We start from the raw sequence: 57671 nt of genomic DNA, 5'->3' as shown, positions 1-57671 counted from the left end.
GGATATGTTGACCTTACCGCAAGCAAGTATAGGTTCGCGACAAATCGTTCAAATTCTGCCCAATTGCGGAAACAGGAAAAACAATGTCTGAGACTTTTGATGTCGTCATAATCGGAGCCGGCCCTGGTGGCTATAACTGTGCCATTCGTTGTGGTCAGTTGGGCTTGAAAACAGCAATAATTGAAAAATCTTCTACCCTTGGCGGAACATGTCTGAATGTTGGATGTATTCCTTCAAAAGCCATGCTTCACGCGTCTGAACTTTTTGATGAAGCAAAAAACAATTTTGCAAGCCTTGGCATTGAGACTGGCACGGTCAAATTGAACCTTCCTCAAATGCTTAAGCAAAAGGAAGAAGCGGTAAAGGGCCTGACTGAAGGTGTCGCTTTCTTGATGAAGAAGAACAAAGTCAAAGTCTTCAACGGTACAGGCCGCATTGCTGGTGCTGGTAAAGTGGTTGTTGAAGGCAAGGACGCGGCTGAACTTTCAGCAAAAAACATTGTGATTGCGACAGGCTCTGTTCCAACTAACTTGCCGAACATTGCTGTTGATGAAGAACGCATTGTGACGTCAACGGGCGCATTGAGCCTTTCTAGTGTGCCGAAGAAAATGATCGTTATCGGTGCTGGTGTTATCGGGCTTGAGCTTGGTTCCGTTTGGTCACGTCTTGGCGCAGAAGTAACTGTTGTTGAATATCTTGACCGCATCATTCCTGGTTCGGATATGGAAGTTGCTAAGACAGCTCAGAAAATTTTGACCAAGCAAGGCATGACGTTCAAACTCGGTCAGAAAGTGACTGGCGTTGAAAAACTAAAATCAAAACTGAAATTGACGATGGAGCCGGCACAAGGCGGTGACGCTGAAGTGATTGATGCTGATGTTGTTTTGGTCGCGATTGGCCGTAAGCCTTACACAGAGGGTCTTGGTCTTGAAACAGTTGGCATTACGCCAAACCAGCGCGGCGTCATTGAAAACAACCACTTTAAGACAGGCGCTGACGGCGTTTGGGTTATTGGTGACACAACAACTGGGCCAATGCTTGCGCACAAAGCTGAAGATGATGGCGCTGCTGTTGCTGAACTCATCGCGGGTAAAGCTGGTCATGTGAATTATGATCTCGTACCGGGTGTTGTTTACACAAGTCCTGAAATTGCTTGGGTTGGTAAGACAGAAGAAGATCTCAAAGCTGCTGGCGTGAAATACAAAGTGGGTAAATTCCCATTCATGGCAAACTCACGTGCACGCTGTAATCACACAACAGATGGTTTTGTGAAGATCATCGCAGATGCGGCAACTGATGAAGTGCTGGGTGCGCACATGGTTGGTACAGGTGTTGGTGAGATGATTGCCGAAGTTTGTATTGCTATGGAGTTTAAAGCTTCTTCAGAAGATATTGCGCGTACATGCCACGCACACCCAACGCAATCAGAAGCAGTTCGTCAGGCTGCGATGGGCGTTGAAGGTTGGACAATGCAAATGTAATACAGCTTTTAATACAGCTGATAATAAGAAGCCCGCGATTTTCTGATCGCGGGCTTCTTTGCTTATTATTCTGCTGCATCGAGCATGGACCTCATATGCGCAAGGTACGCTAGCCAAGCTTGTCGGCCTTTATCTGTCAGGATGGCTGTGGTTTGTGGCTTCTTGCCGACAAACTTTTTTTCGATAGTGATATAGCCAGCCTCTTCTAATTTTTTGAGTTGCACAGATAGATTACCGTCGCTTGCATTTACCTTGGCTTTTAATTCTCCAAATATGGCGGCGTGGGCTGTAGATAGATAGGCCATGACGCCTAAGCGAAGGCGAGAGTGAATGAGATCATTTATCTCGCCATGGTCAAATGGGTTCTCGCTCATTCTAAAGCTTATACCACTTCTTTTGGTTCACGGCGCATCATTATTGCTCCGGGTATTACACCGATGAGTAGTGTGGCTATTGCAGCGCCTAGATAAGCTTCGGCAGTTCCAATAAGTGCGGCCATTGTTACAGCAGCTGCAATTCCACCAAGACCTGCAAACCGTTTCCAGCTTGCTTTTTCCATGCCTGCTTCAACCATGTATACGACGCCATATGAGAAGAAGGCGATAATGGGCAGCATATCAAAAACAATGGGGGATATGTTTCTAAAGTATGCGGCGAAGGAAAGGGCAATCCAGATTGAGAACATGGCGGGAGAGGCCGTTGTCCAAAACAGTCGTGTCACGCGGTTGCTCGCTGAACCCTGTCCCGGTTTGGAATGGGATGATCGAGAAAGCAGGAAAATAGCAATTGGTGATAGTAACGCAAACCCCAACCAGACGATTGCGAGTGTTGATAATGGAAGTCCAATCACTCCGCTTGCTATGGCCCAATGTGCTGTTAGAGCAATCGCACCAAGGCAGCCAAAAGTAATGTAGTAGCGCCCATTCACATTTGGCGCAGCGGCACCTTCTTCTGCAAGTGAGCGTAAATATCCAAGGTCGTTTATTGCATTTGATGTTGACATGACTTCTCTCAAGTAAAGAACTTTAAAATATAAAGTACATGTTTATCGATAAACGTCAAACACTATTTAGCTAGTGCCTGTGGGAGAGACGAAATGTCGTGAGATAGGGTGTTAGGAAGGGGGTGTGTAGGGCAGCATTTCTAAGTGAGTGTCACCGTCAGAATGCAGCGTTACTTTGTAGAGCCGGTCAAAATCACTTTCTTTAAGCGGTGGAACTTCGCGTTTTATGAGAATGCTGACTAATTGAGGCGTTGTATTGCTGTGCCCAACAATGAGATATGTGCCTTGCTTGGCGTTTATCATCTGCGCGACGTCTTCAAGATCATTGCCTGCATAGGATGTGAGGCTAACTAACCCTGATTGAGCGAAGACCGGCGCAGCTGTTTCAGTCGTGCGCCGATAGGGTGTTGAATATATTGCGTCAAATTTTACGTCATTTAGCAGCTGGGCAAGATAAGTTGCGCGGGCTTGTCCTTGCAGGTTGAGGCTTGGATCCTTCGTGCCGTCATTTTCTTTTTCAGCATGGCGAACTAAATACACGGTCGTAATATTGTCGACAGGCGTATGCATTGCGCAGGCATTGAGAAACAAGGCTATCGTTATTCCAAACAGAATTTTCTTCAAAGGCTTGATCCTCAATGCTCGAATGGGTTGATCCAGTGTGATGTAAGGCTATTTGAGTTTCAAAGGAAAGCTCTCAAACTCAACATCAACCGAATTGTTATTTACGACGGTTCTTAAGTTAAAATGGTTCTCTGCGTTGGGTGTATTTAGCACATCTCTATAGTGCTGACCAAAAGAGAGCAGCGTTTGTTCTGTGGTAAGGTTAAGCAGCTTTTGGAGGGCGAAAATTTTACAGCTCCCTTGGTTTTCAGAAGCGTTATTCTCAACTTTGCCATTTGTGAAAGCCGTTGGCGTAAATTCATACCAAGTTTCAATGAATTCTAATGTCGTTTCGAACATAAAATCAGGGGCTTTAAGGGCCGTGATAAAGTTTTGCTGAGCAGAAGAAAAATTAGTCATATTCGGTGTCTCTTTTGATGTTCGATTTAGGTGAAGTTTGTTCTTGTTTAGGCATCATGACGAGTATCATTGCGCCCGAAATTGCGAATACAAGTGCGATAAAATGTGGCCAACCAAAGGGTTCATTTAATATCCATACCGCTAGAATGGCCGTTACTGCCGGACCTAGACCGCCCAAAGCGCTGGTTAGACCTGGGCCTATGCGTGAAATTGCTTCAGACATGGCAAAGGCTGGAATTGCTGTACAGAAAATCGCAAGAAAGATCCCATAACAGAAGATTTCGGTTGATATTTCTATCTGTTCAATACCCAAACTCGCTTCGCATATGAAGTGTATCATGATTGCGATTGCAGCTGCTGACATGGCAATTGATGTGAAAAGAGGTGAGCCGATTGCCGTTATGGTTGCTTTGGATAGAGTGACATAGGCTGCAAACAAAATGGCGGCGAGGAGTACAAGACTAGCACCCCACAATGCTGAATTACCAAATTGCTGATGTTCTGGTCCAATAAGAATGGCGACACCAACATATGAAAATGCCAGCGCAGTTATGTGTCGGATTGTGAGTTTGTCTTTTAAGAATATCCAAGCAAAAAGAGCTGTAAAAGTTGGATATAAAAACAGTATCAATCGCTCTAATTGTGCAGAAATATAGTGCAGACTTTCAAAGTCCAACCATGTGCAAACATAATAACTCAATATCCCTAATCCGCATGTTTGGAAGATGCGAGTTGGAGTTAGGGCAATACCTTTATGTTTTTGCTTGCGCCACGCTAAAAAGCCGACAGTTATAAAAATAGGTAGTGAAAAACCCATTCTTAAAACCATCATCAGCTCGACACTAGCACCCTGGATAAATGCCAATTTGATAACGAGTGCTTTTGTAGAAAACAAAGTGGCACCAATAGCGGCGAGCGCGAAACCGACAAGTTGATTGGATGGTTTGAAAGTCATGGTTCAATTTCCGCTTTGAAAAATAAGACTGCGAAACATTTGGAACCAAAATTTGTCGGTCGTGGATGTTCCACAGCCGACAACAGACACGCTAGTCGACCGCTCCTATATCAGGAGCAGCTTCCAGATGACTGAAGGGGATGAATAATAGGTCATTTGGATGGCTTATTATTCCTATTCGAAATGGTCAACCTACGTCTTCAAAGTTTGAGGTTGTTTCTATCTCCTAGAAATTGTGTATGGTTAATTATAACAGAAGGAGATTGGGCATGGAATTGGGTTTGTTCTCATTAAGTTTGACGGTAAAAGACCTTCAAATATCTAAAGCTTTCTATGAGAAATTAGGGTTTGAGGTTTTTGGAGGACATGAGGAGCAAGGTTGGTTGATTTTAAAAAATGGCCAGACGATTATTGGCATATTTGAAGGTATGTTTGATAAAAATATGCTGACCTTTAACCCAGGTTGGGATGCCGAAACCAACACACTTCAGACATTCACTGACGTTCGCGATATACAGAAAGATCTGAAGAAGAATGGGGTGGAATTAACGACGCAAGCTGATGAAACGACGACTGGTCCAGCCAGCTTTATTGTGATCGACCCTGACGGGAATCCCATTTTAATCGATCAGCATGTTTAAATTGCATTCAGTGCGAGCCATGTCATCACGATGTCACGGGGTGGAATTACTGTTTCATGTAATTTTTCATTCTTAGGTGATTCATGCCACATCAATTTAGGTTCTCAAGTTTATTAGCTATTCTCTTTTTGGGGTTAGCGACTTGTACGACAACTCCTGAAAATACGACATCAATATCAGAGGTGGTTGATGGTTATGAAAATGCTCACTCAGAGCGTTCAACTGTCATTTTGATCGGCTTAGATGGTTTGAGATGGGATGGTGTAGATAGAGCAGATACGCCCAATATTGATAGTCTGGTCCAGCGTGGTGTGCGGGCCAAGGGGATGCAACCCGTCTTTCCTTCCAAGACATTTCCTAATTTCTACGCTTTAGCGATTGGATTGCATCCTGAAAATCACGGCTTTCTAGTCAACCGTCCTTATGATCCAGTTTTTGACGAGACCTTTACTAATGATAGTTCATCCGTTGAAAAATGGTGGGATGACGGTGTTCCAATTTGGAATATACTTGAATCACAAGGCGTGCGTACCGCCACTGCTGGTTGGGTTGGGTCCGAAGCCAGTATCAATGAAATTGGTCCGACATATTCAATTGCCTATTCAAACCTAATGACGAAATTTCCGCACGAACGTGTTAATATGGTTTTGGAGCATTTGGACCGCGCAGGCGATGCTCGCCCTCATTTTATTACGCTTTATCATGATGATATTGACGTGAACGCACATCGTTTTGGCGTTGACTCGCCAGAAGAAAAAGCCGCCATTTCACGAATGGATGGTATGGTTGGCAAGCTTCTGGATGGCTTAAAAGAGCGTGAGATACTAGAAGAAACAAATATAATCATCGTATCAGATCACGGCATGTTGAATGTTGATTTTGAAAAGAAGATCTATCTTGATGATTATATTGACGTGTCATTGGTGCGGGAACGTAATCTTGATTTAGGGCCGTTTGCGGCGATTTGGCCATTAAATGCCAATGATACACCAATGTTACTTGCTCAATTGCAAAACGCTCATCCGCACATGATGGCTAGGCTTGGCGAAGAGGTCTACACGCACAGACCTGAAGGTTCAGCACCGCATGATAGAACACCGCCGATCATGGTGACGATAGATCCCGACTGGTTTGTGACAACGCGAAATGCTGAAGTCAAAGCAAAGGAACGCGGTTGGACAGCAAGCCCTAAAGGTAATCATGGATATTTAAACACGTTAAGGGATATGCATGCGACCTTCATTGCAGCGGGCCCTGCGTTTAAATCGGGTGAAACAATTGATGTGTTTGAGAACGTCAACGTTCACGGAATGATTGCAGATATTCTAGCTGTTGAACCGGCTCAAACGGATGGAAGTCCTGAAGTGTGGCGCAAGCCATTTTCAGAAGAATTTCTCTCAGTATTGGAAACATCTTCGAAAAAATAACTACTTGTTAGATCAAATCGAAGTCAGGTGTTGTTTCGTCTTTGCACAATTGCATGGCAGCATCCCACTTGACTTATCTGATGAAGTCTAGCATACGGCCGACTGCGATGCGTTTCCACAAAACGCATGGGTAAGACTGGCAGCGTGAAGCACGCGCGGGAGAAATCCGCACTTGAGCTGGCCCCCTGAGACGCACATTCCACAAACGCCCCAATTCACGCGGGTCGTCTCTTTAACGAGCGCCCGTGCGCCTTTCTGATGAGAAAGGGGCCTGATTATATTTTGCGTTCACATGTATGCGAAAGTAAATCGTGACAAAATTTTCTGATTTTGATCTGGCTAGTCCAGTCCTTAAAGCCTTGGATAAAGAAGGCTACGAAACACCGACTCCAATTCAAGCACAAGCTATTCCATTGGTTATGGAAGGCGGCGATATTCTAGGTATCGCTCAAACAGGTACAGGTAAAACAGCAGCTTTTGCTTTGCCGCTTCTTCACCACCTTTGTAAACTTCCAGACATGCCCGGTCCTGGTGCTGTGCGTTGCCTTGTTATTGCGCCAACGCGTGAACTTGCGAGCCAGATTGCTGAAGCATTCAGCAAATATGGCCAATGTCTTTCATTGCGCGTACTGAAAGTTTTCGGTGGTGTTCCTATTCGTAAACAAATGCGTGATCTACACCGTGGTGCAGACGTTTTAGTTGCAACACCGGGTCGTTTGATTGACTTGATGGAGCAGGGCGCTGTTGATCTTTCTTACGTCGAGAAACTTGTTCTTGATGAAGCAGACCAAATGCTTGATCTTGGGTTTATTCACCCATTGCGCCGTATTGCTGCTGCTGTTCCAAAAGAACGCCAAACATTGTTCTTTTCTGCGACAATGCCATCAAACGTGTCAGGGCTGGCAAACCAATTTTTGACAAACCCGAAAAAAGTGTCGATTGCTCAAGAGTCTACAACTGCTGAGCGCGTGACACAGACTATGTCTCACGTGAACCAAGCACAAAAAGGTCCATTGCTTCTTGTGAACTTACAAGATGAATCAATTGACCGTGCATTGGTGTTTACGCGTACCAAACATGGTGCAGACAAAGTTGTTTCTAAATTGATGAATGCTGGTATCCGTTGTGGTGCTATCCACGGAAACAAATCTCAAGCTCAGCGTGAACGCGCTTTGAAAGCATTTCGTAATGGTGATTCAAAAGTGCTTGTGGCAACTGATATTGCAGCGCGTGGTATTGATGTCCCGGGCGTATCGCACGTGTTCAACTATGAAATTCCAAACGTACCAGAGCAATATGTTCACCGTATTGGGCGGACTGCGCGTGCAGGGCGTGAAGGTAAAGCGATTTCTTTTGTGTCTCGTGACGAAAAGAAATACTTGCTTGATATTCAACGTCAAATCCGTATGAAAATTCCTATCGTGGATCTTCCAGAAGGATTTATCGACCAAGCTGAAGAAATCACTGCAAATGCCACCCCTGTTATTGAAGAGCGTCCACGTGGACGCGGCGGCAGAGATGGTGCACGTGGTGGACGCGATGGTGGACGCGGCGGTCGTGACGGTGGCCGTGGTGGTCGCGATGGCGGACGTGGCGGACGTGATGGTGGTCGTGGTCGCTCAGAAGGTCGTGGTGGTCGCGATGGCGGCGGTTACAAAGGGCGTGATGATCGTCCACAGCGTGAAGATCGCCCTCAACGTGAAGAACGTCCATTCCGTGCTGAAGCAAGTTCAGAGCCTCGCTATGAAGGTCGTCAAGATCGCTTTAAGCGTTCTGAAGGTGGGGAACGTCAAGAGCGTCCAAACCGTGATGACCGTTTCGCACGACGCGAACGTCCTGAAGGTGAGCGTTCTGAAGGTAGATCAGAAGGACGCCGTGATAACCGTAGCGAAGGCCGTGGTGGATACCAAGGTCGCCGTGAAGGTGGTCGTGAAGAAGGCCGTGGTGGATACCAAGGACGCCGTGAAGGTGGTCGTGAAGAAGGCCGCGGTGGCTATCAAGGTCGCCGTGAAGGTGGTCGTGAAGAAGGTCGTGGCGGTTATCAAGGTCGTTCTGAAGGTGGTCGCAACGAAGGTCGCGGTGGCTATCAAGGACGCCGTGAAGGTGGACGTGATGAAAGTCGTGGTGGATACCAAGGCCGTGATGGTGGTGATCGTAGACCGCCTAACCGTGATGAACGTATGGCAGGTGAGCGTCCTCCAAGTCGTGGATATGAGGGATCAAACCCGCGTCCTCGTACAAACTATGATAAAACACGCGCTGCTGATGGTCGTTCATGGGGTAATGATCGCAAAGAAGGTGGCCGTTCTGAGGGCGGCCGTTCTGAGGGCGGAGAGCGCACTTGGAATAAGAAAAAGTCTGCCGATGGTGAGCGCAAGCAAACACCACGCGGGCGTTCTGAGCGTCCAACTTACCCAGGTAAAGGCGGCGGTTCTAACCGTGCTGATGGTGAAGGTAATGGAAACCGTTTCAAGAAACGTGGTCCACGGTCTGAAGATGGACCGGATTTCCGCCGCAATGATGGTGGTTTTAGCTCGCCTAAGAAACCTAGTGGCAATGGAGCTAAACGCAGTGGACCATCTGATGGCAAACCGCGCCGTAAACCAAGCTTTGCTCGCTAAGTTTTAGCGACTAAAAATACAATAAATTCAGCCCATTCTTGCTAAGCGCGAGGATGGGCTGCTTTGTGTATGGCTTTCAATCTGTCTGCTTCTACGCCTGTATATATTTGGGTTGATGATAGGCTGGCATGTCCAAGTAAAGTCTGGATTGAGCGCAAGTCTGCCCCATTGGCAAGGAGGTGTGTTGCAAATGAGTGGCGCAGAGCATGGGGGGTGGCTGTATCTGGTAAACCCATGCTAATACGCAGTTTTTCAATGAGTTTTTGAATAATGCGAGGATTGAGTTTCTTGCCTTTTACCCCGCGAAATAGCGGGCCTTCTTCATCGCTTAAAAATGGGCGCTTTTCATAATATACATTGAGCGCATCGCGTACTGCAGGGATAAGCGGAACAAGACGTACCTTATTTCCTTTACCTTGAATGCGCAAAATATCTCTTGCTGGAACATCGGCATCGGTTAAGGAAAGCGCTTCTGAAATACGAAGTCCAGCACCATACATGAGCGCGACCATGGCGGCATCTCGTGCAGCAATCCAGGGCTCAACATCTTGATTTTCAACCTCTTTTAAAAGGTTTTTTGCAATCTCTTGCGAGACTGGGCGAGGCAGGCGTTGCGGACGTTTGGGAGCTTTGACCATCTGGATGCGAGCATTAGGCTTATCAAGCTGGTGATCTAGATATTTAAAAAATGCGCGTACAGCTGATAATGCGCGGCTGATAGATGTGGCCTGTAAATCATCATTGGCGCGGCGAAATGCAAGCCAAGCGCGCACATCACTGGGTGTTAGATTGACAAGGTCATTGACGTGCGCTTCGCCGCCTAAATGGTTGACTAAGAACCCAAGGAAATTTCCCACATCGCGGCGATAGCCGTCTATCGTGTGTTCAGACATTCTTCGTTCGTGGGTGAGGTGTTCCACGAAGGCATATAGCGCCTGCGAAGCTGTGTTCGGGGCGTGTGCATGTGTGTGCGTGTGTGTAGAAATTGTGTTGTCCATATCGATATTGTGCCGTGTTGAAGTTAATTCAGTGTGGACGCAGTGTCGAATGGGTGCAGGTTTTCTGTTGGAAAAATGCGAATGGTGCTTGTCGCGGCTTCATCAACAGGCGAAAACACGGATATGAGTCTTTTTCCCGAAACAGAATTTCAGCTCGGTCCTGAATATCAGATCGCCAGCGTGTTGTTGCCAATGCCTCTGCCCGAAGCATTCGACTATCGTTTGCATGAAGATATGAAAGTTGAAGTTGGCGCTTTTGTCACTGTGCCTCTGGGAGCGCGGTCTGTGACAGGGGTTGTCTGGGGATTAAAACAAGGACCATCAAAACGGCCTTTAAAATATGTTGAAGAGGTGTTGGAAGCTACGCCATTAATGCCGCAAGTGACGCGCGATTTTGTGGAGCGATCTTCAAAATATACCTGCACGCCAATGGGCAATATGTTGGCAATGTGTTTGCGATCGCGTGATGCATTATTGCCGTCTCCAACTGAAACCTATGTGTATCGCACGAAAAGTGATTTGCCCCGCATAACACCGGCGCGGCAGAAAGTTTTGGATATTGCACCGCAAAGTGCGGATCAGGGCATGACTGCCGCAGAACTTGCGCGCCAAGCTGATGTTTCAACTGGTGTTGTAAAAGGTTTGGTGGATAGCGGTGCTTTAGCGCAACATGAAGCGCCCATTGATAAGCCATTTGGCAAGCCTAATTCTGAGCTCAAAGGCTTTGATCTGACAGATGAGCAACAAGCGGGTGCTGATTCATTATGTGAGGCTGTGCGTAGCAAAGAATTTAAGCCAATATTGCTGGATGGTGTGACGGGGTCGGGTAAAACAGAAGTTTATTTTGAAGCTATCGCCGAAGCGCTTCGAACAGAGCCTGATGCTCAAATATTGGTTTTGCTGCCTGAGATCGCATTGACCCAAGCTGTCAGAGAACGTTTTGAAAATCGGTTTGGGGCAGCGCCTGCAGAATGGCATTCTAATGCAACACAAAAAGAGCGTCGCCGTGTTTGGCGTGAAGTGGGGGCTGGACGTGCGCAGATTGTTGTCGGGGCGCGATCGGCGTTGTTTTTGCCGTTCCAGAATTTACGCTTGATCATTGTCGATGAAGAACATGATGGTTCTTATAAGCAGGATGAAGGGGCAGTCTATCAGGGGCGGGATTTGTCCGTTATGCGCGCGCATTTAGGATCGGCAACTGTTGTGCTAGCGTCTGCTACGCCATCGCTTGAGACATTGGCGAATGCTTATCAGGGGCGTTATCAGCATATAAAACTTTTAGCGCGGCCGGGTGCGGCTGTTCTGCCGGATATTTTACTGGCAGATATGAAGGAAAATCCACCGGCGAAAGATTGTTGGCTTTCGCCTTTGCTCGTGGATGCACTTGAGCAAAATCTGGATGCGGGAGAGCAATCATTATTATATCTCAACCGTCGTGGTTATGCGCCTTTGGTGATCTGTAAAGGATGCGGCGAGCGTCTTAAAGCGCCGGACACTGAAAGTTGGCTGACCGAACATCGCTATACGGGAATGCTGGTGTGTCACCTTACTGGGTTTTCCATGAAGAAGCCGGTGAATTGCCCCCATTGCGGCGCGGCAGATTCGCTAATGGGCGTTGGGCCGGGGGTGGAGCGCTTGGCCGAAGAGGTGCGCGGGTTGTTTCAAGGTGCGCGTGTTGAGGTGTTTTCATCGGATACGGCCCGAAACCCTGAAGAACTCAATGGCATAATTTCACGCATGGAGCAGGGTGAAGTTGATATTTTGATTGGTACGCAGATTGCGGCCAAAGGGCATAACTTCCCAAATCTGACATTGGTTGGCGCAGTGGATGCTGATTCCGGACTTAAGGGCGGGCAAGGCTCTGACCTTCGCGCGGGGGAACGCACTTTTCAGCTGCTTTCGCAGGTGTCCGGGCGCGCTGGGCGGGCGGATAAACCCGGTCGCGCAATTATCCAGACCTATGCACCAGATTCTCCAAGTATTCAGGCATTGCTAGCTAATGATCGTGATTGGTTCATGGAATTGGAAATGAAATCACGCGAAGAGTTGGGCTTTCCGCCATTTGGACGTTTGGCTGCTGTGGTGATTTCGGCAGAAAATTCACTTGCGGCTGATGATGCAGCAGCAACATTTGTGCGCGGTGCGCCCAATGCGGATGGTGTGGATATTTGGGGACCGGCACCGGCACCGATTGCGGTTTTGCGTGGGCGTCATCGCCGTCGTATGCTGATACGCGCAAACCGAAATGTGGACCTTTCAGCTTATTTATCTGCGTGGCGTGAGCGTATAAAATTGTCTAGTTCAGTGCGCGTGTCTCTGGATATTGAGCCATATAGTTTTATGTAAGTTCAAACTTTTTTGAACCTTTTTCTTCCTGTGCATGACTGTATAGTTAAATTAATCGGTTTGCGCTGATGAAAGAGATTAAGCGCCTTCAGCTTGAAGTCGCGCGTTCTAAACTTGTTTGATAGGGACGGAAATGGACTTTCTTCCTGACTTGATAGATTGGGCGTGGGCACGACACCATAATGAGTGGAGTTGGTATATCCGTCCTTTGATCATCATTGCCTTTTGTGCTGCGGCTTGGTTTCGTCGCCCAGTTTTGTTGATTGCGCTAGGGCTTTTCTTTCCGTTGAGCGCAATAGTGTTTCCCGCACCTGAGAGCCCAAAGCCTTATGTGGTGGCGTTTTTAGAGAGCGAACGACAAATGCTTGAGGCGCTGTCTCTATATGGATTTATCGGCTTTGTGGTTCTTGTCGTGGTGTTTCTAGGATTGTTGGCTACGGCGTTGTGGCGACGAAGTTTCTGGACAGGTGTGTTGGTCGCCAATCTGGGTGGTGTGCTCAAGCTGATTGTCAGTAAGCTATTATGGCAAGATGTTGGGGATGCAGCTATATTGCCAACTATTATGACAGCCTTGATTTTTAATGCTGTTGCTTTGGGGTTTTGGTGGCGATTTGTGAAGCAGAATAAACAGCCGATATCAAGCAAACCTCTTGATTGAAAAGCGCAAGTAGCGTTTTGTATTCTCCTACTTATGAGCATGGAGGAAATTCTTGAAAATTGAAGTTATAGGCGGAGATTTTCTTCCTCACCCGAAAGCCAAATTTGTGCGTTCCGGTATGCAATTATATGTCGGTGAAGGGGGGAAGCTTAGAGCTGTAAACTACCGCCTAGAAGAGATTGTTGCCGTTCAAATTCGCGATAGCTGGTGGATACGCTGGTGGGACAAGTCTAGCGATTGGACGAAGGCTGTACTGGCGTCTGGGCTTGCTGGCCTGCCGGGAGCGGGCGCAAATTTCATGTTGCCGGAATTTGTCTGGGGACAAAAAGCGATTGTGACTTGGGCTAATTCGGTGATTGGCGGTGTCGCGGCGGCGGCGGCGATTAAGAACTCTCGCCGTGTTCGTTTCTATGCGCAGTTTTCTGACGGTGCCAAGCTGAAGGGCAAGGCTGAGCAGCGCGAGCTAAATGAAAGGCTGATGCGGATGTTGGCGGCGCGAGTTTAGATTTTTGATGAATTTAAGCTCATAAAAAGCGAAGTGTTCATCTACCTGTTTTCCGGCTATACACAATATAGCGAAAGTGGGGAGATAGCTGATGATTAATAAAAATGTGTGGCTTTGCGCAGCTTTAATCGCTGGTTTAAGCGTTGGAGCTTGCGGCAATGAAAGCGCATCGGACGGTGTCGCTTCTGCTCCAGCAGAGCAATCGTCTGAGCAGGCTTCTTCATTGCTTTCACCAGAAAATAAAGAGGCTGAGGCTAAAATTGACTTTAGTTTGACGCAGGCACCATTGGAGCGCGATGCGCTATTTGGCCTTGTTAGTGAGACAGTTGTGGAGACGGCTCCGTGTCCTTTCTTGTCAGACAGTACAGCCATAGCAACAGTAAAAACAAACCATGAGCTACTGCGTAGAGAAGTGTCTAATGAGTTGTGTTTATGGTCTAAGAATGCGGGCTTTTCGGTGCAAGTCTCTGTAGAACCAAAGGCAAGTGCGACACCGCTTCAAGATCGCAAATATAACCTTGAAACGCCGCCAGTTATCAAAGAGCAGGCTGGGCCTGGGCAAAATGCTGCGATATTGTACGACACAGCTTGGGATAAAGAATTAGCCTATGCGATGGGGTTTGAGCAGGATGATAAGCTGGTCACGATTTTTGTAACCGGCATGGACACGAATGCTGAATTGTTGACGGTGACGGCTGAAGAGATTGCTGCAAAATTGCCAACGGCTCCAAGCATAGACAAGCAAATGCGTGAGATTAAGCCTGCGATTGATTTTTGTTCAATCTGGTCGGATGAAAGTATTGCAAATTTGATCGGTGCAGATGCAGACAGTGGCTTATATAGCTCGGCATATGGCGTGGCTGGCTGTAAATGGAATGCAGGATATGGCACGACTGCTAAGAGCGTAACTTTTGCGCGCTATAAGCAGGGCGACACTGATTTAAACAGAATGCTTGAGCTGGGCGGAGAAGAAATCGCAGATTTAGGTGATCGCGCTGTTATTTTGACGCGTCCGGCAAATGATAGCTATGCAGGTGATACCGCGCTTTGGGCGGAAATTGATGATCAGCAATTTAATCTAATGCTTTCTGGCACGATTTCAGATCATGATGAATTGGCGCTCAAGCTTATGGAAAATCTATTTTCGCGGTTTTAGTCTAGAAAGCTTGCGCAGGTCGAGTGGGCGGCGGAGGGGCTTCCTCCGCTATCGGCGCTGACATAGGCTTGCAAGTATAGCGGACGATTAAAGGTCTGAGATATCAGGTGTTTTTCCAGTTTCGCCAATCCATGCGTCATCAAAGAGATGACGCGCATAAGTTTCAGATATTGTGTCGCCTTGTGCTTTGAAGGCTTCAGCTAGCCCATATAAGGCATAGGCATTGTTGGGTGATTTGATCAGCGTTCTGTAAAATTCTCTTTCGGCGCGGTCAAACTGACCATCTTGAATGAGCATTGCGCCAAGTGTCTGCCGCGTGGGGTAATGCCACCATGTTGGTTCCATATAGGAAAGCTGGTCGTGAATGTCAGCAGCTTCATCTAGCTTGTTAATTGCTTTTGTAAGATCACCATCGGATGCGGAAATGCGCCCTGCAAGCGTTAGGCGCGCAACTTCAATCACGCCGGACATTGGCAGTCCAAAGGCTTCATAATCAGCGATTTGAGGTTTGTCTGTCAGGTTACTTAATGCTGCAAGTTCGGCCTTGGCGGCGGTTTTATCACCTTGGCGCAATAGAGATGTGCCGCGCGCATAATGCCAAGCTGTTAGTAGGTATAGCTGAGCGTCAGCAGGCTTTTCCACTATCAAAACTGCATCGGAATCATCAAATTGGAGCGCCGTGAAAATAGGTGCTGCAGCGATGTGCTCACCGAATGGAGATAAAGTATCTGGATCTAATTTGACGAGTTGTTTTAGCTTGTCTGCCATTTGCAGAGCTGTTGAGGCATCGCCGCCAAGTTGAGCATTTGCGACGAGAAAATGAACATTATGGGGGTAGTAGGATTGGGCATAAGCCATGCCGTTTTTACTGTTGGCAATATAGGCTTCATCCGCAGCTATCGCATCTATGTTGGCATCATTTGATTTTTTCCAATGACCTAATCGTAAATAGGTATGGGATGGCATATGCACGAGATGCCCAACGCCAAGGTTTTGCTGTGCTAAAGTGTCTGCATATTTTTCGGCACGAAACGGGTTCACCGAGGCTTCGGTTGTGTGAATGTAAAGGTGGATAGACGGCGCAAATTCAGGATCTATTGAAAGGGCTGTTTCAAGGAGTTCAAGCGTTTGTGCGGTGCGGCCTTTAGGAGTGCGTGCACCAGCTTCCCAATAATCCCAAGGCTGCGTGTCCATATTGGCTTCGGCGGCAAGTGTGAGAATTGTTTTGTCATCTGCATAATCTTGCGCAACGGTATGCATGGCTTTTGCGTAGGTTTCTGCGTTTTCTACTGTTTTGCCGTCTTCCAATTTTGAATAGCGCGTCGCTAAAGCGCCAATAAGAGCGGCTTCACGATTTGAGGCACTATTTGCCAGTGTTTGCGCTTTTTGAACTGCGATCAAGCCGGCGGCACCGCGCTTTGCATCAAAAGGTGCATTGATATTGCTGCCAAAGGATAGGCCTTCGCCCCAAAAGCACATGGCGCAGTTTGCATCGATTTCTTGTGCTTTGCGAAAAGCGGCAATTGCTTCGTCGTGATTGAAGTTTGCCATATGCGCTAACCCAGTATCAAACCAGTGCTGTGCATCTTTATTGGATGTGGATATGGGATAGTGGAAAATGTCGACAATATCGTCTGGAAGTGGGAAAGGCTTAGCAAAGTCGAAGCTTATTGATGTTTCCAGAGAAGTATCTTGTGCTGTTTGTGTGGTTTTTTTAGGCCCACCAGAGCATTGGCTTTGTGAGAGTATGAGAGGTTCTATAAAGGGTTTTTGTTCATGCGTGTTGTCATCTGTATTGAAGAATACGCAAGATGTTGCACCAAGCGCGCTTAACGCGATGCCTATCAGTTTTGTACGTGAATTTAGCATATGTCCATTTCCCCTTGTCCCAAGGTGAATAGTTAACGCTCAATTCATCGAAAAGTCTATGCTCAGCAGGTTTAAGATGGAATTATGTAAAATTGATTGGAATAAACAGACGGGAAATGTGGTGTTATGCTGCTCTGTTTATAAGTTAGTGTTTTGATTTTGTATTAATTATTATAACTTGTCTGTGATTTTCTTGGCGAGAAAATCAAAAACCCGTCTAACCCGAAGATTGGTCTTTAATTCTGAATGCGCGATGAGCCAGATGGGTAATCGCGCCATGGTGTTGGGTAAATCTATGCGGGAAACCAAGGGTTCAGCATCACCAATTTTGCGTTGAATGATACCTAGTCCATACCCAGCAACTACCATTTTCCAGCACACGACGTGATCATCGCTTCTGAAGGTAAAAAATTCCCGATCGACGTCGATCCCATGTTTTTTCATGGCAGTAATCAGGAGAGTAATGTCTTTTGTATCAAAACCCACGACATTATGGGAAAGTAAGTCTTCTCCTGTTTGTGGAGCTGGGTGTCGGTTTAGGTATTCTTTGGCACCATACAGACCAAATTCCATGTCTCCTAGTTTGCGTGCAAAGAGATTTTCTTGAGTAGGGGTTGCCATTCTAATGGCGATATCAGCTTCTCGGCGAACAAGGTTTTCAGTCCTGTTTGACGCGACAAGTTCAATATCGATCATAGGTTCTTCAATGCGCAGTTCGCTAATGACCTCTGGAAGAATATAGGTTGCTGTCATAGTTGCAGCTGTTACCCGAACAGTGCCTGATATGGCCTGGTCTTCTCCTTCTGTCGCCATTGACAACTGACCCGCTGCATCGGCCATGTTTGAAGCGTGGCGAAGGACATCAATGCCTTTTGTCGTTAGTTCAACGCCGCTCACTAAACGGTCAAAGAGACGGGTTTCAAGTTGTTGTTCCAGCATAGTGATGTGGCGACTTAGCGTAGCTTGGCTGCCATTTGTTGCACGAGCCGCAGCTGAGAATGAGCCATATTCGCAGACGTTTACGAATGATTGCAGGAGAGACCAGTCTATATTTTTCATCGTTCTCTATCCAATAATGGATGGGATCATTCGTTTTTCTCACATTGTTATAGCAAAGGTGAATATCAATATCAAAAGTGTCAAGAAAATTCGCATGGAGAAAAACGATGAATAAATTTCAAAATATATTGGCTCTTACCGCTGCTTTTGCGTGTTTTACACTCAGCGCCAAAGCAGAAGTGACTGAAGAAATTGAGTTTTCCTATAATCCGAACATTTCCGCAGAAGCCAATTATGCAGTCCTCAAAAGGACTGCAAAACGTGCTTGCCGTGACCGGACTTATTTTCATCCATATAAATTGGAGTTGGCTTGCCGTGCCGATCTTCTTGATCAAGCCATAGCAGCTATTAACGCCAAATCATTGTCTGCGCATCATCAGCAAATTAGTCATGGTGAGACTTTAACAATTGCAGCGCGTGAGCAATCGGTCATATCCAAAATGAAGCCCTAAATAGGCTATGTTTTTAGCGTTATAGAAACAAAAAACCCGCTCAGCTTGCGCTAGGCGGGTTTAGTTATTCGGTCTATGCCATTATCCCAAAATGGGAGAATTAAGTTTGACGCAGTTGCAGCTTAAGCTGCGTCTACAGCAATTTGAGGTGATGGGTCACGAAGAACGTAACCACGGCCCCAAACAGTTTCGATGAAGTGGTCACCGCCTGTTGCTTTTTGTAGCTTTTTACGAAGCTTACAAATGAACACATCGATAATTTTCAGTTCTGGCTCGTCCATGCCGCCGTAAAGGTGGTTTAGGAACATCTCTTTTGTCAGGGTTGTACCCTTGCGCAGAGATAAAAGCTCGAACATTTGATATTCTTTACCAGTCAAGTGAACGCGTTGGTTCTTAACTTCAACTGTTTTGGCATCGAGGTTCACAAGGATGTCGCCGGTGCGGATAACACTTTCAGCGTGGCCTTTAGAACGGCGTACGATTGCCGTGATACGAGCGATAAGCTCGTCTTTGTTGAATGGTTTTGTGAGGTAATCATCCGCCCCATAACCAAGAGTTTTGACTTTAGCTTCGATGTCAGGGTTACCAGACAAGATCAATACAGGTGTATTGATGCGCGACATGCGCAGCTGTTTCAAAACTTCATAACCAGAAATGTCTGGCAATGATAAATCTAGAATTATGAGGTCGTATTCATAAACCTTACCTAGGTCTACGCCTTCTTCCCCCAAATCCGTTATGTAGATGTTAAAGCCAGCGGCTTTCAACATTAGGTCAATGCTGCGTGCAACCGCATCATCGTCTTCTATCAACAAGACCCGCATAAGGCTCTCCCGAATCACTTCCGTTTATATCAACGTATTAACCATTAACAATCAAGCATATTAACTCTTTAAGAATAGTTAACGCGTCTTCACACCTCTTTGCGATACCTTAATTAAAGCACGTAAAGTTGTGAAAAAATTCCACTTATTTTTTGTAAAATTTCCTAAGAGAATCGCTTTCGTTAACTCATGCTTAGTGCAATGGGCACATTCTGCCGAGTCAGAAAAGTTAGAAAATTTCGCTTGTCATATCTTGACACAAAGCGACTCGGTGAGGGTTCAGAACACGTGCTTCAACAGGCTATCAACGATATTAAAAATATTGAAAAACAAATGTTTGAGGGTCGAGTTGTGGCTGTTGAAGGCTTGCGAATCGAAGCGACTGGACCTGCTGAAGCATTGCGCTTAGGTGCTTATGCTCGCTTTGGAAACAAGGAAGGCCCGCGTGGTGAGCTAGTCGGATTTGAAGGTGAGCGCGCCGTTTTCCTCGCATGTGATGATGTAGATGGTTTGCGCCCAGGGGCTGCAGTGTGTTTTTCTGCAGATGATGCAATTGTTAGGGTGTCAAATTCTTGGTTGGGCCGCGTTGTTGATGCTTTTGGTGCGCCAGTTGATGGTGGTTTACCATTAGCGCAAGGTTCAATTTCGCGGCAAATTAAGGCTGTGCCACCTGCTGCGCACTCAAGAGCGCGGGTTTCTGAGCCGATGTCATTAGGAGTGCGAGCACTTGATGGCTTTGCACCATGTGCAGTGGGACAGCGTATGGGTCTCTTTGCTGGATCGGGTGTGGGTAAATCAACTTTGATGTCGATGCTGGCAAGGAATGCACAAGCTGATGTCGTGGTGATTGGATTGATCGGTGAACGTGGCCGTGAGGTAAGAGAATTTGTTGAAGACACACTAGGAATTGAAGGTTTGGCGCGTTCTGTCGTTGTGTCTGCTACATCGGATGAAACTGCGCCGCGCCGTAGACGGGCGGCATGGATGACAATGGCGGTTGCTGAACATTTTAGAGACCAAGGTTATAAAGTGTTGTGTTTGCTGGATTCCGTAACCCGTTTTGCGATGGCGCAAAGAGAGATTGGGTTGGCCGCAGGTGAACCGCCAACGACCAAAGGGTATACGCCATCTGTTTTTTCTGAACTTCCTAAATTATTAGAGAGAGCGGGGCCGGGGAAAATCGTACCAGCTGGACAGCCTCAAGGCCAAATAACGGGTTTATTCACTGTGCTTGTGGATGGCGATGATCACAATGAGCCGGTCGCTGATGCCGTACGTGGTATTCTCGATGGGCATATTGTGATGGATCGTAAAATTGCAGAGAGAGGGCGCTATCCCGCGATAGATGTGCTTAAATCTTTGTCACGATTGGCAAGCCATCTTTATACGCCAGAAACAGCAGAAATTGCGAGGCAGGCTCGCCGGTTGATGTCGCTTTATTCTGATATGGAAGAATTGGTGCGGATTGGTGCATATGCGCGCGGGGCAGACCCAGAAGTGGACCGAGCTGTGCAGTTATCCCCTGATATAGAAAAAATACTGACGCAGCATGTGAATGAAAATTCTCCTCCCGAGGAAACATTTGCGATGCTGGCTCAGGTTTTGGGAATGAACACAGAAGCGGTACCAAATCCACATATTCATGCCGCAGAAGCAGCAATGGCAGCGCAAGGGGGAGAGCGCCGGAGTGAAAATCGGGCATCTCTCGCACGTCAATTAGGCGGCAATTAAACGCAATACCTTTACCTATTTTTTGTAATTTTAGCTCAGAAATATTTGTATGAAATCTCTTCCGACACTCATAAAGCTTGCCCAACGAAATATTGATATGATTGCTGTGGAAATCGCAAAATCACAGGCGCATATTGAAGAATTAAGAATGAAGAAGGCTAGTGCTCAAGCGAAGATGGATGTTGAGCAAGCCATGGCAGAAGATGAGCTTGACTTGAATATGTTGGGTAGCATGCCCGCATATATTGCACGTCAGAAATGGGAGAATGAGCGGATTGAAGCAAAGATTGCTGAAATCGAGCAGAGTATTTCTCACGTTCGGGAAAGACTGATCCTTGCTTATCAAGAAAAATCCAAATTAGAGAATTTGGAAGCTAAATATGACTTTAGGGCGAAGCAAGATTTAAATACCAAAGAGCAGGCTCAGCTAGATGAAGCTGCATTAACGCGGCGCGCTTAAGACTTTTGCTGTTTCTTCATGTGAAGGTTTTGCGGTGATAGGGTATTTTTGTTTATACCACTCCAGTTAAATGAGATATCTCTGGGGGGAGGCAACTGATCTGCTGTTTCTGTGTTTGAATTCATAAATTGAGCAAACGCTAAAGCAGCTGTCGGAGCGAGTGGTCGGCTAAAATAATAGCCTTGAATGTAATGCAGGTCCAGGTCTGTCACGAGCTGTAATTGTCTTTCTGTTTCGACACCTTCAACAACACAATCAAGATTGAGGTTGCGACATAAGTCAGCAATCGTACGGACGATGTTACGATCAGCAGGCTTTTTGGCCATATCCTTGATAAAAGCACGGTCGATTTTAAGACGGGTGATTGGCATTTTCTGCACATAGCTGAGACTTGAATACCCTGTCCCAAAATCATCAAGTGCGAGTGAGAAGCCTTGTTTACGGATATAGTGCAGAGATTCAATGACTCGGTCATAATCCTGCATAATCATGGTTTCTGTTATTTCAAAGACAATACGAGATGGCGCAATCCCAGCTTCTTCAACAATAGAAATGAGGCGTTGCAAACAAGTGGGGGATGATAAAAGCACAGCTGAAAGGTTGAATGCCATATAGATATCTTCAGGCCAATCTTGCATGCTTTCCAGTGCGCGTTTCAACAAAATGTTGGTTAAAACTCGGATACTGCCAGCTTGCTCTGCGGTTGTGATAAAGTCTACAGGTGAGACTTGGCCGAGAACTGGGTTATACCAACGCGCTAGGGCTTCAAAACCGGCGACACGGTTTTGGCTTGTATCTATAATCGGTTGAAATTCGACATATAATTCTTGTTCTAAATTGGCTTCTGTAAGGCCTTTTTCTAGTGCTAAGGCATCTCTTATTGAATCTTCATGCTGCTCTGAGAAAAATATTGGTACACCTTTAGAGTGTTGTTTTGCATAGCATAGAGCATAATCTGCGCGGTCGAATAATGTGGAGCGTGCATCACCTGCACGTGGGAAACGCGCTAATCCTATTGTTCCGCCGATATTTGCTGTGCCTTCCTCTAATTTGAAAGGTTCCCGAAGGGTGTTGCAGATGTCCGCAGCTCTTTTTAACATCGTTTGGTCATCGTCCGGCTTTAAGAAGAGCAAGCCAAACTCATCTCCACCTAAGCGGCCAACAATAACATTTTCTCCTATACGTTTTGATAGGCGTCGAGCTGTGGACTTTAGCAGATGATCTCCTGCTGAATGGCCAAAAACATCGTTGACTGGTTTAAATCCATCCAGGTCAAGGAGGGCCAAAACAAATTCTTGGTTTGTTTCTTGGTAATCTTCTATTGTGTCATCAAGAGTTTGAAAAAAGCTACGACGGTTTGGTAATTTTGTAAGTGGATCCGTATTCGCCAACCTCAATGTTTTAGAGTTCAAGTGCGCTAGGCGTTTACTTTGGCCAAGCAGTGCTGCTTGATGGCGGACAATGTCTGTAAGACTTCTATCTTGGCTTAAAATTGCTAGATGTAGGACACCGGCAACCATAGCAAAATTAAGAGCTGATGCTGCATAAACTGGATCAAGCTTCATCAAAAGATAAATAACAGTTAGTGGAATATTAGATAGCAACATAGCTTTAGCTGCTTGGGGGACTGCCAGAAGTGTCATTGCACCACCAACTACAGTTACGCCTGTGAAGAGTAGAACTAAGCCTCTCAATTCACCATCGCCAGCTTCAAATAAATAGGTGCTCCAACAAAAAACTAATAACCCGATTACGGGGGATAGTTTTACAGACAGTTTTAACCGAGAAACTATTTGCTTGTCTGTTAGGCACGTTTTTTTATTTTTGAATGCTTCAGGTGTGCGAATGGCAGCAATTAACAAAAAAAGAAAAGGGACAGGGAAAAGTGTATATGCTGGAAGTAGATGCATATGTGTGAAACTCATACCAAAGCTGGCAAAAGTAAGCAGCAAATATCCCACAGGTAGTTGTGTCTTGATAGCATTGTAGCGAGCGCGGTTTATCTCCGGCTCGTCTTCACGTATTTGAAATTGTGATACTATTTTTGTAATCAACACGATTCACCCCTGAGTTTAGGAGTAATCTACATTATTATGTTTAATTTCTATGTTAGATTGAGATGTTGAATTGTATGAACAGTATTTACTCTTATTTTAATAATTGCATCACTGAACAATAAAGATAAAAAAAACCGCTCTGTTAAGAGCGGTTTTTCTTTTGTCTATCTTTTAAAACTAACTCGCTTCGGCGATTGAATCAGCTCCACCGCGTAAAATTGCTTCCGCAATTTGTTCAGCATCAATAGCTGCCTGAGCGTTGGGGTGAATTGATAGAAGTGTCTTCTGTGTACGGATAGCTTCGCGGACTTTAGAGTCACGAAGAACAATACCTGCCAATGGTGGACGGAAGCCAAGGAAAGTCTGACTTGCACGGGCCAAGGCTTCATATGTACGACGCCCGGCAACGCGAGTATCTGCCATGTTGACTGCAATCCAAGGTGTGACGCTTGGTGCGTATCCACGAAGCACTTTGATAAATGCATATGCATCTGTCATTGATGTGGGTTCGTCATTGGCGACGACGAGGGCACGGTCGGCAGCCCTTGCTAAGCGCATAACGTTTGCATCAATACCGGCTGCAAGATCAACAAGTACCATATCATATTGCATGGCTAATGTTGTGAGACCTGCTGCAAGTCTTGCTGCATCGTCTTTTGGAAGTTCGGCCAATACACCTGAACCTGAACGACCGGGTAGGACATCAAATCCACCTTGAGTGCCTGCACCGCCATTAACTGGGGTTACAGCATCGTCAAGTTCTACCCATCCAGCCATAACGGCGGCTAAGTCGGTGTCAGGTGCGATACCCAATTGAACATCAACATTTGCACAACCAAAATCGCCATCAATGAGGAGAGTTCTTTTTCCTGCTTTTGCAAAGGAAGCAGCGAGAGTTGTAGACAGCCAAGTCTTACCCACGCCGCCTTTTCCTGAAGCAACAGCCAAGATCTGAGCTGGCGCAATGCGGGGCGCTGAGGACATGTGTCCTGATTTTTTGCCAGAGAACGACATTATGCAGCTCCTCTATATGACATGTTAGATCCTGATCCATTATCTGGGGCGGTTTCTAGGAGTAGCCTTGCGATTCGCAAAGGTGTCGCTGGAATTAGCCCATTTGATATAGAATGCGTCAAACTTAGTTGAGCGATGCTTAACCGCGAAGAAGAAATTGCAGCAAAAGCACCACCTCTACGTCTTACTACATCTAATTTAGTTAAAATTGCCCTTCTAACACCAACACTTGCGAAAGCACGTGCATTATCTTCCAGATCTTCAGGATGTCCTTCTGCGGACATAACTAAAATTGGTTCGACATCTACATTGTAGAGAAGGTTGCGAAGGCGGGCGATTTCATTGCTATCAACTGGGTTAAATGCTGGACCATCTATCACGAGTTTGCGCTCTGATGGCGTTCTCGCTGCCAGATGTTTTTGGAGTGCTTCAGGAGATTTAAACAAACCAACATCAGGGCGGCCAACATAAGCTGACAATCTAGCGTGACCACCTGCTGCATCAAAATCAGCAGACGTCGCTTTTAATCCAAGGGGGGAATTGCGGGTAACAGCGGCAAGTTTTGCGGCTGTAGATGTTTTACCACAACCAGGAGCGCCCACGAGAAGAATTGATTTGCGCGTATCTGAATGAATTGGAGAAAAAGACAAAACGCCTTCAAGTCCAGCTGCCATTGCTGGACCAGCATCTGCTGTATTGCCCATTAATTTAAGGCCAGCATTGGTGACTATGTCAGTAAACCCACTAGGTGCACCATGCCAATTCATGACATCGCGGATGCGGTCACGTGTTGTATGGTCGAAGGTTGGCCGAGTTTCGGAGAAAATTGGTGTCGCGAAACGTGCATTCGGTGCGCGCTCAACTGCGGCTCTCACTTCCACACAACCAGGTTCATTGCGGGTAGAGAGTATTACCGCATCCGAGCCTAATTCTGCCCGCATTTTTTCCATGGCTTCTTCCACGGTGGCTGCGGAGAATAGTTTCATTCTCATGGTAGTGGCCTCCTGATTGGCATTTTGAGTTTAATATACTGACTGGTCATATCGGGGTTACTTTTCTAGATTGACCCTGCACCGCGTAAACGGGCTTTGGGGTGAATTTCATTTTGGCTCATGACGACGGTTTGTGCGCGGAAACGTTCAACAAGTGAGCGCACATATGGACGGATCGGGGCAGATGTGAGGAGAACTGGTGTATCTCCAGTTTGTGCCGCTGCTTCAAACACGCGGCGCATTTCATTTACAAACTCGTGCAATCTTGATGGCTCTAACGCGAGCTGGCGCGCGCCGGGTTCACCAATGAGTGCTTCAGCAAATGATTGTTCCCAAGCTGGTGAAAGAGTGACAACTGATAATTGGCCATCATGCGCTTGGTTGGCATTACAAAGCTGGCGCGCAAGGCGAGTGCGCACATGTTCTGTAATTTGCATGAGATCTGTTGAGGCACCTGATGCTTCAGCAATTGCTTCAAGTATTGTTGCAAAATCGCGTACAGATATTTTCTCACGTAGTAAGTTTTGAAGGACGCGCTGAATACCTGACATTGTAATTTGGTTGGGCACGATGTCTTCTAATAGCGCTTTTTGAGCAGCCGGCAGATCATCCGTTAGCTCTTTTAGGGCCGTAAATGACATCAGGTCAGCCATGTTATCTTTTACTAATTCGGTAAAGTGAGTGGTAAGTACGGTTGCTGCATCTACGACGGTGTAGCCGTTCATTGCGGCTTCTTCTTTATATGACTTATCAATCCAAACGGCTGGAAGGCCAAAGACAGGTTCTTTAACGCGCTCACCAGCAATAGGGGCGGCAGCGCCAGAAGCATCCATTGCTAGATCCATCAAGGGGCGAAGTGCACCAGATCCAGATTCCACTTCCTTGATCATGATGCGGTAGTTTTCCGAACCAATTTCTAAATTGTCGACAATGCGAACTTGCGGCGCGATGAAACCAAACTCAGATGCGACTTGGCGACGAACAGCTTTTATCTGATCTGTGAGTTTGCGACCTTCTGATTCATTGATCAGTGAAAGCAAACCAAAGCCCAATTCGACTTTCAACTCATCAACAGCAATGCTGTCACTGATTGGTGCTTCTTCTGTTGGTTTGCGAGCATCTGAAATGATTTCGTTTTCTTTGATCTCTTTGGCTTTGGCCGTTGCTTCTCTTGCGGCAGCAGCTCTCCATGCTCCATATCCAGCGCCTCCAGCTAGGAGGAAGAATGGGATAATTGGCATTCCGGGTAAAAGACCAGCAAAAGCAGCAATTCCTGCGACCATGGATAATCCTTGCGGAGAAGCCATGAGTTGTATTCCGAGTGCTTTGTCTGTTGACCCATCAACACCAGCTTTCGACACAAGCATACCAGCAGCGACTGAGATGATGAGTGCTGGGATTTGCGATACCAGACCATCACCAATTGTTAGCATTGTGTATGTTTGAGCGGCTTCTGTGAATGGTAGGCCTTTTTGTGCTACACCGATTAGAATTCCACCGATAATGTTGATGATCGTGATGAGGAGACCAGCCATAGCGTCTCCCTTCACGAATTTTGACGCACCATCCATTGCTCCGAAAAAACTGCTTTCGCCTTCAAGTTCTTTACGACGCGTGCGTGCTTCATCTTCGTTGATCATACCAGCTGATAGGTCAGCGTCGATCGCCATTTGCTTACCGGGCATTGCATCTAGGGTGAAACGTGCTGCAACTTCAGCAATACGGCCTGAACCCTTGGTGATAACCATGAAATTTACGATCACGAGGATAATGAAAACAATCACGCCGATCACGTAATTGCCGCCCATTACGAAAGATCCGAATGTCTTGATGATACTACCTGCGGCTTCTGGTCCTTGATCACCTTTTGACAAGATGAGGCGTGTGGAGGCCATGTTCAGTGCGAGGCGGAGCATTGTTGCAAGTAACAATACCGCTGGGAATGAAGAAAATTCCAGAGGCTTTTGGATAAGCAAGGCTGTCATCAACACCAGTACAGAGAATGTGATGGAAATAGCCAGCATGAAGTCGAGCAGAAATGCTGGAAGCGGAACGATCAGCATGACGATCAATGTCATCACACCAAGCCCTAGCGCGACTTCACCTTTGGCCGCACCTTTTGCGATGGCGTTGAAATCCAACCCACCAAAAGAAATGCCGCTTGTGTTATTACTTGCTTCAGCCATGAATTTTAGCCTGCTGCCCGTGTTTCACCAGGAGCTGCTACTTCAACTCCGGCGTCTGTATATGTGCGAAGTTTGTTGCGGAGGGTACGAATTGAAATACCCAAAATGTTGGCGGCGTGTGTCCGATTTCCCAAACAATGATCTAAAGTAGATAGGATTAAGTCTTGTTCTACTTCAGCAACAGTGCGTCCAACCTGCACACTTGCTAGGCCAGCAGTGATGGCTGTGTGTGCTGTTTCTGTGGCACGTTGCACAGTTAGGTCTATTTGAGATTCGTAATTGCTGTGACCTGTTGAACTTGAAAGAGGAGCACCATCTGGAGTGCGAATGGCGTCAGCTTCGATGACGGGGCCGCGTGATAATATGACAGCGCGGTGCATTGCGTTTTCAAGTTCACGCACATTTCCGGGCCAGCGTGAGCTGTTGATTTGTTCGCGCGCTTCATCAGATAGCTCTTTATTAGGTAAGCCATTTGCTGCGCTATATTTATCAATGAAGAAATCAGATAGTTTTACTAAATCTGAGCGGCGTTCACGCAAAGCTGGAATACGGAGGTTCATCACGTTCAAGCGATAAAGAAGGTCTTCCCGGAAATCACCAGAACGAACAGCTTCGGCAAGGTCACGATTTGATGTTGCTAGAATACGGATGTCGACTTTCACTGGCTTGTTGCCGCCAACACGGTCAATTTCACGCTCTTGGATAGCACGCAAAAGTTTGGCCTGAAGGCGCGCGTCCATTTCGGAAATTTCATCAAGGAGGAGTGTACCACCATTGGCTTCTTCAAATTTACCAATGCGGCGTGTCATTGCGCCTGTGAACGCGCCTTTTTCATGTCCGAATAACTCCGATTCCAGCAAGTTTTCTGGAATAGCTGCACAGTTTACTGAAATGAATGTTTTACCAGCACGGCGAGATTTTTGGTGGACAAAGCGCGCCATGACTTCTTTACCGACACCGCTTTCACCTGTGATTAATACAGAAGCATCGGAAGGAGCTATTTGTTCGGCAAGTTCGACAACTTGCATCATGGCAGGATCAGACGCGATCATTGTGCGTTCGTCTTCTGATACCGCAGACAGAACAGCTGCGATTAGCTCTGCATCGGGTGGAAGGGGAATAAATTCGCGTGCACCTGCGTGGATTGCTGATGCAGCAGCATCGGCATCGGCTTCTACACCACAAGCGACAATAGGTGCAGCGATGTGTTCAGTTTGAAGCGCCTCATAAAGCCAAGCAATGTCAGCTTTGACATCAATCATGATAAGATCAGCGCCATGTCCAGCACGAAGTGAATCAAGTGCGATTGCAGGGGAGGCGGCGTGAGAAACTTGAGCGCCGCGCTCGAATGCAATCTTCGTCGCGGCGGATAGCTGCCCACCCAAATCTCCAATAATCAAAACGCGCATATTGTATTCACTTTCAAATTGTTTTGCTTACGCAAAGTATTCTTATATTGGCTGCTGATGATTCAGCGTTTCGATGGCGATTAACCGCCTGCATTCTTAATAATCTCTGTCATTGTGACACCTAGGCGGTCATCGACGACAACGATTTCTCCACGAGCGACGAGTCGAGAATTAACATAAATATCAATAGCTTCACCGACTCTTCGGTCTAGTTCGAGAACAGACCCTTCACCAAGGTGCATCAGTTCAGATACTTCCATGGTTGTACGCCCAATAACGGCTTGCACGGAGACGGGCACGTCAAACATGGGGGCAAGGTCAGCTGCGAATTTTTCACGTCTTTCTGCTTCTTCTTCCGCAGAAATTGGTTTTGCTAGAACTTTGCCAGTCGCTTCAAGTTCTGGAAGGTTTAAATCGTCGGTTGCCATTTTATGCTCCTAAAACTCTACAATTATGCCGCGCCGAACAAATCGAGTTGGTCTTCGATTGGGTCGGATTTGCGGTTGTTTAAGCAGTCTTCGACAGTCTTGGTTATTGCATCACGGTTAAACTCAGCAGCACCGCCTTGAAATTCGATGCGCCAGTCGCCCGGGCGGGCCGCTGGATCGGTGACAAAATGAAGACGTTCAGCAATGTCTGGCATGTTTTCCAAACGCATTTTGATTTGGAGCTCAGCATCTGGTGCGATTGTTACGATCAAGCGAGGTTCAGCGCGTAATTGTTTACAGGCTTGAGCAACAGCTTCTTCCGCCGCAGCATGACCATTTTCATCTAAGGCACGTCCAGCAATTATTTCTGATGCGGCCATGGCTAGATCAATTGCTTCATTTCTTAGAGAGAGTGCAATCTGCGAGACGACTTGCTCAGAAGGAGTAAGGTTGGCTGCAATGGTTTCAAGAGCTGTGGCGATGCGCGCTTCGATACTGCCCATAACCGCAGCTTGGGTGTTTTCGCGGGCTTGATTAACTTCCTGCTCGACATCTTCAACGCGTTTGAAGTCTGGTTTTTTACCAGTTAATACTTCACCAGAAGGCGTGAATTCAGTAAGAAATTCAAAGGGTTTAGCTTCTTTCATGTTCTCATACCCTCCTAGTAAACCAGCTCATCTTCAGCGCCGCCGTCGGCAAGCATGATTTCACCACGTTCAGCAAGTTCTTTTGCTTGATAGACCATGTCTTGTTGAGCGCTATCGACATCTTTAAGCTTTACCGGCCCCATGGAATTCATGTCTTCTTTCAAGATTTTTGCGGCCCGCTCAGACATGTTGGAAGTGAACAGGTCCTGCATTTCTTCATTGGCACCTTTGAGCGCAAGCGTTAGCTTGTCCTTTGGAACTGCTTTTAGAAGTGTTTGAATGCCACCTGGGTCCAGTTTTGATAGGTCATCAAAGACGAACATAAGAGAACGAATTCTTTCGGCAGCTTCTTTGCTTTTTTCTTCAAGCGCTGTCATGAAACGGCCTTCAGTCTGGCGATCAAATGCATTGAAAATATCTGCCATTTGCTCATGACTGTCGCGTTTAGAAGTGCGCGCGAGATTGGTCATGAACTCTGTACGAAGTGTGACCTCAATTTTTTCAATAATGTCACGTGCAACGGGCTCCATGCGAAGCATGCGCTGCATACATTCAATTGCAAAATCAGGCGGCAGACAGGCAAGAACTGCTGCAGCGTGGTCGGATTTAATTTTTGAGAGAACAACAGCCACTGTCTGCGGATATTCATTCTTGAGATAGTTCGCGAGAACAGTCTCAGATACATTTCCAAGCTTATCCCACATGGTACGACCAGCTGGTCCGCGGATCTCTTCCATAAGAGAGTCAACTTTTTCACCTGGAAGGAATTGTGCAAGTAGTCGCTGTGTTTGCTCGAAGTTACCCGTGATGGAGCCAGAAGTAGAAAGCTTTCCAACAAATTCAATGATCAAGTCTTCAACCAAAGAAGATTGAACTGCACCCAAAGTTGACATGGCTGAAGAAACATCTCGCAGCTCTTCATCATCTAGTGCTTCCCAAATCGGCCCAGTTTCCTGACCAAGAGCAAGTAGAAGAATAGCTGCTTTTTCTGCACCAGTAAGTTTTTTTCCATCGGCGGCGGCTTGCTGAATAGCTTCCCGCTTATTCATGGTTTTGAGAGCTTCTTCTGCTTCTGCTGCTAGATTGCTCATGCTGCGTCACTCCCTACATGGTCTTCAGATAGCCATGCTCGGATGATTTGAATTGATTCATCAGGGTGGCTTTCGACAACTTCGGAAATTTTCTTCACAGAAGATGCATTCACTTTCCCGCTAATGCGCGCGACATCTAGGCCAAATTGGTCATCCTCTGTAATTTGGCCGTTGCCGCCATCTCCAGATCCGGGGAGAACGAGGTTTTCTGATAAGGTTACCTTTTGAGCAGCATTTCCTGATCCACCCGGGAGTTTTGCTTCTCCGACATAGAAAGAATCTCCGCTTTCCGCGGACGGGCTCATCAAGCCTTTTACGAGAGGACGTAAAACAAAGATGATGAGCAGCACGGCACCTACAAATAGGGCTGCTAATTCAGAAATGCGCATGATGTCATTTTTAGTCAGGCCCAACATGCCGGGATCTTCAATCGCAAGATTGACCGAAGATTCAGGACGCATGAATGATACATTGACGACTTCAACGATGTCACCGCGCGCTTCGTCATACCCAACAGCAGATCTCACGAGTGTTTTTATGTTTGCAATTTCTTCTGGGGTGCGCGGTGCAAATGTTGCTTCAGTTTCATCATCTCCAGGAACACGTACATCATCCAGTGCAACAGCAACTGAAATCTTACGAATACGCCCACCTTCAGTGATTTCTGTTTTTGTGGTTTTTGAGATTTCGTAATTTGTAGTCTCTTGCAAATGGTTTGTTTCAGCTTGAGATGTTGGGTCGGCAGGTCCGTCCGCAGCCGTGCCAGCAGGAATGTTGTTTTCAGCAGTCACAGCACCAGCAGGCTCTGTTGAAGACTCGCGTGAAGAATCCTCAGTTGTTGTGGACGAGCGGATAACTCGTCCTTCTGGGTCAAAAATTTCAGAGCTCTGTGTGATGCGATTGAAGTCTATATCAGCAGCCACTTGAACACGAGCCGCACCTGGACCTGTGACGCTTTCGACAACTGATAACACTTTGTTGCGGATCTGATCTTCTATGCCTGTTTGGCGTTCGTCAGCAGACCCACCAGAAAATCCATTCTCACTATTTTCAGCACCAGCAGCGAGGAGGCGGCCTTTGTCGTCAAGGAGCGTGATGCGGTTCACTTCAAGATTGGGCACTGATCCAGCGATTAGGTTTCTTATTGCGCGCACTTGAGACGGCAACATGCCTCGACCCGCTACAGATATAACCACGGATGCTGATGGTGTTTGTGTGCCGCGCTCGAATAGGCGTCTTTCTGGAAGAACAAGGTGAACGCGCGAGCCGCGAATATTGTCTAAAGAGGAGATTGTTCTAGCAAGTTCCCCTTCAAGGGCGCGGACACGGTTTATGTTTTGAACAAAGCTGGTTGTGCCCAGAGCTTCAGATTTGTCAAAGATTTCATAACCCATAGCTCCGCGCGTCGGCAAACCTTCTTCGGAAAGCATCATGCGAGCATCAAGAACTTGGTCTCGATTGACAAAGATGGAAGCACCATCACCGCGAATTGTGTAGCTGATATTTGCTTGGTCTAGGCGGCCTGAAATTTCCGCTGATTCAGTTAAATCTAGTCCAGAATAAAGAAGAGCTTCATCTGCCCCACCGCGGAGCATAATGAAACCAAGACCAGCACCCACCAATGCCACAACCATAAGCGCAGCAATAATGCGCATTTGTCCGCCATTTGTGATCTTTTTTATTATGGAAACTGTTTCAGCCATCTTCTACCCGGTAATTCTTGCACCCCGAACAGGGGTCGTTAGGCAATAATTTCCCAGCAGGATGTAAACGTCTTATTAACAAGGGTAAAAACAGCGGTATTTGTTTTACTTTTTTGAATTTAACACAGCCTCAAATAGCATTATGCCCTGACTTCTAAGAAATCAGGGCATAATAGATGGATGCATCTTTTCAGAAAATGTCGATTTCCATCACGCTTTGGTGGAAAGCAGCGTGATGTCAGTCGTCAATTCTTATTAGGCGCGATAGTTTTGTAAGCGAGTGGTGCGTAAGCCTTTTACACCGAAGCGATCGTACAATGCTTCCCATCCTTCATATTCTTCAGATGAAATTTTGTAGCGAGCTAATGCTTCTTCGCGTGTTAATAGGTCGCCACGAACTGCCGCAACGACTTCTGCTTTACGACGGGTTACCCAACGCTTGATGTCTGGTGACGGGAGGTCCGCCAGCGTGAGTGTTTTTCCGTCGGGTCCGATAACTGCCGCGCTTTTCGCGTTCTGGGTCAGCATAGAATTCCCTTTCCTTGGTCTGGTCTATGCTGAGGACAATACTACAAGTGTTTTAAGTTCAGACTGAAGTTAATGTGTGGGTTTTGTTGAAAATTTGAAGAATAAAAAAAGACCCCAGAGACTCTTTAGTTGTCTTTGGGGCCTTTTTTGTTTCAATTTGGAGCAAAAAGCACTTTGAACGTGCAATTTCCTTAATTAGTTATCTTTTGATACTAATAAGCTCATTCAACATTTCGTCTGCGGTCGTAATAATTTTTGACGCCGCTGAATACGCGCGTTGCGTAACGATAAGGTTGGAGAATTCTTCAGCAAGGTCGACAGTTGAAGATTCAAGTGCACTAGAGATGACCTCACCAGCTTCTCCAGACTTGGGCGCTCTAAGGTTCATGTCGCCAGTTTCAGGGCCTGAACGGTAGCTGCCGCCGGCTTGTGCGATCAGACCACCTTCATTTCCGAAAGTCGCCACAGGAACTTGGAAAATTTTACGGCTAAAACCATTCGTATATTGCGCGATAACAACACCGTCTTCATCGACATCGACTGAGGCTAGTGATCCAAAAGGGACACCGTCGACAGTAGATGTATCAAGAATAGAATCTGATGAATATTGAGTAAGTCCAGTCGTGCTATTCCCGTTTCCTAAATCTAATTGAATATCTTGAGCTTCGATACCCAAACCATCCGCCCAGCGAGGTGTTGTTCCTACTGAAGCAGGATCAGATGCTCCAATACTGATTGACCCTTCTGGGTCAAAACCGTCGGCAAGCGCATTTGTTGCAACTGGATCAATTAAACCAGATGCTGTGAATATCATTTTACCATTAGCAAGAAGACCGTCGGTTACACCTTCAATATCTGTTGATGGGGTGACGTAGGCTTCTACTTCCCATTCGTTCGCATTGGCCGTTTTTAAGAAAGAGAAGTTAACCGTGTGACGTCCACCTTTGGAGTCATAGACTTCCAACGGTGTCGTGAAGTCGGGTGTGATGTTTCCTGCCGCCATGTCGCCAGCTGTATATGTCGCTGGATTTACTTCTTGGTCTGCATTCAGGTTTGCTGTGATTGATAGATTTGCGGATGCTTCCGCGACACCACCATACCCAGAAACACGAACGGCAGAAAGGGCTGTAAGGTCGGTTGGGCTGGCATTGACGACTTGATCATTCACGATTGGCCAACCATATAGATATTGACCTGCGGTGTTTTTTAAATATCCACCTTCATCAGGAGCAAATTGTCCTGCACGCGTGTATGAGTATTCATCAAATGATGTTGCGTCGCCTCCGCGAGCTCTTGTGACGAAATAACCTTCACCGGAAATTGCCATGTGCGTTGAGACGGAGGACGATTGCAATGTACCTTGCTCGCGCATCAATGTTGTGGCGGTCGATCTTACAGCACCTGCACTGTATGAAGATTGATAGTTTTGATTGTTTAGCATCGCCGTAAAGTCATTGCGGATACGTTTGAATCCAACAGTGTTTACGTTTGCGATGTTTTCTGATGTGGCAGCCATAGCAGATGCGTTTGCACGTAGACCTGCTGTTCCTGCCAGTAATGCTGAACCTATACTCATGGCGGTATTCCTCTAAAAACTAACCCACTCTATTTCCCGATCCTTCTTTTGAGGCCGGGTCTTGAAAGGGCGCTTTTGCGCCATGTATCTACAGACTGCTTTTGCAATCCGGAACGTTTAAATGCGATTAACTCTGCATCACTCGCAGAATATCACTGTAACTAAAAATCCCAGCTTTGGTCGTGATCGCTGGACTGTCATATGAAAGGTCAACACCTGATACTGTTGTAAGTACGTTTGTTGATGTCGTGATTGAATTTGCTTCGCTGTCTTTTGCTGTCACACTGGCATAATAAACTTCGTCTTCATTCGCTATTGTGCCGTCACTTAAGGTACCGTCCCAAACAAATTCATGGGACCCCGCGCTTTTCTCAGCAGGTTCTGAATAAAGCACTTTGCCGTTCTTATCTTGAATGTTGAACGTGGCTTCTGTGGCATCACTTGCAAGCGCGTAGCGCCAGCTCAAATCTTCACCAGAATATCCAGCACCTTGACTGTTGATTTCAACGCTTTGTCCTAGATAGCTGGACATAGCTGCACCTGTGGCAGAATTATTTGAAGCTATTAGTTGTTCAAGCGCATCATTTGTTTGGATTTGCTGTTCTACGCCAGAAAATTGCACAAGTTGGTTTGTAAATTCTGTTGAATCCGTTGGCTCCAGAGGATCCTGATTTTGCAACTGAGCTGTGAGCAAAGTAAGAAAAGTGTCGAAATCACTCGCGAGGGCAGATTGCGATTGAGCTGAGTTTGATGTCGAACCGCTACTTTGGTTTACGAAAGAGATTAGATCAGACAATGTTTTATATTCCTACTATCAAGCTGTAAGATCAACACGTGCGCGTGACCAAGCCGTTAATTTTGGCGTGATTTGACGAGGTAAATCAGCATTTTCTTCCGTTGCAGAGGAATTTGAAATGGATGCCTCGCCTTTATCGTCTGCCATTTGCTCAGCATCATCGTCTTTAAAGGTGAATGAACTATTTTCATCTGGAGACAATTCTAATTTTAGGCCATCTTCTGCGAGGTCTATGCCGACATCAGCCAATGCTGATTCAAGTGCTTTTGAACCACGTGATAATTCAGATAAGGCTTCAGCAGATTTAGCTGCGAGGACAACTGTCGCTCTTTTATCTTTCGTTATTTCTATCGAGACATTGATCTGTCCAAGCGCAGCGGGATCTAGGCGAATCTGGAATTGGTGACTTTTGCCATCCATGCGTTGGATCAGGCCGGCCCAGGCTTGCTGAGTGACGGAAGATGCATGACGTAATGTCGGCGGCAATTCCTGAGTTTTACCTGTAGCGGAGTTCGATGTTGTTGAAGAAAGATTGGTCTCTTCGCTTGATGGTTCTAGTCCTTCAAGTAATTCTGCATCTGGCAAACCGCTCAACAATTCTTGAACATTAGGAGGTTGAGCAGGCGTTGGGGCACTTGAAGTATTCGTCGCTGTTGTCGATGCTTGCGTGGCTGCCGGCGTTTGAGCTGAAGTATTAGAGCTTGCCTTATTGGGCTCAGAAGTCATTTCAGCTGCTGAAGTGTTTGATGTCGTCGTCGAACTTGAATTTGCATTTTCAATTTTAGCCGCAGTGCTAGATGCATTCGATGTTTTATTTGATTGAGCAGTCAAAGTCGTTGCGGCTGCGGTGACGGCTTGGCCATTGGATGCAGACAGAATTTGTGTTTGAGGCGCTGCTTGGTTTGCTACACCATTATCCATAGGAAGCTGTTTTGAAGGTTGAGCGGACTGAGACGTTTGAGTTTGTTGCGATAGCTGAGTTTGCGACTGAACTAATGTCTGAGACAGAGTTTGTGGCGATTGCTTTGAAGTGTGGGGCTGAGTCTGAGCATCAGTAGGTGTTTTCGCTGTCGCTGGATAAGAGGGTGTATCTTCTTGTTTTACAGCGGCATTCTTCAATATCTCTGTGGTTTGTTGTCCAGCGCTTTGGGCTGGAATCTGGACTGGTTTGGAAATTCCAGAATTTGATTCACCCATGTTAGCAGGAGTAATTGTTGCAGAAGTTGATGCATTGGCATCAGAAACTGTCACGCCAGTGCTTGCATTTTGTGTCGGCACTGTGGTCTGGGCGTCAACGGGTGTCGACTTATTGGTGATCACCTGTGCATTTTCTACGTTTGCCTGAGCGTTGCTATTTGCATTGATAACAGGTGAGGTGTTTGCCTGCATTTCAGCATTGCCTTGGGTGTTTTCAGTCGGCACCATATTTAATGTGATAAGTGCCGAGGCTGCTGCTGCGTCTGCGGTGTCGTTAGAAGGTGATTGTTCTGCGCTTGTCTCACTTAGGTTTGTGTTGGCAGATTTAGTGACCAATAAGTGCTGGTTGAAAGGTTTATTTTCAGTCTGCATCGATTGCTTTTCGGTCTCTCCCTGAAGGAAAGATCGAAAATCGCTTTTTGTCGCGTTAAATTTATTCGCAATTAGCGCACCGTCAGCTCTCTGCGTGGAGCTGTTGTTTGTTTTTTGCGCTGAAAAAAATACACCCTCAATCACGATAAAACTCACTTCAATTGATTATTATTTATGCTTTCGCATTTTCATTAACCATGTTGATGCAATTGGCGGGCCAGTAATAATTTTGCCTGAAACTTCCCTAAAAATCAGGATTCGGCGTTAACCTTTTTACTTCGAAATTGATAAAGCAGGCAGAAAATGCAGGGGCGTTTGTTGTGTGCGGCAGTTTCTGCCCAGAACATGCATTGCCATGAATTTACCTACAAAAAATATGCTGTTTGCAGAAATTTATGGCTAATTTTCTGTAAATTTCAATTCTGGCCCGAAGCTTGCGATGAAGTCTTTACGCTGGAAATTATTCTAAGTGTAACCATCTTGCTAAATGCAGGTTGAAGTATAAAATTACTAGCAATATCAAATAGTTGTAGAGGTTATCGAATTTATTTCCAAAACGGTTTTTTGAGGTTCAAAGAATTCACTAGGCAAAAAACGCCCGGTAATCTTGGCCTACAGGGCACTAATATGCCCATCTGTTAGGAGGTGTGACATGAGTATAGGCAGCATAATGGCAACGAGCCTTTCAGCTCTGCGTGCAAATCAAAGTGCACTCAGCACTGTCTCCACCAATGTCGCAAACGTCAACACAGAAGGCTATACGCGTCTTGATACGCATTTTAATTCTTTAGGCGCGGTTTCTGGATCATTTGGGGTTGAGGTTAAAGTTCAGCGTGCCGCCGACAAGTTTCTAGCAGCTTCGGAAATGAGAACAGCTGCTACTGTAGGTGCGACTTCTGTTCTGGCTGGCTTTATGGACAGAGCACAAGGTTTGCTCGGCAACCCATCTGATGGCGGTTCAGTCTTTGCTAGCCTCGATGCTGTGTTGGATTCTATGGGGTCTCTTGCTCTAGACCCTTCTTCTTCTCTAAGGCAGGGAAGTGCAATTTCTGATATTCAAAATATGCTCAATCAAGTTAATCAGACAGCTGATGAGCTTTCTGCGCTTCGAGAAGAAGCCAATGCTCAATTGCGGTCCGTCATTGGTGAAGCCAACACGTTGATGGAAACAATTGCAGAATTGAACACATCTATCCAGCAATCCAAGATCGCTGGTGTTGATGCGACACAGGCTGAGAATGAGCAAAGTATCCTGATTGATCGCTTGTCTGAGATTGTTGATGTTAGAGCGCAAGAACGTCCTTTGGGCGGCGTGGATTTGCGTACGACAAACGGATATCTTCTCGTATCTATGGAAGCGGCTAGCTTTTCGATGGGAGACGTTTCGGGCCTTCAGGGATATCCAAGCGTTGAAGTGAGCCACTCGAGCGAGAGTTCAAAATTGCCTTTGGATAAATACATCCAGAGTGGTGAAATCATGGGATTGATTCAGGCGCGTGATGTTGACATTCCTGAGCTTAGTGTTGCGTTTGGTGAATACGCATCGGGACTAGTTGATAGCCTGAATGCCGAGCACAACAATGCTAGCGCTGTGCCTGCGCCGAATGTTCTAACGGGAAGTAATACTGGACTAATCGATTCAGACATTCACAGTTTTGAAGGCGTGGCGCATATGGCGATTACAAATTCAGATGGTGAAATAGTTAGAAATCTAACGATAGATTTTGATGCGGGTAATATCTCAGGAATTGATGAGTTTGGTGCAGCAGTTGGTCCCATTGCAATTGGCGCAACTGTTGGAGGTCTCGCGACGTCTTTGAACACAGCGTTGGGTGGAGACGGAACTGCAAGCTTCACAAATGGTGTATTAGAAATATCAGCGAATGATGCGAGTGAAGGTGTCGCAATACGTCAAGATGAAGATACTCCATCAGATTGGGCTGGACGTGGTTTTTCTCACATGTTTGGCCTTAACAACCTCATAGAAAAACCAACGCCGACAAATTACGCAACAGGGCTAGGTGGGGCTGGAGAAGCATCTCCTCACGGATTTACAACAGGTCAAACTATGACTTTCGATATTCGTTCCAATACGGGTGCGATATTGAATACTGTAACTGTTTCTCCGACGACGGGAGGTACAATTGCCGATCTCGTCACTCAGATGAATACGAGCCTTAATGGATATGGTAGCGTATCCATTGATGATGATTATGGCACTATAACTTTTCAGGGTGCGGCCAACACCAAATCAGACTCACTCGATATTGTGGTTGATACGACAAGTCGAACAGGCTCTGGTATTTCTGCCACTCAATTTTTTGGACTAAGTGTGGCGGGCTCAGCTGATCGTGCAAAAGATATAGAAATTCGGGATGCCATCTTGAAAGACTATAGTAAATTAGCGACTGCAAAACCTGATTTAGATGGTGCTGTTGAAGGCGATAGTGTGCTGGAAGTTGGCGATGGGCGCGGTGCAACTGCACTTTCTCTTTCTGGCGCTGTTATTCGGCAATTTGGAGCAGCTGGTGGTATTGCGGCTCAAAAGACATCTATAAATGATTACGCCGCTCGCCTTGCTGGCGCTGCTGGAGCAAGGGCGACTGCAAGTGAGCAGGCCTTAAATTCTGCTGAGACTGTTCGAACAGAAGTGGCCATGCGGCGAGAGAGTGTCGAGGGTGTAAGCATCGACGAAGAATTAGTGAAAATGACACAGTATCAACAGGCGTATAATTCTGCATCTCGAATGATGCAGGCCGCCAGTGATATGTTCGATACGCTTTTGCGGCTGGTTTAAGAGAAGGATAGGATGATATGAGTCGTATTACCACTGCTATGGTTTCTCAGAATGCTTTGATAGATCTTCAAAAGTCTCAAAAAGTGTTGTTTGAAGCGTCTAACCAGACTGCATCTCAGACTAAAGCGACTGACCTTAAAGGTTATGGGTCTCAAACGCATACGCTTGTGTCTAGTAATCGGATGATTGCAAACATCCAATCACGTATTGATAATGCTGCAGAGCTTGATGCGCGTCTATCAATGCAAGATGCTGTTTTAACGCACTCTCGAGAAGTGATGGAAGATTTAAGATCCGTTATTTTGCAAGACATAAGTTTAAGTGGACCATCTTCAATTGATGCTAAAATTGAAGAAGCTTTTCTTGTTTTGAAAGATTCATTCAATCTGGAAATTTCGGGAAAGTCCGTATTTGGAGGAACGCGAACAGATAGGCCTCCTGTTGTGGCTGCAAGTGTTGCAGACCTTGTTGCAAACCCGATCGAAAATGCTTTTGAGCAAGGAGCTCAAGAGCAGACGGTCAATGTTGATGGATATCAAGAAATTTCTTTGGCACCCGTTGCAGCTGAAGCGGCGGAAGCTGCTTTTGATATGTTGAAAACTTTGGCTGCTGGTGGACCTTATGGCGAGTTGACGGACGCGCAGGTTACGGCGTTAAAGGGAGAATTGGCGCAATTCGACACTGTCATAGATGGCCTTGTGCAACTCGAAGCTAGGAATGGTAACACGCAATCTCGAATTACGAACGCTATTGAGCGTCAGACAACTCAAGTAAATGCGATCGGTGCGACTGTAGGGGAAATTACATATGTTGACCTGGCGGAAGTTGCTGCTCGATTGAGTAACGCACAAACGACTTATCAGGCATCCGCATCAATTTTCAATACCGTACGCGGTCTCACATTGTTGGATGTTCTGTAAAGGTTGGGAGCTAGTGCTCTAAATGGCTGTATCTGTTTTCTGTGAACAGATTTGCTTTCATTTTAGCTATGTCGAGAAAGCGTATTGCGCCGGTCATAAGCGGATGAAAAGAGAATGTTTCTCCGTCATTTAAGTGAATGCACCAGATGTGCAACAACGGATTCCATTCAATGTTGTCTACGCTTTTCCAAGTATAGAAATGTGTATTGTCATTCCAACGCTGAATTCTGAATCCATCATCAAGCCACTCGATCTTGCGTTTCATAGCATCGAATAAGCAAACACCGCTTGTTATTGCGATTGCAAAAAAGAGAAACGCAAATGTGTGCTGCGTGGTTTTGTTGATCATAGTATCAAATGCGTAGGGTAAAACCGATAACGCCGCAAAAAACACCATGCCGAACCCAAACACTGAATTGACGACAAAATTGGTTTTGACCATTTGATCGGCTGGATTATCTATTAATCTTACAAAGAGATGAGCTGCTGATATTCCAATCAGACCCAATCCACCGCCTAAGAGAGCGCCTTTAAACCCGCTCGAAATGAGATATTCCAGCATGTAACTGTACCACTTTGACAACCCATGATCGGGACAAGTGGTGTGTTGCAAAATTCCTGCTACAAATGCGCCACATGGCATACAGGTTTATTATTGTTTGTTTTGGTGTCGTTTTACTCTGGGAAATGGCCTGTTGGTACGAGTTCGCGGTAAGCGCGCCAACTCGCAAGCCCGATCAGTGGGAATACAATGATCAATCCGATAAAGCCTGTCAGTATGCCCAATATTGTTAGAGCTGTTATCAGTATTGCCCATATCAACATGGGAAATAGATTTTTAGCGACAGCACGAACGCTGGTAATCGTGGCAATGAAAACATCTGTTTTTCTATCCAGAAGCATTGGGGCAGAAATCACAACTAAAGCAAAGGCTATGAAAGCAATTACGCCGCCAACAAGCGTTCCAGCCATCGCCATTTTTTGACCTTCGGGTGTTGTCAGCATGAAATCTAGGAATTGCATGACATTGTCGTGTTTTCGATAGGTAGATAATGCGTAAACTAGTTGTGCCATGCGCCCCCAAAAGAAGTATAAAAGCAATAAGGCCAAGCCTAAATATGCTAGGTCTTGACGGAATGCGCCTTTTACAAAAAGCATCTGAGTGAAACTTGGTTTGCGGCCAGCTTCTATTTGGCGTCCTGCCTCATACAGTCCCATCGCTAGCATGGGAGCGATAAGGAAAAAGCCACCTAGCAAAACCATTATCCAATCTGAATATCCAGAAAATAGGAGTGATATTGATATTGCTGCACTCACAAATGCCATGAGTATTCCGTAGGTTAGGCAAGGAAGGGGAGCTTTTTGAAAATCAGCCCATGCACCAGCAATCCAGCCAATGGGAGCCATTGCTTTTATCGTGATGACATCTGGTAATTTGAGTGGGGTGGGCGTGTTGGGATTAGACCTTTGACTTGCGCGTTCGCTATTGTTTATTTCAGTCATGATTACCTGCCCCAGTATACTTATTATTTTTGTGGATATAGACACTCTATCGGTACGACCACTGATTTCAAGTCAAGTTGCATGTGAATTGCTTAGCGTTTGCTTAGAGGTAACTCTAGCTGGCTCTTTTTTGATAATTAGGTTATGAAACCGGCTGCTTAACATACTGCTCTGGCCCTTGAAGCCAGTGGAGAGGATAAAATGACAAACGACACTTTAGGTGCACCTAAAATGCTCGATAGCCATGTTTTAGACGATATGGCGGAGTTTTTAGCTGGTGCTGATCTTGATCTCGGCTTCGATAAACCTCGTAGTGAAACGCGCGTAGTTGCTGCCATGTCTGGCGGCGTGGATTCCACAGTTGTTGCCGCATTACTGCACCATGCTGGCTATGATGTGGTTGGTGTGACGCTTCAGCTTTATGATCATGGCGCTGCGCTGAAGAAGCAGGGTGCGTGTTGTGCCGGACAAGATATTCATGATGCACGCCGTGCTTGTGATGCGTTGGGCATTCCTCATTATGTGCTTGATTATGAAAGCCGCTTTAAAGAGCAGGTGATGGAAGATTTTGCTGACACTTATCTGGCGGGGTCAACACCGATACCATGTGTGCGCTGTAATCAAACTGTGAAATTTAGAGACCTTCTGGAAACGTCTAAAGACCTTGGCGCTGACTGCATGGCGACAGGCCATTATATTCGACGTGTGGTTGGAGAAAATGGTCCTGAGCTGGCGCGTGCGGCTGACCCAGATAAAGATCAATCTTACTTTTTGTTCGCGACCACGCATGAGCAATTGGATTATTTGCGCTTTCCCCTTGGTGGGATGAATAAAGAAAGCACTCGTAAAGTTGCTTCTGCACTGGGATTAGAAGTCGCCTCTAAGCCTGACAGTCAGGATATCTGCTTTGTGCCGGATGGAAAATACACGGCCATCGTCGAGAAATTGCGTCCGGGATCTGGCCGTAAGGGTGAGATTGTCCACATGGATGGGCGCGTTCTGGGTGAACATGAAGGCGTGATTAAATACACAGTTGGTCAGCGTCGCGGCCTTGGTGTCGCAACGGGTGAACCGATATATGTGGTAAAGATTGATGCAGGCAAACGTCAGGTTATTGTCGGACCGCGCGAGGCGCTTGAGACTCGTGGTTTGAGCATGGGTGAAAGCAATTGGTTGGGCGCTAATTCTCTTGAAGAAGCTTGTGCATCAAACACACCTGCTTTGGCACGTGTGCGGTCAACACGCCCACCTAAAGCTGGCCATATGGCAATGATCAATGGTCAGCCTGGATTTATGTTTGAGGATGCTGAAGAAGGTGTCGCGCCGGGGCAAGCCTGCGTGCTCTATTCCACAGGAGATGCATCGCGTGTCCTCGGCGGTGGTTTTATCACAGGCACAGTGTCTGCTTATGAGGCTGACCGTTTAGCTTAGTCTTCGCTAGGTTTTGTTTTTTCCAAAAGACGACGGGTTATTGTTTTCGTCGTCTTTTGCGTTGCAACAGGGGATGGTAAAATGAATTGCAAATGCCCAGACGGTGCTGCGTCGGCCGTATAAGCTTTGTCGGTTTCTACGATGATATCGTATTGGCCTTGAAGGATGATGCAGGCATTTTTTGCGAGAACAGAACTCGCACTTTTACCGTCTATGTGAATGGTCACGTGGTCAGCTTCACCGCGATCATAGCAAAGCTCTGTGACGAATGCGCGTGGTTTAAAATCTTTATTGGGTTTGTCTGGTGTACCAGCGGCATTAACGATGCTTGTTTCCAGCATATTGGCAGCACTCCAATTGCTGCGGATGGTTGTATCTGCCAGTGCAGGAGTGCTGAGGATCAGACTTATTCCAAATAATCCCAGAGTTTTTTTCATCGCAAATTCTCCTGCGTCTAATTTATTTAAGTCCATAGGCAGGATATTTAGCTAAAATAAGGCACTAATAGTCTATTTTCTAACTGAACCCAGCATATCTTCCAGGTTTATGGTTTGTGGCGATAATTATGTTTAAAACGATCGCACCAAGAATAGAAATTAACACTTGTTTCCAAGGGAGTACGAAGAAACCTGAGCTTATTATAATTGTGTCAAACCCAAGCATAAAATAACCAGCTCTCATAATTTTCTTATCTTGTAGGAATTGAGCTAAGATACTTGAGCCACCAACGCCTGCGCGATGTCTGAAAAGAAAAATCATTCCGGCCCCCATCATCGTTCCACCAGCAATGGAAGCGAAGATTGGATTGATGAAATCGAAATCAATCCATTGGGTAAATAACCGAGAAAAGATTGAAATCAATGAGACTGCTGCAAAGGTTTTGACCGTAAATTGTAGGCCCATTCTCATAAATGAAAGTATGTAGAAGGGTATGTTCACGCAAAAGAAGATTAGGCCGAAAGACCATCCTGTTGCATACTCTATAAGCAAGGAAAGGCCAGCTAAGCCGCCAGTATAAACCTGTGCGTGAAGGTATAAAACGACTCCAAAAGCGACAAGCATTGTTCCTGCAAGCAACGCATGAATATCTTCAAGCCAAGAATGTTGCTGAGCATCTCTTATTGTTTTGGGTATCATGTTGCTTGTTTTATCCGAATACAAGTTAGTTTATCTACAAAATGTCCTTTATGTGATAAAATGAGTTGTTAATAGGGTTTGATGAGAAATATTCGATCAATAGATGTGATTTGCGTTGTTTTTGAGCAGTGTTGACTTTATAAGGCATAAAGCGTTTGTTGCGTTGCAGCATTTAAAATAGGAAGCAGCGTTTGACTGTGGAGGGACTTTATGAGTGATTCAGTAGTTATAGTTGGTATGGCACGCACACCTATGGGTGGATTATTGGGTGACCTTTCCGCAATGTCAGCAAATGAACTTGGTGCAATAGCGATTAAAGGTGCGCTTGCTGATGCAGGTGTTGCTGGCGGCGATGTTCAAGAAGTTATCATGGGAAATTGTCTTCCAGGTGGTCAAGGACAAGCGCCTGCGCGTCAATCCGTTATTAAAGCAGATATGCCTGAGGCTGTTGAAGCAACTACAATCAACAAAATGTGTGGTTCTGGAATGCAAGCTGCTGTTATGGGGCGTAATGCGCTTCTAGCAGGTGAGGCTCAGATCGTCGTCGTGGGCGGAATGGAAAGCATGACGAATGCGCCGCACATGATTTCTATGCGTTCTGGCTTGAAATATGGACACGGCAAGACGATTGATCACATGGCGAAAGATGGCCTTGAGGATGCATATGAAGGCAACCCAATGGGTGTGTTCGCAGATATGGTTGCCGGTGAGTATCAGTTCACACGTGAACAGCAGGATGCATACGCAATTGAGACGTTAGCGCGTGCACAATCGGCGACAAAAGAAGGACGCTTCAAACGCGAGATTACACCCGTGACGGTTAAAACCCGTAAAGGTGATATCACTGTTGATGAAGATCAGCTACCACGCGAGGCGCGTCCTGATAAAATTCCTGCGCTTCGTCCGGCATTTACAAAAGATGGCACTGTGACTGCCGCGAATGCATCAGCGATTTCTGATGGAGCAGCGGCTTTAGTTTTAATGCTCGAATCAGAAGCAACCAAACGTGGTTTAAAACCTCTTGCGCGGATTGTAAGTACAGCGGCGCACGCGCATGAGCCAAAATATTTCACAACAGCTCCTGTACCGGCGATCAAAAAGACTTTGGATAAAGCTGGTTGGAAAGTTGACGACGTTGAAGTTTGGGAAATCAATGAAGCATTTGCTGTGGTGCCGATGATCGCAATGAAAGAGCTTGGTATTTCTCATGACAAAGTGAATGTGAATGGCGGAGCTTGCGCAATGGGGCACCCAATCGGTGCTTCTGGTGCACGTGTTATTGTGACTTTGCTAAATGCTATGGAGCAGAAAAATGCTTCAAAGGGTGTGGCGTCGCTTTGTATTGGTGGCGGTGAAGGAATTGCATTGGCAGTTGAGCGAATTTAATTAGTTCGCTGAATAGAATTTAAAAAAGGCGATATCTTAATCAGATGTCGCCTTTTTATTTGATTTTTATCGTGTCTAAAGCCGGATTTATTCAGTCTCGGTTTTATCGCTGATGAATGGTGATATCAGTCCAAGAGGTGCAGCGGTTGTACGTTTGGATACGTTGACGACAATGCGAGATTGGATGTCTGAAACCAGACCTAAGCCTAAAAGTTTGTCGCGTAAAAAATTGTCATAGGCGTGAATATCGGTCGTGATGATTCGAATAAAATAATCAACTGCGCCTGTAATTGTGATACATTCAACAACTTCTGGCCAATCAGAAACGGCACGTTCAAAGGCTTCAAGGTTGTCACGTGATGGTAGGGATAGCTTGACGTTCGCGATCACTTCAAAACCAAGGCCTAATTTTGCATGGTTTAATAGCGTCACACGTCTTTCGATAAGGCCTTGTTCCTCCATGCGTTTGATTCTGCGCCAGCAGGGAGAAGAAGATAAACCTACCGCATCGGCGATATCAGCAACGGACATTCCGGCATCACGTTGAATAAGGTCGAGTATTTTAGCATCAATGGAATCTAGATCAAGCGACATGAGTATTCTAATAATCCCTATTCTTACGAATTTTCTTACCCCATCTTCTAGTCATTATAGGGGGTAGTGTCAAATAAAATTGCTCAAATTGGAAGTGTTTTCCGAAAGGTGCGTTGGATTGATGCAACATAGTGTCTTCGGCGCTGGGTAAGTTTAAGTTTCAAATCAAATGAGCTGTATACTGATTATTTTCGGTTTTCTGTGGTTGAGCTTTTTTGTTTGGCTAGGTGTAATTTTTAGAAAAATAAATTGGCCTTTCATGCCAACGTCTGTATTCATATTGGAAAATACATTAACCATATGCTTAGGGGATAGCTATGAAACGTAATTCAGCACTGCGTGCCGCGCTTTTATCCGCGTCCATACTTGCAACGACAACCATCACTGGGTGTGCCTCAGCTTACTATGACACAATTGAAACCCTCACCGGGATGGAAAAGCGTGACTTATTAGTTGAACGTGTGGAAAAGGCTGCTTCTTCGCAAGAGGATGCAAAAGAAGAGTTTGTGTCAGCTTTAGATGCTTTCCGGGCCGTGGTTGATATTGATGGGGGTGAGCTTGAGGATACTTATGATCGTTTGAACGCGTCATATGAAAGTGCTGATCGTCAAGCTGAGCGTGTTAGAACGCGTGTTAAAGATGTTCAGATCGTTTCAAGAGACTTATTCAAAGAATGGCGCAAAGAGTTGGATCAGTATTCTTCCGCCTCAATGCGCGCATCAAGTGAGCGTCAATTGGTTGAAACTGAGCAGCGCTATGAAGAGTTAGAACGCAGAATGCTTAAGGCATCTCAGTCGATGGACCCTGTTTTAGCGGTGTTTAAGGATCGTGTTTTGTATCTGAAACATAACCTTAATTCCCGTGCAATCGCCGCACTAGAAGGGGAAGCTGAGCAAATTGAAACAGATGTATCAGCATTGATTGCAGATATGGAGCGTTCTATTGCAGAAGCAGATGCATTTATCAAAGATATGCGTGGTGAAACATAAACGTTTTCAAAGAAATTATATAATTTTCGATTGCTAGATGGCTGTATGTCTAGCGAATTTGAATTTTCTATCGAGAAAGTGTGATTTTCCTCAAAATCATGACTTGTCTAGTCTGCTTTGCCAGACTATAAGCGCCGTTTCCCGCATTAATAGTAGATGTGGGAAACTGAATTGTAGTTCAAAATTGGTCAGGTAGCTCAGCTGGTTAGAGCGCAGGACTCATAATCCTGAGGTCGAGAGTTCAAGTCTCTCTCTGACCACCAATTTTTCTTAAATTCGAATGCGCTTCAAAAATTTACTTTGAGAAGCGAGCAGATGTTAGGCTTCACAATATAGAAGTGACGCTAACACAATAATGGTACGATATTGTTGTGATAAGTGCACATGTATGTGCTGCTGGTGTGCAGTTTCTGTGCTCTTTCTATCGAGATTTTACGAATATTTTTAAAAGATTGCTTTTATCATAAACGCTATGCCCGACCACAAGGTCAAAGATGCTGCAATAGCAAATCCGATGGATTTATAAGCAGGCCATTTGTCGACATCAATATCAGCATTAATATGCGTTTGTTTGTGTTTTGATTTGAATTGTACAACGTTTGATCTGCTGCGTTGATACACACCCGTTTCCGAGTCAAAGAGCCCGACGGCATCGTTTTGGCGCACGCTAGAATTGCGACGATCAAAGTTTGGCGTTTCACTCCCAAATGACATAGGTTTTACCTTTTAATGTCTTATTTATAGCAATCCATCCACAGGAATGGAGTGCAAGCTTAACCAAGCAAATGCTTCTGAAAAGTGGGGTTACGTCAATAATCTGAAATATTATTGATTCTATTGGAAATTTTTTTTCATAAAATTGTTATTTTAGGGTGTGGGGGGCAAAAATGGTCTTTGCTTTACAGTTTGATTGGCAAAATTGAGTCTAATTGTCTCAATTGAACCAATGTTTTTTAGAGGAAACTTGAAATATTTATAGAAAGCTGAGTTTTGTTAACTTTTTCGCAATCTAAGGCTGCTTAAATGTGTTTAAGCAAAATGAAGACTTCGTGTTTTCGCTTCGCTTGAGTTGAATATAATGGAGTGCCCCCTCTCTACATTATGTTCAAAAATTGCATGGTTAAGGATTGCATCTGCAGTCTTCTCACCCTCACCCCTCAGTGTGGGTGCAATCCGGATCCAGGCACAAACTGCTTATAAAAACACTCTAATAATACCTCCCCGAATTGCCCGTTCTGTTTTCCCCCCAACAGAATGGGCAATTTTCGTTTGGGAGTATTAGTCTTTAGGTTTGGACGTTGGTGAGGCTGTTAAATATCCCAACCCTGTTATTGCTGAGAGCAATGCGGCAACACACAAAATGATAACCCAAGACCAGTATAATGCTGAGCTTGCTGGGATCCAAGGAAGCTGCATAAATATCGGCATAGCAACCGCGACCAATTCTAAAGCTGTTTTGTATTTTGCTAAATTGGAAACAGGGGCACCTTCACCGTCGGGGGCGAAGAGGCGAAGAATAGTTATGAAGATGTCTCTTCCCACGATTATGAGCACTGGAATGAGAATCAGATAGTTGAACTCACCCTGAAAATAACGGTGCATACCTACATAGGTGAGGAGGGGGAGGCCGACCAAAGCTTTGTCCGCAATAGGATCTAGTATGCGACCAAATTTGGAGTGTGCATCCCACGCGCGCGCTGCCATGCCGTCAAATAGGTCCGTTAGTGCGGCAACCACAAACAGGATCGCTGCCCATAGTTGGTATTTTGTGCCAAGTGATTCTGCTGCGGCAATTGTTTCTGGCGAGTTGCTTATTGCGCTAGGCCCATATTCAGCAAAATACGGAATAGAAAAGCCTTTCCACATCAGCCAAGCCACAATCGGGGCAAGTAAAAATCGAGCGAGCGTTAGCGCGTTTGGAATCATCGTTTTCATTGGCCCATCCCCGAGCATTTGTACATTTAATGGGCTTTGTAGTCTTGAATGGAGAAAATGTGTAGGGGCAATTGTAGCTCTTGCGCCAGAAGTTCCAGTAAAACAAATCTAAAAAGTTGGAATGTATTCTGCAAAGTGCATCTGAAACTAAGGCAAACGCAAATGTTTTGAGTGATCCTGCTTCGTTTGTGGAAATTGAGACAATAGGAGAGGGCCGTGCATTTTGCCGCTCGGCCTTTTGTGCGAGACAAATAAAAATACTCTACTCAAAATTTCTGCGCTTATACTAAGGAGCTAGTTGATAATATTAAAGCTCATGAGTGTAACCAAGCCTAGCACCACCCAAAATCCGAGCGCGAAAACAAATCCACCAATACGCGTTGCCATGAAAAGCCTCCATCAATTCAACCATTCTTGCGGGCTGTTTTAAGTTTTCCTTGCCTAATGATGGTTCTATTAACTATTTAGTACAACATAATTAACGTTAATTTTGCTCCATATATTAGGCATAGGATGGTGATTCATTGAGTGATCAACACGTATTTACGGTGCGGACGCGTGGGCAAGGATTGTATGAATTTACCGGACAAATTCGAGAATTTGTGACAGAAAATGAAGTAGAATCAGGCCTGTTAACTTTGTTTGTTCAGCACACTTCATGTTCGATTCTGGTGCAAGAAAATGCTGATCCGAGTGTGCAGGATGATCTTCGTGAATTTTTCTCCAGAATTGTACCCAGCGGCGATAGCAAAGCCATGAATTGGCTAACGCATACATTTGAAGGCCCTGATGATATGCCGGCTCACATAAAATCTGCTCTTACTCCGACATCAATTTCTATTCCAATTATGTCAGGGAATGTCGCATTGGGGCAATGGCAAGGTGTTTATATTTTTGAGCATCGTGATTTACCGATGACGAGGCGAATTGCGGCTCATATTTCACGCTAATTATATATAAAGCGGCGCGATATGCTCTGCGATTGGCGCTTGATAGTGTTTGAGCTGTGTTGTGAAGGCCGCGTATATTCGGGATAAAGAAAATAAGGAAATTGCTGAATGCAAATGAATCAGGCGACTTTGCCTTTGGTCAATTATGATGAGAGCGTTGCGTTTTATAAGGCCTTGGGATTACGCCTTATTGTCGATGCACCACCTCGATATGCGCGGTTTGAGTGCTTGCCAGAAATAGGACAAGGAGAGCCAGCGACATTTTCCATAGCGGCAAATGGAGGCGAGGCCGTTGATGCATCCTATCCGGCCATTTATTTTGAGACGCCAGAAGTTGATAAGGTGGTGTCTAAAATGAAAGCCTTGGATTATGAAATTGTGTCTCAACCCGAAGATAAATCATATGGATGGCGTGAGGCAGTCATTCTTGATCCAGCAGGAAATAGAGTCCGCGTTTATTGGGGCGGAAAGAATAGACGTTTCCCTGATTGGCGTGTTGAAGAAGATGTATGATCAAAATTTAGACTTTGAAATTGTCATCAATGCAAGGTCTGAGAAAATCACTCTCGATTATAGAAATGCTATTTTCCAAATATCGATGAAAAATGCTCGACTTTGCTGAAACAGTATTTATTCCTACCCATTATACTAAACAAAGCTGAAAATTCTTGAGGGAATTCTATGAGATTGAAGTTGATTTTTGCGCTAGCAGCTGCATCCGTTCTTGGTGCGTGCGCGAGCGTTGAGGTGGTTGAGGTAAGTGAAGAAGCAACAATAAAGAATGTTGAAGAAATTCTTACGCCACGCGCTGCACGAATTAAAGCAGATATAACTTACCTAGCGAGTGACGAACTTGAAGGCAGAGAGACAGGATCTGCTGGTCATGCATTGGCGGTTCAATATGTGATCAATCAATTTAAAGAAATAGGTATTGCGCCGTCTGGCGAAGATGGTGGCTATACGCAGACTGTTCCCTTTATTTCAGTTGTTCGAGATGTAGATGGAAACGCGATGCAGGTCATAAATGCGTCCGGAGACGTCGTCGAATTCATAGATGGCACCGACTATGTTGTTTATTCTTCTTCTAAATCTCCTGAAAATGTCATTGAAGCTCCTGTTGTTTTTGCTGGCTATGGTGTGGTTGCGCCTGAGCACGGGCTTACACCATATGCTGATATTGATGTTGCAGGTAAGATTGTCGCAGTTCTTTCAGGGACGCCAGGCGGCATTCAAACAGAAGAGCGCGCTTATTATGGTGCGCAAGTCTCTCGTGAAATGTCAGAACGTGGCGCAATTGGAGTTATAACGCTGCCAACGCCCAAAAGTGTAAAGCGCTTTCCATTTGCGCGCGCTGTTTCTAGCTCGACCACACGAAAATCTATGAAGTGGATTGGTAAAGACGGAGCACCATATACAACAGCACCTAATTTGGCGGCTTCAGCTTATTTGTCTGATGATGGGGCGGCGAAATTGTTTGAAGGCTCACAGATGTCTTGGGCTGATATCCAAACATTGATTGAAGATGATGCAGCGAAAGTCCCGTCTTTTGAGCTTCCGATGTATGTGCGTATTGAGCAGAAGTCGACGCATAGCAAAATTGAGTCTCAAAATGTTTTGGGGATGATTGAAGGATCTGATCCTGAATTGAAAGATCAAGTGATCGTTTTGTCTGCGCATGTTGATCACATCGGGATTACGCAAAAGTCTATGGAAGAAGATGTCATCAATAATGGTGCATTGGATAATGCGGCGGGTGTATCCACGCTTTTGGAAGCGGCGCGCATTATCAAATCTGGAGACGCACCGCGGCGTAGCGTGATGTTTGCGGTAGTGACAGGTGAAGAAAAGGGGCTGTTGGGCGCTCAATACTTTACAATGAATCCAACAATTGAACGCGCAAACATTGTGGGCAATGTAAATCTGGATATGCCAGTGCTTACATATGATTTCACTGATGTCGTGGCCTTTGGTGGTGAGCGATCCACAATGAAGTCAGCGATTGAGGATGCTATCTCTGAATTTGGCGTTACTCTGGGCGAAGACCCTTTTCCGGCGCAAGGATTGTTTACGCGGTCTGATCATTATCGTTTCGTAGAAATTGGTGTGCCGTCTGTTTTCTTGGCGACTGGTTTTGAAAATGGTGGCGAAGAAGCTTGGAGCAATCATTTTGCCAATAACTACCACAAGCCTTCTGATGAAGTGGATAATGGGCTTTTATTTAACGTTGCAGACAAGTTTGCATCTATAAATGCAAAAATCGCGATGACATTGGCGAATCAAGATGAGCGTCCAATGTGGGTCAAAGATGATTTCTTTGGTGTCAAATTTGAAGGCGTCATGGTTTCAGACTAACGAAAAGTCCGATTCTATCTATTTGCAGCAGTTCTTGTGTATGAGAACTGCTGCTTTTTTATGCTCAAATGCATAATTAGTAGTCGTTTCTATGCTTTTATGACGTTTCCGTGAAAAATGAAGCTTTGCAATTGCAGGATGCTCGGTGGGTATGCTATACATTAATGCATGTTAGCGGGCAGCTGGTATGCTAAAAAGGGTATCTCGAAATACTCAAGCAAACCTGAATAGACCCGCAGCACTTTTGAAACTCTGAAGGGTCTTATTATGAAAAAAACTAACTTGTTCTCCGCATTCCTCGCCGTAGTAGCTTCATTAGCTGTTGTAATGCCTGCCGCTGCAGATGTTACAGTTGTGAAAAAAGTTGTTCCAAAATATCCAACATTTGCTGAAAAACAAGAAATCGAAGGTAGCGTTGAGCTTGCTTTCGTCATTCTTAAAGACGGTAGTGTTGACGCGATTGAAGTTGTTAATTCAACAAGCCCTGAGCTATTTGATGCTTCAGCTGTTGAAGCAATTTCTCAGTGGCAGTTTGAAAAAAGCGACACAGACGAAAACGTTGGTGTGACTGTAAACTTCGAATTCTAAAAATCTAAAACGGTTCCACCTAACGTGCTTGGTTGGGTTGGGCCGAGAGATTTTATAAAGAGCGGTAGTCAATTTTATTGGCTGCCGCTTTTTTTGTTTGTGGGTAATAGTCAGAAACGATAGCAATAAATGCCCTAAGGTTACCCTGGGGCTGGGCGTCCATTTCGGGTAAAATTGATCCGTATTTGTGTGTGATTTGCACTGAAATTTGCTGTGGTCACTATGCATTCAGCTTTGTTATGCTATAGAAAACCGAAAATTGCTGCATCTGCGAGATGAATAGCATTAGAAATATCAATTGGGCTTTGAATATTTTGATATGGGCACCATATCTTCATTCAAAGTAAGCATTTTAATTGAACCATAATGTTGGTTGAGGTGCTTAAAAGTCTGAGCGAGCGTTGAAGAGAAAGGGTTTTATATGTTTCTGACCATGTTGAGAGCGAAATTACACCGCGCAACAGTGACTCAGTGCGACCTTCATTATGAAGGCTCTATCTCTATAGATAAGGATTTGTTGGAAGCTTCTGGTATTCTTGTGAACGAACGCGTTGATATTTGGAATATTACCAATGGTGCGCGCCTATCGACATACGCCATTGAAGCGCCAAGTGGCTCAAAAACATTTGGTGTGAATGGAGCAGCAGCGCGTCACTTTCAATTGGGTGACCGTATTATCATTGCTACGTTTGCTCAGATTGAGGAAGAGAAAGCTCGTCAACATGCACCGACTGTCGTGATGTTAGATGACAATAATAATATAGTTCCTCACGTCGCTTAAATATTTGCCGTTAGCTATGTTGCGGGCGGTAATGCTTTGGGCAATGGTGTTGCGTTGTGAAAAATCTCAAGAAACCTTCTAGAACTCCATTTTACAGGCGGGGAAGACCGTTTGTGCAAATATCTGCCGCCATTATTGTGTTGGCGGTGTTTTTAGTATGGTCGAGTTATTTTAAGTAATAAGTGCTGACAAAGACCTGAGCACATTTAACTAGGTAAAATATACCTAATCGAGTGTGAATTTCCAAACATCGATTGTTAATTCAAATGGAAACAAACTCTTGTTTCAATAGTTTTGTTAATTCTCAAGTATAGATCATTAATCATAAAATCATATTTAAAATCATGACTTTATGATATTTGTCCTTTCAACATAAAGACTATTTATTTGGTGATGTATTGTTGAAAAGGGGCATTGGGTGAATCCATATTGTCGTTTCTTAGTGGTGTCGAATGCGGTTTCAGCTGCAATTGTATTGGCGCTTGTTAGTTTTGTTTTTGGGCCGGCTACTGCAGCATATAGTGTCGCTGGATTTGAGGCCGATTACGCGCCATTTTTAGCGGCAGGTGCTGCGTTATTGGTGACTATCGTTGTGTGGTTGGCGCTGACTGATGCGGTTTTACCATTTTTCTTTCGTTATACGCCTATTCGGAAGTTGGTGCTGGGAAAACACTATATGGAAGGCACGTGGATTCAGGCTGAAAAACACAATGGTATGCCGCGAATGGCTGTGATTGAAATACAGCCTGCCGGTAAGTCATTCCGATTCTCTGGATATGCGGTCGATGAAAATCTGGAAGTCCAATCAAATGTGATTATGGAGTTTTCCAGTTTTAGTTGGCCATTCATGGCTTATAAGTTCAGGAATTCTTTGGCCGATACCTCTGAAGAGGGACGAGAAGGTGTTGGAGAACTTCATTTTGAAGCAAACCGACACGCGCCAAGATCATATAATGGCTTTGTGCAAACGGTGAACAGTCTAGGCCGCGTTAAAATTGAGGGTGTTCGCTTGATGAAGGGGCGAGAGATCCGCGATTTACGTTCTTTAGAATATCGCGCCGATATAATTGATAAATATTGGGGGCTCTTCTTTGAGCGTGGTAATCGCGTGACAAGGATGAAGCGCAAAGGTGTCGGTCATTTCGGGGCTCATACTTCGCCTGTGTCGGAAAATGTTGTTGATCCTCCTAAGTTCAGCTCCAAACTAGAGAGTTCTGATTATATTAAGGAGAATGAACCGGTAGCGCCAAATGTTCGGGGTGACGTAGAAAGACATGTCGCTAATTTGGCGTCCGAGAATGTGGAAAATAGTCCGATTGTTCCTCGTCGACGTGCTTCTGATTGGTCGAAATCGGATGAAGCACTTGAATTCACAGATTTAGATGATTTTCTAGATGACCCTGACTTAGTAAAAGGTGCGGGGAGTATGGAATTGTCTGGATCGACTATTTTGCGTAAATAGATGGGCAGAAAAAAGCCACTACATCAGATGTAGTGGCTTTTTTGTTTCTAAGTAAAATCTAGCCTATTTGCGAACGAGCTCAAATTGAACATTCATCGTCGATGAATAGGAAACTTCTCCAGCAGCTATTGGTGTGCTGGCTGATTCAGAGGCTTTCATGCGCGCCATCATAACGGGTTGCGGGGATGGCGAGAAATTACCAGACTCATTCATCGTTATGATTCTGGACACAGAGTATCCTGCTGCTTCTGCATAAAGTTCGGCTTTTGCCAAAGCATCGGCTATGGCAGCTTTGCGAGCTAAATTTAATGCTTCGCTCGAATCCTCCAATCCAAATGATATTGAGTTGATTGTGTTTCCGCCTGCTGAAACGACAGAATCTAGAACTGAGCCGAGTGTGTCGAGTTTGCGGACAGTAATACCTAATGTGTTAGTTGCTTGATAGCCGGTCAGCTTAGGTGGGCCGTTTTTGCTAGAGCTGTAATCATAGCGCGGACTTAAGGATATATTCCCAGTCTGCATATCTTTGTCTGCAATTTTTGCTTTTTCTAAGGCTTCAAAAACTTTATTCATCAATGCAGATTGTTGTTTCATGGCTTGGGAAGCTGTGTCGGCTTCAACGTTTACGCCTAATGAAATTGTTGCAATATCTGGGCTGACTTCAATCTTACCTTCCCCTGTCAGGTTTAAGGTTGTTTCTTGTTGAATGACTGACATGGATTGGGGTGAGTTTTGCATGATTTGTGCTTCTGCGCTTAGCGGTAGGGTGATGCATGCTGTTGATAGGGCAAGAGTTGCTAAAACACTTGTTTGTTTCGTTGATTCGTTTTTGTGACGAAAGGGGATAAACATTATGACTCCTAACTTAAGCAAAATATCTAATGACAGTACGACTCGCTATTGAGGCAGTCTTATGGCGTGTTGTGGGGTTTAGGGGCATTGACCATCAATAGTTGGATTTAATTTTGAAAGAAATGGATATTTCGCACAATTGGGGTCTTCACGAATGATGCAAAATGAGTAATGTGCGCTTTCTCCATTTTGGGGGCCTGTAGCTCAGTTGGTTAGAGCAAACCGCTCATAACGGTTTGGTCGGGGGTTCGATTCCCTCCGGGCCTACCAAATGTATCAAAGCTTTGCGTGTGTATCCGTAGAGCTGGTTTCGAACGGAAATCAAAATTGGTAGATAGCTTTCCTGCGAATTTTTGAGTGCTTAATGCGGCCATTGTGTTGTGCGGTTATGTTTGCGCGTAATGCTTGGGACACTGTTATGATGTGATGGCGTGGGGAAGGGGAGCTTAGGCTTTGTGAGGTGTCGATTTTTAATTTACAGATTCGGCATTTTTTATGTTGACGCACACTGTCTACATACATATACGTCACCGCTCTTCGCTGACTATAGACTTGGATGATCTGTTTTTCGGAACGTTTTTCTAGGTTTGTTTAGGTGATTTTGAGTGATCTTCTGGATCGTTTAAAATAACTTAAAATAATTGGTTGACGGGGTGGGGTGTGGTTATTATAAGCCGCGTCTCTTCGCCGATCACAGGGTTAGTTCTTTGCTCTTTTAGGGTAATAAAATTGGCTCAGTTTTTAGTGATTTTCTTGGTTCTTTAGAGCTTCTGAAAATTACTTAAAATA

52 protein-coding genes and 2 tRNA genes are annotated in these 57671 nt (G+C 45.5%); 24 read left to right on the top strand and 30 right to left on the bottom strand.

Annotated elements, in window-relative coordinates; translation table 11 throughout:
* Positions 1 to 83: 83 nt before the first annotated feature.
* Complete coding sequence (gene lpdA / locus AC5EF3_RS02110) at positions 84 to 1481, top strand: dihydrolipoyl dehydrogenase (RefSeq protein WP_493546846.1); 1398 nt, start codon at positions 84 to 86, stop codon at positions 1479 to 1481.
* A gap of 65 nt (positions 1482 to 1546) precedes the next feature.
* Here lpdA and AC5EF3_RS02105 read toward each other — a convergent pair whose 3' ends face one another.
* The 5 genes from AC5EF3_RS02105 to AC5EF3_RS02085 all read right to left on the bottom strand — a co-directional run bounded on the left by AC5EF3_RS02105 (position 1547) and on the right by AC5EF3_RS02085 (position 4462).
* The gene (locus tag AC5EF3_RS02105) at positions 1547 to 1855 is read right to left on the bottom strand and encodes a winged helix-turn-helix domain-containing protein (RefSeq protein ID WP_015828068.1); all 309 of its coding nucleotides are present in this window, start codon (positions 1853 to 1855) and stop codon (positions 1547 to 1549) included.
* 8 nt (positions 1856 to 1863) lie between these two features.
* Positions 1864 to 2484, bottom strand: coding sequence for a hypothetical protein (locus AC5EF3_RS02100; RefSeq protein ID WP_493546845.1), 621 nt, complete (start codon positions 2482 to 2484; stop codon positions 1864 to 1866).
* A gap of 111 nt (positions 2485 to 2595) precedes the next feature.
* Positions 2596 to 3108, bottom strand: coding sequence for a SixA phosphatase family protein (locus AC5EF3_RS02095; RefSeq protein WP_493546844.1), 513 nt, complete (start codon positions 3106 to 3108; stop codon positions 2596 to 2598).
* 48 nt (positions 3109 to 3156) lie between these two features.
* Positions 3157 to 3507 carry a HopJ type III effector protein gene (locus AC5EF3_RS02090; protein ID WP_493546843.1) on the bottom strand — a complete coding sequence of 117 codons (351 nt, stop codon included), beginning with the start codon at positions 3505 to 3507 and terminating at the stop codon, positions 3157 to 3159.
* The gene (locus AC5EF3_RS02085; RefSeq protein WP_493546842.1) at positions 3500 to 4462 is read right to left on the bottom strand and encodes a DMT family transporter; all 963 of its coding nucleotides are present in this window, start codon (positions 4460 to 4462) and stop codon (positions 3500 to 3502) included. Before AC5EF3_RS02085 ends, AC5EF3_RS02090 begins: the two co-directional genes overlap by 8 nt.
* A 269-nt stretch (positions 4463 to 4731) precedes the next feature.
* Here AC5EF3_RS02085 and AC5EF3_RS02080 point away from each other — a divergent pair, with 269 nt between their 5' ends.
* From AC5EF3_RS02080 to AC5EF3_RS02070, 3 genes are all read left to right on the top strand, one after another.
* The gene (locus tag AC5EF3_RS02080; protein ID WP_493546841.1) at positions 4732 to 5103 is read left to right on the top strand and encodes a VOC family protein; all 372 of its coding nucleotides are present in this window, start codon (positions 4732 to 4734) and stop codon (positions 5101 to 5103) included.
* Positions 5104 to 5186: 83 nt separating this feature from the next.
* On the top strand, positions 5187 to 6530 hold the full coding sequence (locus AC5EF3_RS02075) for an alkaline phosphatase family protein (protein WP_493546840.1): 1344 nt from the start codon (positions 5187 to 5189) through the stop codon (positions 6528 to 6530).
* Between the two features lie 311 nt (positions 6531 to 6841).
* Complete coding sequence (locus AC5EF3_RS02070; protein ID WP_493546839.1) at positions 6842 to 9151, top strand: DEAD/DEAH box helicase; 2310 nt, start codon at positions 6842 to 6844, stop codon at positions 9149 to 9151.
* 41 nt (positions 9152 to 9192) lie between these two features.
* On the opposite strand, the gene AC5EF3_RS02065 is transcribed toward AC5EF3_RS02070, so the two are convergent.
* Positions 9193 to 10149, bottom strand: coding sequence for a tyrosine recombinase XerC (locus AC5EF3_RS02065; protein ID WP_493546838.1), 957 nt, complete (start codon positions 10147 to 10149; stop codon positions 9193 to 9195).
* Positions 10150 to 10272: 123 nt separating this feature from the next.
* On the opposite strand from AC5EF3_RS02065, the gene AC5EF3_RS02060 reads away from it, so the two are divergent.
* From AC5EF3_RS02060 to AC5EF3_RS02045, 4 genes are all read left to right on the top strand, one after another.
* Entirely contained in the window at positions 10273 to 12495 is a 2223-nt protein-coding gene (locus AC5EF3_RS02060) for a primosomal protein N' (RefSeq protein WP_493546869.1), read from the top strand.
* Between the two features lie 133 nt (positions 12496 to 12628).
* A complete protein-coding gene (locus AC5EF3_RS02055) occupies positions 12629 to 13153 on the top strand; it encodes a hypothetical protein (RefSeq protein WP_493546837.1) in 525 nt (174 codons plus the stop codon).
* Between the two features lie 52 nt (positions 13154 to 13205).
* Positions 13206 to 13658: a hypothetical protein gene (locus AC5EF3_RS02050; RefSeq protein ID WP_493546836.1), complete on the top strand. Its 453-nt coding sequence runs from the start codon at positions 13206 to 13208 to the stop codon at positions 13656 to 13658.
* Positions 13659 to 13749: 91 nt separating this feature from the next.
* Positions 13750 to 14814, top strand: a complete 1065-nt coding sequence (locus AC5EF3_RS02045; protein WP_493546835.1) for a hypothetical protein — start codon at positions 13750 to 13752, stop codon at positions 14812 to 14814.
* Between the two features lie 87 nt (positions 14815 to 14901).
* Here AC5EF3_RS02045 and AC5EF3_RS02040 read toward each other — a convergent pair whose 3' ends face one another.
* A complete protein-coding gene (locus AC5EF3_RS02040) occupies positions 14902 to 16683 on the bottom strand; it encodes a tetratricopeptide repeat protein (RefSeq protein WP_493546834.1) in 1782 nt (593 codons plus the stop codon).
* A gap of 171 nt (positions 16684 to 16854) precedes the next feature.
* Positions 16855 to 17742 (bottom strand): LysR family transcriptional regulator, encoded by an 888-nt coding sequence (locus tag AC5EF3_RS02035; RefSeq protein WP_493546833.1) that lies wholly within the window; start codon positions 17740 to 17742, stop codon positions 16855 to 16857.
* A gap of 107 nt (positions 17743 to 17849) precedes the next feature.
* Here AC5EF3_RS02035 and AC5EF3_RS02030 point away from each other — a divergent pair, with 107 nt between their 5' ends.
* Entirely contained in the window at positions 17850 to 18194 is a 345-nt protein-coding gene (locus AC5EF3_RS02030) for a hypothetical protein (protein ID WP_493546832.1), read from the top strand.
* A 122-nt stretch (positions 18195 to 18316) separates the two neighbouring features.
* On the opposite strand, the gene ctrA is transcribed toward AC5EF3_RS02030, so the two are convergent.
* A complete protein-coding gene (gene ctrA / locus AC5EF3_RS02025) occupies positions 18317 to 19018 on the bottom strand; it encodes a response regulator transcription factor CtrA (protein WP_015828052.1) in 702 nt (233 codons plus the stop codon).
* Positions 19019 to 19306: 288 nt separating this feature from the next.
* Here ctrA and fliI point away from each other — a divergent pair, with 288 nt between their 5' ends.
* Entirely contained in the window at positions 19307 to 20749 is a 1443-nt protein-coding gene (fliI, locus tag AC5EF3_RS02020; RefSeq protein WP_493546868.1) for a flagellar protein export ATPase FliI, read from the top strand.
* A gap of 49 nt (positions 20750 to 20798) precedes the next feature.
* Positions 20799 to 21209 carry a flagellar FliJ family protein gene (locus AC5EF3_RS02015; protein ID WP_493546831.1) on the top strand — a complete coding sequence of 137 codons (411 nt, stop codon included), beginning with the start codon at positions 20799 to 20801 and terminating at the stop codon, positions 21207 to 21209.
* Here AC5EF3_RS02015 and AC5EF3_RS02010 read toward each other — a convergent pair.
* From AC5EF3_RS02010 to AC5EF3_RS01950, 13 genes are all read right to left on the bottom strand, one after another.
* Complete coding sequence (locus tag AC5EF3_RS02010) at positions 21206 to 23266, bottom strand: putative bifunctional diguanylate cyclase/phosphodiesterase (protein WP_493546830.1); 2061 nt, start codon at positions 23264 to 23266, stop codon at positions 21206 to 21208. The genes AC5EF3_RS02015 and AC5EF3_RS02010 overlap by 4 nt on opposite strands.
* Positions 23267 to 23443: 177 nt before the next feature.
* The gene (locus AC5EF3_RS02005) at positions 23444 to 24280 is read right to left on the bottom strand and encodes a nucleotide-binding protein (RefSeq protein WP_493546829.1); all 837 of its coding nucleotides are present in this window, start codon (positions 24278 to 24280) and stop codon (positions 23444 to 23446) included.
* The gene (locus AC5EF3_RS02000; RefSeq protein ID WP_015828047.1) at positions 24280 to 25272 is read right to left on the bottom strand and encodes a flagellar biosynthesis protein FlhF; all 993 of its coding nucleotides are present in this window, start codon (positions 25270 to 25272) and stop codon (positions 24280 to 24282) included. The genes AC5EF3_RS02005 and AC5EF3_RS02000 overlap by 1 nt, the downstream gene beginning before the upstream one ends.
* Before the next feature lie 65 nt (positions 25273 to 25337).
* Positions 25338 to 27458, bottom strand: a complete 2121-nt coding sequence (flhA, locus tag AC5EF3_RS01995) for a flagellar biosynthesis protein FlhA (protein ID WP_015828046.1) — start codon at positions 27456 to 27458, stop codon at positions 25338 to 25340.
* Between the two features lie 5 nt (positions 27459 to 27463).
* Positions 27464 to 28867 carry a sigma-54-dependent transcriptional regulator FlbD gene (flbD, locus tag AC5EF3_RS01990; RefSeq protein ID WP_493546828.1) on the bottom strand — a complete coding sequence of 468 codons (1404 nt, stop codon included), beginning with the start codon at positions 28865 to 28867 and terminating at the stop codon, positions 27464 to 27466.
* Between the two features lie 80 nt (positions 28868 to 28947).
* Positions 28948 to 29295: a flagellar motor switch protein FliN gene (gene fliN / locus AC5EF3_RS01985; protein WP_015828044.1), complete on the bottom strand. Its 348-nt coding sequence runs from the start codon at positions 29293 to 29295 to the stop codon at positions 28948 to 28950.
* A 23-nt stretch (positions 29296 to 29318) separates the two neighbouring features.
* Positions 29319 to 29942 (bottom strand): FliH/SctL family protein, encoded by a 624-nt coding sequence (locus AC5EF3_RS01980; protein ID WP_493546827.1) that lies wholly within the window; start codon positions 29940 to 29942, stop codon positions 29319 to 29321.
* Positions 29943 to 29956: 14 nt separating this feature from the next.
* Positions 29957 to 30991: a flagellar motor switch protein FliG gene (fliG, locus tag AC5EF3_RS01975; protein ID WP_041302244.1), complete on the bottom strand. Its 1035-nt coding sequence runs from the start codon at positions 30989 to 30991 to the stop codon at positions 29957 to 29959.
* Positions 30992 to 31029: 38 nt separating this feature from the next.
* Complete coding sequence (gene fliF / locus AC5EF3_RS01970; RefSeq protein ID WP_493546826.1) at positions 31030 to 32736, bottom strand: flagellar basal-body MS-ring/collar protein FliF; 1707 nt, start codon at positions 32734 to 32736, stop codon at positions 31030 to 31032.
* Positions 32737 to 32991: 255 nt separating this feature from the next.
* Positions 32992 to 33264 carry a CtrA inhibitor SciP gene (gene sciP / locus AC5EF3_RS01965; protein ID WP_015828040.1) on the bottom strand — a complete coding sequence of 91 codons (273 nt, stop codon included), beginning with the start codon at positions 33262 to 33264 and terminating at the stop codon, positions 32992 to 32994.
* Between the two features lie 199 nt (positions 33265 to 33463).
* On the bottom strand, positions 33464 to 34840 hold the full coding sequence (locus tag AC5EF3_RS01960; RefSeq protein ID WP_493546825.1) for a flagellar hook-basal body complex protein: 1377 nt from the start codon (positions 34838 to 34840) through the stop codon (positions 33464 to 33466).
* Positions 34841 to 34967: 127 nt separating this feature from the next.
* Entirely contained in the window at positions 34968 to 35636 is a 669-nt protein-coding gene (locus AC5EF3_RS01955; protein WP_015828038.1) for a flagellar hook assembly protein FlgD, read from the bottom strand.
* 18 nt (positions 35637 to 35654) lie between these two features.
* The gene (locus AC5EF3_RS01950) at positions 35655 to 37205 is read right to left on the bottom strand and encodes a flagellar hook-length control protein FliK (RefSeq protein ID WP_493546824.1); all 1551 of its coding nucleotides are present in this window, start codon (positions 37203 to 37205) and stop codon (positions 35655 to 35657) included.
* 652 nt (positions 37206 to 37857) lie between these two features.
* Here AC5EF3_RS01950 and flgK point away from each other — a divergent pair.
* On the top strand, positions 37858 to 40002 hold the full coding sequence (gene flgK, locus AC5EF3_RS01945) for a flagellar hook-associated protein FlgK (RefSeq protein WP_493546823.1): 2145 nt from the start codon (positions 37858 to 37860) through the stop codon (positions 40000 to 40002).
* A gap of 17 nt (positions 40003 to 40019) precedes the next feature.
* Positions 40020 to 40922 (top strand): flagellin, encoded by a 903-nt coding sequence (locus AC5EF3_RS01940; RefSeq protein ID WP_493546822.1) that lies wholly within the window; start codon positions 40020 to 40022, stop codon positions 40920 to 40922.
* A 10-nt stretch (positions 40923 to 40932) separates the two neighbouring features.
* Here AC5EF3_RS01940 and AC5EF3_RS01935 read toward each other — a convergent pair whose 3' ends face one another.
* Both AC5EF3_RS01935 and AC5EF3_RS01930 read right to left on the bottom strand, forming a co-directional pair.
* Positions 40933 to 41484, bottom strand: coding sequence for a hypothetical protein (locus AC5EF3_RS01935; protein WP_493546821.1), 552 nt, complete (start codon positions 41482 to 41484; stop codon positions 40933 to 40935).
* 113 nt (positions 41485 to 41597) lie between these two features.
* Positions 41598 to 42425: a DUF2189 domain-containing protein gene (locus tag AC5EF3_RS01930; protein ID WP_493546820.1), complete on the bottom strand. Its 828-nt coding sequence runs from the start codon at positions 42423 to 42425 to the stop codon at positions 41598 to 41600.
* A gap of 201 nt (positions 42426 to 42626) precedes the next feature.
* Here AC5EF3_RS01930 and mnmA point away from each other — a divergent pair, with 201 nt between their 5' ends.
* Positions 42627 to 43856, top strand: coding sequence for a tRNA 2-thiouridine(34) synthase MnmA (mnmA, locus tag AC5EF3_RS01925; protein ID WP_015828031.1), 1230 nt, complete (start codon positions 42627 to 42629; stop codon positions 43854 to 43856).
* Here the strand turns inward: mnmA and AC5EF3_RS01920 are convergent.
* Both AC5EF3_RS01920 and AC5EF3_RS01915 read right to left on the bottom strand, forming a co-directional pair.
* Positions 43853 to 44293, bottom strand: a complete 441-nt coding sequence (locus AC5EF3_RS01920; protein ID WP_493546819.1) for a hypothetical protein — start codon at positions 44291 to 44293, stop codon at positions 43853 to 43855. The two genes, mnmA and AC5EF3_RS01920, sit on opposite strands and share 4 nt — an antisense overlap.
* 79 nt (positions 44294 to 44372) lie before the next feature.
* Positions 44373 to 44993: a YitT family protein gene (locus AC5EF3_RS01915; RefSeq protein WP_015828029.1), complete on the bottom strand. Its 621-nt coding sequence runs from the start codon at positions 44991 to 44993 to the stop codon at positions 44373 to 44375.
* 210 nt (positions 44994 to 45203) lie between these two features.
* On the opposite strand from AC5EF3_RS01915, the gene AC5EF3_RS01910 reads away from it, so the two are divergent.
* A complete protein-coding gene (locus AC5EF3_RS01910) occupies positions 45204 to 46379 on the top strand; it encodes a thiolase family protein (protein ID WP_493546818.1) in 1176 nt (391 codons plus the stop codon).
* 87 nt (positions 46380 to 46466) lie between these two features.
* On the opposite strand, the gene AC5EF3_RS01905 is transcribed toward AC5EF3_RS01910, so the two are convergent.
* Entirely contained in the window at positions 46467 to 46973 is a 507-nt protein-coding gene (locus AC5EF3_RS01905) for an Lrp/AsnC family transcriptional regulator (RefSeq protein WP_015828027.1), read from the bottom strand.
* Between the two features lie 317 nt (positions 46974 to 47290).
* On the opposite strand from AC5EF3_RS01905, the gene AC5EF3_RS01900 reads away from it, so the two are divergent.
* Together AC5EF3_RS01900 and AC5EF3_RS01895 are read left to right on the top strand one after the other, a co-directional pair.
* On the top strand, positions 47291 to 47962 hold the full coding sequence (locus tag AC5EF3_RS01900; protein ID WP_493546817.1) for a DUF2959 domain-containing protein: 672 nt from the start codon (positions 47291 to 47293) through the stop codon (positions 47960 to 47962).
* A gap of 186 nt (positions 47963 to 48148) precedes the next feature.
* Positions 48149 to 48225, top strand: a tRNA-Met gene (locus AC5EF3_RS01895).
* A 181-nt stretch (positions 48226 to 48406) separates the two neighbouring features.
* Here the strand turns inward: AC5EF3_RS01895 and AC5EF3_RS01890 are convergent.
* Positions 48407 to 48676, bottom strand: coding sequence for a hypothetical protein (locus tag AC5EF3_RS01890; protein WP_015828025.1), 270 nt, complete (start codon positions 48674 to 48676; stop codon positions 48407 to 48409).
* A 564-nt stretch (positions 48677 to 49240) separates the two neighbouring features.
* Positions 49241 to 49897 carry a CDP-alcohol phosphatidyltransferase family protein gene (locus tag AC5EF3_RS01885; protein WP_493546816.1) on the bottom strand — a complete coding sequence of 219 codons (657 nt, stop codon included), beginning with the start codon at positions 49895 to 49897 and terminating at the stop codon, positions 49241 to 49243.
* A gap of 524 nt (positions 49898 to 50421) precedes the next feature.
* Here AC5EF3_RS01885 and AC5EF3_RS01880 point away from each other — a divergent pair.
* The 6 genes from AC5EF3_RS01880 (at position 50422) to AC5EF3_RS01855 (ending at position 56030) form a co-directional block, all read left to right on the top strand.
* Positions 50422 to 50847, top strand: coding sequence for a secondary thiamine-phosphate synthase enzyme YjbQ (locus AC5EF3_RS01880; RefSeq protein WP_493546815.1), 426 nt, complete (start codon positions 50422 to 50424; stop codon positions 50845 to 50847).
* A gap of 108 nt (positions 50848 to 50955) precedes the next feature.
* On the top strand, positions 50956 to 51360 hold the full coding sequence (locus AC5EF3_RS01875; protein ID WP_493546814.1) for a VOC family protein: 405 nt from the start codon (positions 50956 to 50958) through the stop codon (positions 51358 to 51360).
* Between the two features lie 168 nt (positions 51361 to 51528).
* A complete protein-coding gene (locus tag AC5EF3_RS01870; protein ID WP_493546813.1) occupies positions 51529 to 53199 on the top strand; it encodes a M28 family metallopeptidase in 1671 nt (556 codons plus the stop codon).
* A gap of 267 nt (positions 53200 to 53466) precedes the next feature.
* Positions 53467 to 53787: an energy transducer TonB gene (locus AC5EF3_RS01865; RefSeq protein WP_493546812.1), complete on the top strand. Its 321-nt coding sequence runs from the start codon at positions 53467 to 53469 to the stop codon at positions 53785 to 53787.
* 421 nt (positions 53788 to 54208) lie between these two features.
* Positions 54209 to 54568 carry an aspartate 1-decarboxylase gene (panD, locus tag AC5EF3_RS01860; RefSeq protein WP_015828016.1) on the top strand — a complete coding sequence of 120 codons (360 nt, stop codon included), beginning with the start codon at positions 54209 to 54211 and terminating at the stop codon, positions 54566 to 54568.
* A gap of 418 nt (positions 54569 to 54986) precedes the next feature.
* Complete coding sequence (locus tag AC5EF3_RS01855; protein WP_493546811.1) at positions 54987 to 56030, top strand: hypothetical protein; 1044 nt, start codon at positions 54987 to 54989, stop codon at positions 56028 to 56030.
* Between the two features lie 63 nt (positions 56031 to 56093).
* Here the strand turns inward: AC5EF3_RS01855 and AC5EF3_RS01850 are convergent, their stop codons facing one another.
* Positions 56094 to 56882 (bottom strand): SIMPL domain-containing protein, encoded by a 789-nt coding sequence (locus tag AC5EF3_RS01850; RefSeq protein ID WP_493546810.1) that lies wholly within the window; start codon positions 56880 to 56882, stop codon positions 56094 to 56096.
* Between the two features lie 193 nt (positions 56883 to 57075).
* Here AC5EF3_RS01850 and AC5EF3_RS01845 point away from each other — a divergent pair.
* Positions 57076 to 57152, top strand: a tRNA-Ile gene (locus AC5EF3_RS01845).
* Positions 57153 to 57671 lie beyond the last annotated feature (519 nt).

Source organism: Hirschia sp. (assembly GCF_058892565.1).
Note: the sequence above shows the minus strand (reverse complement) of the source record. Positions and strands in the feature narration are given on the sequence as shown.

Coding starts and splice junctions, on each gene's coding strand:
- lpdA (WP_493546846.1), top strand. CDS start 84: ATGTCTGAGACTTTTGATGTCGTCATAATCGGAGCCGGCCCTGGTGGC.
- AC5EF3_RS02105 (WP_015828068.1), bottom strand. CDS start 1,855: ATGAGCGAGAACCCATTTGACCATGGCGAGATAAATGATCTCATTCAC.
- AC5EF3_RS02100 (WP_493546845.1), bottom strand. CDS start 2,484: ATGTCAACATCAAATGCAATAAACGACCTTGGATATTTACGCTCACTT.
- AC5EF3_RS02090 (WP_493546843.1), bottom strand. CDS start 3,507: ATGACTAATTTTTCTTCTGCTCAGCAAAACTTTATCACGGCCCTTAAA.
- AC5EF3_RS02085 (WP_493546842.1), bottom strand. CDS start 4,462: ATGACTTTCAAACCATCCAATCAACTTGTCGGTTTCGCGCTCGCCGCT.
- AC5EF3_RS02080 (WP_493546841.1), top strand. CDS start 4,732: ATGGAATTGGGTTTGTTCTCATTAAGTTTGACGGTAAAAGACCTTCAA.
- AC5EF3_RS02075 (WP_493546840.1), top strand. CDS start 5,187: ATGCCACATCAATTTAGGTTCTCAAGTTTATTAGCTATTCTCTTTTTG.
- AC5EF3_RS02065 (WP_493546838.1), bottom strand. CDS start 10,149: ATGGACAACACAATTTCTACACACACGCACACACATGCACACGCCCCG.
- AC5EF3_RS02060 (WP_493546869.1), top strand. CDS start 10,273: ATGAGTCTTTTTCCCGAAACAGAATTTCAGCTCGGTCCTGAATATCAG.
- AC5EF3_RS02055 (WP_493546837.1), top strand. CDS start 12,629: ATGGACTTTCTTCCTGACTTGATAGATTGGGCGTGGGCACGACACCAT.
- AC5EF3_RS02045 (WP_493546835.1), top strand. CDS start 13,750: ATGATTAATAAAAATGTGTGGCTTTGCGCAGCTTTAATCGCTGGTTTA.
- AC5EF3_RS02040 (WP_493546834.1), bottom strand. CDS start 16,683: ATGCTAAATTCACGTACAAAACTGATAGGCATCGCGTTAAGCGCGCTT.
- AC5EF3_RS02035 (WP_493546833.1), bottom strand. CDS start 17,742: ATGAAAAATATAGACTGGTCTCTCCTGCAATCATTCGTAAACGTCTGC.
- AC5EF3_RS02030 (WP_493546832.1), top strand. CDS start 17,850: ATGAATAAATTTCAAAATATATTGGCTCTTACCGCTGCTTTTGCGTGT.
- ctrA (WP_015828052.1), bottom strand. CDS start 19,018: ATGCGGGTCTTGTTGATAGAAGACGATGATGCGGTTGCACGCAGCATT.
- AC5EF3_RS02015 (WP_493546831.1), top strand. CDS start 20,799: ATGAAATCTCTTCCGACACTCATAAAGCTTGCCCAACGAAATATTGAT.
- AC5EF3_RS02005 (WP_493546829.1), bottom strand. CDS start 24,280: ATGTCGTTCTCTGGCAAAAAATCAGGACACATGTCCTCAGCGCCCCGC.
- AC5EF3_RS02000 (WP_015828047.1), bottom strand. CDS start 25,272: ATGAGAATGAAACTATTCTCCGCAGCCACCGTGGAAGAAGCCATGGAA.
- flhA (WP_015828046.1), bottom strand. CDS start 27,458: ATGGCTGAAGCAAGTAATAACACAAGCGGCATTTCTTTTGGTGGGTTG.
- flbD (WP_493546828.1), bottom strand. CDS start 28,867: ATGCGCGTTTTGATTATTGGAGATTTGGGTGGGCAGCTATCCGCCGCG.
- fliN (WP_015828044.1), bottom strand. CDS start 29,295: ATGGCAACCGACGATTTAAACCTTCCAGAACTTGAAGCGACTGGCAAA.
- AC5EF3_RS01980 (WP_493546827.1), bottom strand. CDS start 29,942: ATGAAAGAAGCTAAACCCTTTGAATTTCTTACTGAATTCACGCCTTCT.
- fliG (WP_041302244.1), bottom strand. CDS start 30,991: ATGAATAAGCGGGAAGCTATTCAGCAAGCCGCCGCCGATGGAAAAAAA.
- fliF (WP_493546826.1), bottom strand. CDS start 32,736: ATGGCTGAAACAGTTTCCATAATAAAAAAGATCACAAATGGCGGACAA.
- sciP (WP_015828040.1), bottom strand. CDS start 33,264: ATGCTGACCCAGAACGCGAAAAGCGCGGCAGTTATCGGACCCGACGGA.
- AC5EF3_RS01960 (WP_493546825.1), bottom strand. CDS start 34,840: ATGAGTATAGGTTCAGCATTACTGGCAGGAACAGCAGGTCTACGTGCA.
- AC5EF3_RS01950 (WP_493546824.1), bottom strand. CDS start 37,205: ATGCAGACTGAAAATAAACCTTTCAACCAGCACTTATTGGTCACTAAA.
- flgK (WP_493546823.1), top strand. CDS start 37,858: ATGAGTATAGGCAGCATAATGGCAACGAGCCTTTCAGCTCTGCGTGCA.
- AC5EF3_RS01940 (WP_493546822.1), top strand. CDS start 40,020: ATGAGTCGTATTACCACTGCTATGGTTTCTCAGAATGCTTTGATAGAT.
- AC5EF3_RS01935 (WP_493546821.1), bottom strand. CDS start 41,484: ATGCTGGAATATCTCATTTCGAGCGGGTTTAAAGGCGCTCTCTTAGGC.
- AC5EF3_RS01930 (WP_493546820.1), bottom strand. CDS start 42,425: ATGACTGAAATAAACAATAGCGAACGCGCAAGTCAAAGGTCTAATCCC.
- mnmA (WP_015828031.1), top strand. CDS start 42,627: ATGACAAACGACACTTTAGGTGCACCTAAAATGCTCGATAGCCATGTT.
- AC5EF3_RS01920 (WP_493546819.1), bottom strand. CDS start 44,293: ATGAAAAAAACTCTGGGATTATTTGGAATAAGTCTGATCCTCAGCACT.
- AC5EF3_RS01915 (WP_015828029.1), bottom strand. CDS start 44,993: ATGATACCCAAAACAATAAGAGATGCTCAGCAACATTCTTGGCTTGAA.
- AC5EF3_RS01910 (WP_493546818.1), top strand. CDS start 45,204: ATGAGTGATTCAGTAGTTATAGTTGGTATGGCACGCACACCTATGGGT.
- AC5EF3_RS01905 (WP_015828027.1), bottom strand. CDS start 46,973: ATGTCGCTTGATCTAGATTCCATTGATGCTAAAATACTCGACCTTATT.
- AC5EF3_RS01900 (WP_493546817.1), top strand. CDS start 47,291: ATGAAACGTAATTCAGCACTGCGTGCCGCGCTTTTATCCGCGTCCATA.
- AC5EF3_RS01890 (WP_015828025.1), bottom strand. CDS start 48,676: ATGTCATTTGGGAGTGAAACGCCAAACTTTGATCGTCGCAATTCTAGC.
- AC5EF3_RS01885 (WP_493546816.1), bottom strand. CDS start 49,897: ATGAAAACGATGATTCCAAACGCGCTAACGCTCGCTCGATTTTTACTT.
- AC5EF3_RS01875 (WP_493546814.1), top strand. CDS start 50,956: ATGCAAATGAATCAGGCGACTTTGCCTTTGGTCAATTATGATGAGAGC.
- AC5EF3_RS01870 (WP_493546813.1), top strand. CDS start 51,529: ATGAGATTGAAGTTGATTTTTGCGCTAGCAGCTGCATCCGTTCTTGGT.
- AC5EF3_RS01865 (WP_493546812.1), top strand. CDS start 53,467: ATGAAAAAAACTAACTTGTTCTCCGCATTCCTCGCCGTAGTAGCTTCA.
- panD (WP_015828016.1), top strand. CDS start 54,209: ATGTTTCTGACCATGTTGAGAGCGAAATTACACCGCGCAACAGTGACT.
- AC5EF3_RS01850 (WP_493546810.1), bottom strand. CDS start 56,882: ATGTTTATCCCCTTTCGTCACAAAAACGAATCAACGAAACAAACAAGT.